The sequence below is a fragment of the Planctomycetaceae bacterium genome, assembly GCA_021371795.1.
Classification (GTDB): Bacteria; Planctomycetota; Phycisphaerae; order Sedimentisphaerales; family UBA12454; genus UBA12454.
The window spans coordinates 1-57671 of the sequence record JAJFVK010000019.1 but is presented as its reverse complement, the minus strand read 5'-3'; the positions used below and the strand labels follow the sequence as shown (position 1 = coordinate 57671).

Annotated in this window: 53 protein-coding genes (1 of these 53 running past the window's edge); 19 read left to right on the top strand and 34 right to left on the bottom strand. The window is 44.1% G+C overall.

The genetic code is table 11. The annotated features are described in order from the left end of the window. The 3 genes from clpX to LLF92_08920 all read left to right on the top strand — a co-directional run. Positions 1-516: the final stretch of an ATP-dependent Clp protease ATP-binding subunit ClpX gene (gene clpX / locus LLF92_08930; protein MCE5341233.1), read on the top strand. The gene continues 759 nt to the left of window position 1, outside the view; 516 of the gene's 1275 nt are visible here — the last part of the coding sequence; its start codon lies off the left edge, out of view; its stop codon occupies positions 514-516. Between the two features lie 74 nt (positions 517-590). Next, a complete protein-coding gene (locus LLF92_08925; protein MCE5341232.1) occupies positions 591-1211 on the top strand; it encodes a sigma-70 family RNA polymerase sigma factor in 621 nt (206 codons plus the stop codon). A gap of 7 nt (positions 1212-1218) precedes the next feature. Further along, positions 1219-2238, top strand: a complete 1020-nt coding sequence (locus tag LLF92_08920; GenBank protein ID MCE5341231.1) for a hypothetical protein — start codon at positions 1219-1221, stop codon at positions 2236-2238. A 29-nt stretch (positions 2239-2267) separates the two neighbouring features. Here LLF92_08920 and LLF92_08915 read toward each other — a convergent pair whose 3' ends face one another. From LLF92_08915 to LLF92_08860, 12 genes are all read right to left on the bottom strand, one after another. Then, positions 2268-3233: a hypothetical protein gene (locus LLF92_08915; protein MCE5341230.1), complete on the bottom strand. Its 966-nt coding sequence runs from the start codon at positions 3231-3233 to the stop codon at positions 2268-2270. 5 nt (positions 3234-3238) lie between these two features. Continuing rightward, a complete protein-coding gene (locus LLF92_08910; GenBank protein MCE5341229.1) occupies positions 3239-3808 on the bottom strand; it encodes a hypothetical protein in 570 nt (189 codons plus the stop codon). Between the two features lie 163 nt (positions 3809-3971). Beyond that, positions 3972-4319 carry a zinc ribbon domain-containing protein gene (locus tag LLF92_08905; protein MCE5341228.1) on the bottom strand — a complete coding sequence of 116 codons (348 nt, stop codon included), beginning with the start codon at positions 4317-4319 and terminating at the stop codon, positions 3972-3974. A 5-nt stretch (positions 4320-4324) separates the two neighbouring features. Beyond that, positions 4325-4897, bottom strand: a complete 573-nt coding sequence (gene grpE / locus LLF92_08900) for a nucleotide exchange factor GrpE (GenBank protein MCE5341227.1) — start codon at positions 4895-4897, stop codon at positions 4325-4327. An 8-nt stretch (positions 4898-4905) separates the two neighbouring features. After that, positions 4906-6048, bottom strand: a complete 1143-nt coding sequence (dnaJ, locus tag LLF92_08895; protein ID MCE5341226.1) for a molecular chaperone DnaJ — start codon at positions 6046-6048, stop codon at positions 4906-4908. A 4-nt stretch (positions 6049-6052) separates the two neighbouring features. Beyond that, the gene (gene groL, locus LLF92_08890; protein MCE5341225.1) at positions 6053-7672 is read right to left on the bottom strand and encodes a chaperonin GroEL; all 1620 of its coding nucleotides are present in this window, start codon (positions 7670-7672) and stop codon (positions 6053-6055) included. A 7-nt stretch (positions 7673-7679) separates the two neighbouring features. Then, positions 7680-7970, bottom strand: a complete 291-nt coding sequence (groES, locus tag LLF92_08885; protein ID MCE5341224.1) for a co-chaperone GroES — start codon at positions 7968-7970, stop codon at positions 7680-7682. Between the two features lie 67 nt (positions 7971-8037). Then, positions 8038-9747, bottom strand: coding sequence for a chaperonin GroEL (gene groL, locus LLF92_08880; GenBank protein ID MCE5341223.1), 1710 nt, complete (start codon positions 9745-9747; stop codon positions 8038-8040). A 396-nt stretch (positions 9748-10143) separates the two neighbouring features. Further along, on the bottom strand, positions 10144-13404 hold the full coding sequence (locus LLF92_08875; GenBank protein MCE5341222.1) for a glycosyl hydrolase-related protein: 3261 nt from the start codon (positions 13402-13404) through the stop codon (positions 10144-10146). A gap of 27 nt (positions 13405-13431) precedes the next feature. Further along, the gene (gene ptsP / locus LLF92_08870) at positions 13432-15936 is read right to left on the bottom strand and encodes a phosphoenolpyruvate--protein phosphotransferase (GenBank protein MCE5341221.1); all 2505 of its coding nucleotides are present in this window, start codon (positions 15934-15936) and stop codon (positions 13432-13434) included. Between the two features lie 26 nt (positions 15937-15962). Continuing rightward, entirely contained in the window at positions 15963-16262 is a 300-nt protein-coding gene (locus LLF92_08865) for a PTS fructose transporter subunit IIB (GenBank protein MCE5341220.1), read from the bottom strand. A gap of 1 nt (position 16263) precedes the next feature. Next, positions 16264-17292 carry a fructose-specific PTS transporter subunit EIIC gene (locus tag LLF92_08860; protein ID MCE5341219.1) on the bottom strand — a complete coding sequence of 343 codons (1029 nt, stop codon included), beginning with the start codon at positions 17290-17292 and terminating at the stop codon, positions 16264-16266. Between the two features lie 123 nt (positions 17293-17415). Between LLF92_08860 and LLF92_08855 the strand changes: the two genes are divergently transcribed. Then, positions 17416-18273, top strand: coding sequence for an AraC family transcriptional regulator (locus LLF92_08855; GenBank protein MCE5341218.1), 858 nt, complete (start codon positions 17416-17418; stop codon positions 18271-18273). A gap of 69 nt (positions 18274-18342) precedes the next feature. On the opposite strand, the gene LLF92_08850 is transcribed toward LLF92_08855, so the two are convergent. Beyond that, entirely contained in the window at positions 18343-18573 is a 231-nt protein-coding gene (locus tag LLF92_08850; GenBank protein ID MCE5341217.1) for a hypothetical protein, read from the bottom strand. A 91-nt stretch (positions 18574-18664) separates the two neighbouring features. Beyond that, positions 18665-20032, bottom strand: coding sequence for a D-alanyl-D-alanine carboxypeptidase/D-alanyl-D-alanine-endopeptidase (gene dacB / locus LLF92_08845; GenBank protein MCE5341216.1), 1368 nt, complete (start codon positions 20030-20032; stop codon positions 18665-18667). Positions 20033-20293: 261 nt separating this feature from the next. Here dacB and LLF92_08840 point away from each other — a divergent pair, with 261 nt between their 5' ends. The 12 genes from LLF92_08840 to LLF92_08785 all read left to right on the top strand — a co-directional run bounded on the left by LLF92_08840 (position 20294) and on the right by LLF92_08785 (position 31423). Beyond that, the gene (locus LLF92_08840; protein ID MCE5341215.1) at positions 20294-21232 is read left to right on the top strand and encodes a dihydroorotate dehydrogenase electron transfer subunit; all 939 of its coding nucleotides are present in this window, start codon (positions 20294-20296) and stop codon (positions 21230-21232) included. After that, positions 21223-22149: a dihydroorotate dehydrogenase gene (locus tag LLF92_08835; GenBank protein ID MCE5341214.1), complete on the top strand. Its 927-nt coding sequence runs from the start codon at positions 21223-21225 to the stop codon at positions 22147-22149. Before LLF92_08840 ends, LLF92_08835 begins: the two co-directional genes overlap by 10 nt. Before the next feature lie 26 nt (positions 22150-22175). After that, positions 22176-22484: a hypothetical protein gene (locus tag LLF92_08830; protein MCE5341213.1), complete on the top strand. Its 309-nt coding sequence runs from the start codon at positions 22176-22178 to the stop codon at positions 22482-22484. Beyond that, positions 22477-22785 (top strand): DUF167 domain-containing protein, encoded by a 309-nt coding sequence (locus tag LLF92_08825; GenBank protein ID MCE5341212.1) that lies wholly within the window; start codon positions 22477-22479, stop codon positions 22783-22785. Before LLF92_08830 ends, LLF92_08825 begins: the two co-directional genes overlap by 8 nt. Before the next feature lie 90 nt (positions 22786-22875). Beyond that, entirely contained in the window at positions 22876-24573 is a 1698-nt protein-coding gene (locus tag LLF92_08820; GenBank protein ID MCE5341211.1) for a tetratricopeptide repeat protein, read from the top strand. Positions 24574-24594: 21 nt separating this feature from the next. Then, complete coding sequence (locus LLF92_08815) at positions 24595-25356, top strand: hypothetical protein (protein ID MCE5341210.1); 762 nt, start codon at positions 24595-24597, stop codon at positions 25354-25356. After that, positions 25353-26432, top strand: coding sequence for a tRNA 2-thiouridine(34) synthase MnmA (gene mnmA, locus LLF92_08810; GenBank protein MCE5341209.1), 1080 nt, complete (start codon positions 25353-25355; stop codon positions 26430-26432). Before LLF92_08815 ends, mnmA begins: the two co-directional genes overlap by 4 nt. Positions 26433-26434: 2 nt before the next feature. Continuing rightward, positions 26435-27511: a glycosyltransferase family 9 protein gene (locus LLF92_08805; protein ID MCE5341208.1), complete on the top strand. Its 1077-nt coding sequence runs from the start codon at positions 26435-26437 to the stop codon at positions 27509-27511. A gap of 53 nt (positions 27512-27564) precedes the next feature. Next, a complete protein-coding gene (gene lpxD, locus LLF92_08800; GenBank protein ID MCE5341207.1) occupies positions 27565-28578 on the top strand; it encodes a UDP-3-O-(3-hydroxymyristoyl)glucosamine N-acyltransferase in 1014 nt (337 codons plus the stop codon). After that, entirely contained in the window at positions 28578-29414 is an 837-nt protein-coding gene (lpxI, locus tag LLF92_08795; GenBank protein ID MCE5341206.1) for a UDP-2,3-diacylglucosamine diphosphatase LpxI, read from the top strand. Before lpxD ends, lpxI begins: the two co-directional genes overlap by 1 nt. 186 nt (positions 29415-29600) lie before the next feature. Beyond that, positions 29601-30335, top strand: coding sequence for a lipopolysaccharide kinase InaA family protein (locus LLF92_08790; GenBank protein MCE5341205.1), 735 nt, complete (start codon positions 29601-29603; stop codon positions 30333-30335). A 245-nt stretch (positions 30336-30580) separates the two neighbouring features. Next, positions 30581-31423: a S8 family serine peptidase gene (locus tag LLF92_08785; protein ID MCE5341204.1), complete on the top strand. Its 843-nt coding sequence runs from the start codon at positions 30581-30583 to the stop codon at positions 31421-31423. A gap of 65 nt (positions 31424-31488) precedes the next feature. On the opposite strand, the gene pheS is transcribed toward LLF92_08785, so the two are convergent. The 11 genes from pheS to LLF92_08730 form a co-directional block, all read right to left on the bottom strand. After that, a complete protein-coding gene (gene pheS / locus LLF92_08780; GenBank protein ID MCE5341203.1) occupies positions 31489-32478 on the bottom strand; it encodes a phenylalanine--tRNA ligase subunit alpha in 990 nt (329 codons plus the stop codon). 21 nt (positions 32479-32499) lie between these two features. After that, complete coding sequence (gene rplT, locus LLF92_08775; protein MCE5341202.1) at positions 32500-32850, bottom strand: 50S ribosomal protein L20; 351 nt, start codon at positions 32848-32850, stop codon at positions 32500-32502. A 15-nt stretch (positions 32851-32865) separates the two neighbouring features. After that, on the bottom strand, positions 32866-33063 hold the full coding sequence (rpmI, locus tag LLF92_08770; protein ID MCE5341201.1) for a 50S ribosomal protein L35: 198 nt from the start codon (positions 33061-33063) through the stop codon (positions 32866-32868). A gap of 128 nt (positions 33064-33191) precedes the next feature. Continuing rightward, positions 33192-33689 carry a translation initiation factor IF-3 gene (infC, locus tag LLF92_08765; protein MCE5341200.1) on the bottom strand — a complete coding sequence of 166 codons (498 nt, stop codon included), beginning with the start codon at positions 33687-33689 and terminating at the stop codon, positions 33192-33194. A 78-nt stretch (positions 33690-33767) separates the two neighbouring features. After that, on the bottom strand, positions 33768-35693 hold the full coding sequence (gene thrS / locus LLF92_08760) for a threonine--tRNA ligase (protein MCE5341199.1): 1926 nt from the start codon (positions 35691-35693) through the stop codon (positions 33768-33770). Between the two features lie 325 nt (positions 35694-36018). Beyond that, entirely contained in the window at positions 36019-39939 is a 3921-nt protein-coding gene (locus tag LLF92_08755) for an ankyrin repeat domain-containing protein (GenBank protein ID MCE5341198.1), read from the bottom strand. Further along, the gene (locus LLF92_08750; protein ID MCE5341197.1) at positions 39936-40313 is read right to left on the bottom strand and encodes a BlaI/MecI/CopY family transcriptional regulator; all 378 of its coding nucleotides are present in this window, start codon (positions 40311-40313) and stop codon (positions 39936-39938) included. The genes LLF92_08755 and LLF92_08750 overlap by 4 nt, the downstream gene beginning before the upstream one ends. 114 nt (positions 40314-40427) lie before the next feature. Continuing rightward, positions 40428-41207: a type II secretion system GspH family protein gene (locus LLF92_08745; protein ID MCE5341196.1), complete on the bottom strand. Its 780-nt coding sequence runs from the start codon at positions 41205-41207 to the stop codon at positions 40428-40430. A 33-nt stretch (positions 41208-41240) separates the two neighbouring features. Further along, positions 41241-42005, bottom strand: coding sequence for a hypothetical protein (locus LLF92_08740; protein MCE5341195.1), 765 nt, complete (start codon positions 42003-42005; stop codon positions 41241-41243). A gap of 12 nt (positions 42006-42017) precedes the next feature. Further along, entirely contained in the window at positions 42018-42521 is a 504-nt protein-coding gene (locus LLF92_08735) for a sigma-70 family RNA polymerase sigma factor (GenBank protein MCE5341194.1), read from the bottom strand. A 167-nt stretch (positions 42522-42688) separates the two neighbouring features. Next, entirely contained in the window at positions 42689-43591 is a 903-nt protein-coding gene (locus tag LLF92_08730; protein MCE5341193.1) for a hypothetical protein, read from the bottom strand. Positions 43592-43771: 180 nt separating this feature from the next. Here LLF92_08730 and LLF92_08725 point away from each other — a divergent pair, with 180 nt between their 5' ends. After that, positions 43772-45082: a response regulator gene (locus LLF92_08725; GenBank protein ID MCE5341192.1), complete on the top strand. Its 1311-nt coding sequence runs from the start codon at positions 43772-43774 to the stop codon at positions 45080-45082. After that, positions 45066-46274, top strand: coding sequence for an HD domain-containing protein (locus LLF92_08720; GenBank protein MCE5341191.1), 1209 nt, complete (start codon positions 45066-45068; stop codon positions 46272-46274). Before LLF92_08725 ends, LLF92_08720 begins: the two co-directional genes overlap by 17 nt. 60 nt (positions 46275-46334) lie before the next feature. Here LLF92_08720 and LLF92_08715 read toward each other — a convergent pair whose 3' ends face one another. From LLF92_08715 to LLF92_08680, 8 genes are all read right to left on the bottom strand, one after another. Further along, positions 46335-46691, bottom strand: coding sequence for a DUF1667 domain-containing protein (locus tag LLF92_08715; GenBank protein MCE5341190.1), 357 nt, complete (start codon positions 46689-46691; stop codon positions 46335-46337). A gap of 3 nt (positions 46692-46694) precedes the next feature. Beyond that, positions 46695-47981, bottom strand: a complete 1287-nt coding sequence (locus LLF92_08710; protein MCE5341189.1) for an NAD(P)/FAD-dependent oxidoreductase — start codon at positions 47979-47981, stop codon at positions 46695-46697. Between the two features lie 2 nt (positions 47982-47983). Beyond that, entirely contained in the window at positions 47984-49420 is a 1437-nt protein-coding gene (locus LLF92_08705; protein MCE5341188.1) for an NAD(P)/FAD-dependent oxidoreductase, read from the bottom strand. A 126-nt stretch (positions 49421-49546) separates the two neighbouring features. Beyond that, the gene (locus tag LLF92_08700; GenBank protein ID MCE5341187.1) at positions 49547-50104 is read right to left on the bottom strand and encodes a glycerol-3-phosphate responsive antiterminator; all 558 of its coding nucleotides are present in this window, start codon (positions 50102-50104) and stop codon (positions 49547-49549) included. After that, positions 50104-50949: a glycerophosphodiester phosphodiesterase gene (locus LLF92_08695; GenBank protein ID MCE5341186.1), complete on the bottom strand. Its 846-nt coding sequence runs from the start codon at positions 50947-50949 to the stop codon at positions 50104-50106. Before LLF92_08695 ends, LLF92_08700 begins: the two co-directional genes overlap by 1 nt. A 9-nt stretch (positions 50950-50958) precedes the next feature. Beyond that, positions 50959-52311, bottom strand: coding sequence for an MFS transporter (locus tag LLF92_08690; GenBank protein MCE5341185.1), 1353 nt, complete (start codon positions 52309-52311; stop codon positions 50959-50961). 234 nt (positions 52312-52545) lie between these two features. Continuing rightward, the gene (locus tag LLF92_08685; protein MCE5341184.1) at positions 52546-54360 is read right to left on the bottom strand and encodes a Na+:solute symporter; all 1815 of its coding nucleotides are present in this window, start codon (positions 54358-54360) and stop codon (positions 52546-52548) included. A 12-nt stretch (positions 54361-54372) separates the two neighbouring features. Further along, a complete protein-coding gene (locus LLF92_08680) occupies positions 54373-55971 on the bottom strand; it encodes a beta-N-acetylhexosaminidase (protein MCE5341183.1) in 1599 nt (532 codons plus the stop codon). 89 nt (positions 55972-56060) lie between these two features. On the opposite strand from LLF92_08680, the gene LLF92_08675 reads away from it, so the two are divergent. Next, positions 56061-56147, top strand: coding sequence for a hypothetical protein (locus LLF92_08675; protein ID MCE5341182.1), 87 nt, complete (start codon positions 56061-56063; stop codon positions 56145-56147). Positions 56148-56164: 17 nt separating this feature from the next. On the opposite strand, the gene LLF92_08670 is transcribed toward LLF92_08675, so the two are convergent. After that, positions 56165-57286: a galactose mutarotase gene (locus tag LLF92_08670; protein MCE5341181.1), complete on the bottom strand. Its 1122-nt coding sequence runs from the start codon at positions 57284-57286 to the stop codon at positions 56165-56167. Positions 57287-57671 lie beyond the last annotated feature (385 nt).

Genomic DNA, 57671 nt, shown 5'->3' with positions numbered 1-57671 from the left:
TTCACAGGCCTGGAGAATATCATTAAAAAACGGCTCGGCAGAAAAATGATTGGCTTCGGCTCTGAAAACCAGCAGGCTGTTGATGCCCATACCGAATATTCGAATGTGCTCGAAGAAGTTGTACCTGAAGATATTATCGAATATGGAATGATTCCTGAATTCGTCGGCAGAGTGCCTGTAATTACGACACTAAAAGCGCTCGACGAGAATGCGCTAATCGATATTCTCACAAAACCCAAAAACGCGCTGGTCAAACAATATAAAACGTTTTTCAAAATGGAACAGGCCGAACTTGACTTCACAGACGATGCGCTCAAGGCTATCGCTCGCAAGGCTCTCAAACGCGATACCGGCGCACGAGCACTGCGGGCACTGACAGAGGAATTAATGATTGATTTGATGTACAGACTGCCCGAAGAACCAAAACCGGGGAAATATGTACTAACCAAAGATGTGGTCGAGGGAAAAGAAGATCTGTTTGAGTCGGGAAATTCCGCACGAAAAGAATCTGCGTAACACCTTAACAAACAAGGATTTACCACTACTATTCTGATATTATTTAATAAACACGGGAACTTTTTAAGACGGCAATGGTCAAATTTATACAGGAACAATTAAAAGTGGTCGGCAACATTACGATTGACGAAGCATCGCTTGTATCGCAGGCTATAGCCGGCAATATGGCGGCGGTTGAGAAGCTGCTGCTGAAGTATCAGGACAGGATTTATAATACTGTTCTCAAACTTTGCGGAAATGAAGCCGATGCCGTCGAACTTGCGCAGGACAGCTTTGTGAAAGCTATTCAGAGCCTGAAAGATTTCAGGGCTGAAAGCAGTTTCTATACCTGGCTGTTCAGAATTGCGGTTAATCATACGCTGAACTTTTGCCAGAAAAACCGCAAGGTTCATTTTGAATCTTTGCAAAATGAACTGGACGAAGAATCAGGCAGGCAGTTGAAAGATTATCTGATTGATTATAAAGCGGCGGATCCTTCGGAACTGGCGTCAAAAAAAGAAGTAAACAGCCTGATTTTGAAATCGCTCGAAAAGCTTGACCCGCAGCAAAGGGCTGTAATTGTTCTGCGTGATATCGAGCAGATGAGCTACGCTGAAATCGCACAAACGCTCGATATGGAAATTGGAACGGTAAAAAGCAGAATTGCCCGCGGCAGAAAAAATCTCCGCGAAATTGTCGAGGCAGCGATAAGCTGAATCACTTATGAAAGACATTGAAAACACAGAAGAATTGCTCAACAGTTACATCGACAACGAACTCGATGAACGCAGAAGCAATGAAGTAAAACGTCTGATAGACAACGACACCGAAGTCCGCCGGCTGTTCGAGACTATTAACAGACACAAATCACTGGTCGGCTCGCTGCGTTCTGTTACTGCACCGGAAGGCTTCAGCGAAAGTGTAGCACATAATCTCGAACGTGAAATGCTCCTTGCGGATACCGGATTTTATCAGCACAAAAAAGGGAAACGCAGACTCGTTTTCAGACATTTCCTTACAACAGCCGCGATGTTTGCACTGCTGGCAGCCCTTTCGTATGTTGTGATGGATGTTTTTGTTCCACAATCGACTCAACAGAAATTCGCGGATAATATCCTGCGGCGCAAACCCAAGCCGCAGATTATCGCCGCAGACACCCCTGCAATAGCAAAACCCGCCGAAGACAAACCGGTCGAAATGCCTAAAGGCCCCGCTGTTCCGCTTGTCGTAAGGCTTACGCTTGTAACCGAAAATCCCATCGAACTCGACTGGCTCATCGGCAAAGCTCTGATGAATACATCGCTTTTCGAAAAAACATCGTCTGTCGAGCGGAAAGCCGATTATGTCAGATATTCGCTAAGCTGCGACAGAAAACTGCTCGCCGGCTTATTCGGTGAACTGACCGCCGCCTGGCCGAAATGCAGCGATGCGATTATGGAAGTCGGAACCGAACAGCCGGGTAAATTCGTTACAGTAAACAACATTTCCGCACGCCAGACTTTGGACATCTGCAAAGCGGACAATTATAACCTGCGAATGAGAGTCGCAAATGATTTGGCTGTAATTAATAAAACATCGGATACAGATATTTTGAAAAATTATTTCGCCCGACAAAACAGCGGTTCGGAATTGCTGACCGTCGACAAACCTGTTCTGACATCCTCTGAAAAGACCGACGAACAACCGCAGGCTGAAATTTCCACCGACCCGGCAAATTTGACGATTATCGTGCAGGGAAAATAACTATAAAATTGCATAAGAGATGACTATAATTATTTTGGCAGATAATTACACGGCCTCTGAAAGACTTCATTTTCGTCTATTATCCCACTGTTAATGTTTATTTCCTTCAAATCCTCATTTACAATTCCATGAATTACGCCTGCATTCAGCAATTCTTTTGTCGTTGGATACCATAGAACATCAGAGGCATGCGATTTCTTTGTGAACTCTTCGTTAATACCATGTTTTTTAAAAATCAACATATCTTTGACATTTTCTTTTTCAAGATATCCAAAAATATCTTTCCTGCCATATTCCAAACCGCATTTATGAAAACCCATTACAGCCCCCGGCCCCAAATACCTGTGCCTTCCTCCAATAAATGCTGTTGTAGCCGCTGATAGGCATTGCTCGAAAGAATATGTATTAAGATTATAATCCGATATTATCCTTGCAAGTTCACGGCCTTCATAACTTCTCCCGCCAATACTGTCCAATATTATTCCATCTATACCTGGATTAGTTTTCAAAATATTACTGACATCTTTTGAATTTCCAAATCCTAACCGGCCCTGCAAATGTATAATTGTATTATCTTTTTCCAGTGTTAAGGATGCCTTTTCATTTAAATGTAAAATACAAAGAAAATTATCTTTATAAGCCGGCATTTTGGAATGGATAGCAACTAAAAAACAAACGATTCTTAAAAGAATAATGATTTGAATGCAGCGAGACCAGAAATATTTTCCGGATTTTTCAATTCGTTTTTCCGCTGAACGCCATATTCCAATAATTTGCCATGGATATAAAACAAAAATGCAAAATACAAAACAAAAAATAAATATGTGCATGCCAACCACAGGATTGTCAATATAACCGTTATTAAGCAAAACATTCAAAACAGATAAAGCAAGATTTGGCCAGAGCCCATTGACCAAAAACGAGACACTCAATGGAAGCTCTCCACGCCAATGCATAGATATGTAATTCAATACTGGATTGGATTTATTTATCATGGCAGTTATTTATCATTTTGAATTGAATTTGCATCTTTTAACCAGCCTGTGTCGTAGCCAAAATAATAGTTATTTTGTTGTCCTCTCGCCCTTGCAAAACTCGCTTTTTCGACTTGTATCCAGCCATCTTGAAAGAATATCCATCGTTCTTTTATATTACCATTTGCATCGTGTAAATATTTCGAATCAAATTTGCCGTCAAGATCGATATCTATATATCGTTCACCTTCTTCATTATCATTAGAATAATCACAAACCCATCTGTCTGTCGGTTCTCTCTTGGGTTTCATGCAGCAAATAATATCACCTTTTTTATTTAAAAAAAGGCCGTTTATTGTGGTGCCGTTTGCATCCTGATAAAACGCCGCAAAGTGGTAGTTGTTTTTCTGAACACATAATAATCTTTTATTATCAGCATCAGGAAATGTAACCGGCTTAATTTGAATATCTCCATAAGTAACCGGCCCAGTTAAAACACCGGGCTTTTCTTGGCCAGAAAAAATATCTGCATATAATATTATTCCGATTACTGCCCCGCAAACGAATGCGATGCCAAGTTTAATTTTCTGCTTCATAATTTTCTCACACGATTAAAACTGAATAAATTATAAAACACAGTGTTTAGACGGATTATATCTACAAACAGTCTCACCAACAAGAAATATATTGAGACACTGGCCGCCGTGCCGGCGACCGCTAAACCATTATTTCCCCTGCGCTGACGCTTAGGGCTCTGATTTACTTTTTCTTTTCTTTCTTCTCTGTCTTTGGTTCTGAAGTTTTTTTCGGCTCGCTCTTTGTTTCCACTTTTGTTTCGGATTTGGTTTCTGTTTTCGTCTCTGTCTTCTCTTCTTTTTTTGTATTCTTGTCGGTTTCTTTTTTAGCTGATTGTGTGTACGAATCGCTTCTGTAATCTGTCTGATAGAAGCCGCTGCCTTTGAAAATAATTCCTGCGCCTATGCCTATGAGTCTTTTCAAAGTCGATTTGCCGCACTTCGGGCATTTACGCAAAACAGGTGCACTCATCGATTGAAATTTCTCAAACCCATGATCGCAGTTTTCACATTTATAATCGTAAGTCGGCATTGCTGCTAATCTCCGTTTTCACTACCGCTGTCATCAGCAGGTGCTTCGTCATTAGCCGGCTCGGCAGCTTTTTTATTCACTATTACTATCGACGGACGAAGAATTTTATCGCCGAGTTTGTAGCCCGTTCTGAACTCTTCGAGAACCGTCATTTCTTCCTTGTCCGGCTCGCTTCTCTGCGTAAGAGCCTGATGAAACGCGGGGTCGAATTTTTCGCCGACCGCTATTATCGGCTCAACTCCGTGCGATTTAAGCGCCGCCACACATTGGTCATAAATAATTTTGACGCCTTTTGTTACTTCGGCCGCGCCTTCAATTTTATCGATATGAGCCAAAGTGTGCTCGAAATTATCCAGTACCGGCAGAAGTGATTTTAATATATGTTCCTTTTCATAAGCGACGGATTCTGAAATCTGCCTAACGGAACGTTTCTGATAATTGACGAACTCGGCGCTGACGCGCTGGAGCCTTTCGAAAATTTCATCTTTTTCAGCCTGAAGTTTTTCAAGCTGATTTTCTTTTTTGTCTTCTTTATTTTCCGACTTTTCAACCGGTTCTTTTGAATCTTCTTTACTCATACTTTTACCTATTTATTATTGAAATGTTCCTTCAGTTTTTCAAAAAAACCTTTTGTCTTCGGCAAAACAATTTTGTCTTCAGTTTTCGCAAACTGCCGCAGAAGCTCTTCCTGCTGGCTGTTTAGCTTTTTCGGTATCTCGACCATAACCTGCACAAGCTCATCGCCGCTGCGTTTTGTGCGCATGTCCGGCAAGCCCTGGCCTTTGATTCTGAACACATCGCCATATTGCGTGCCGGGCGGTATTTTTAATTCCCGCATACCGGTAAGGCTCGGCACTTCGATTTCGCCGCCGAGCGCAGCCTGCGTAAAGCTTACAGGAATAGTCGCGATAAGGTCAATGCCGTCTCTTTGCAGGAACGGATGCTCTTTGACTTTTACATAACAGTACAAATCGCCTCGCGGGCCGCCGTCAGCGCCGGGTTCGCCTTCGCCGCCGATTCGCACACTTTGTCCTTCGTGCACGCCTGCGGGAATCTTTATGGTAACAAGGCGTTTTTTGGACATCCTGCCGCCGCCTCTGCATTTTTTGCACGGGTCTTTAATAATCTTTCCTGTGCCTTTGCACTGCGGACATGTTGATGCCATCTGGAAAAAACCGCCGCCGCGTACTACCTGCCCAGCACCGCCGCAAGTCGGGCATTTAGCCGGACTGCTGCCTTTCGCGGAGCCTGTGCCTGTGCATTCTTCGCATAAATCCTGACGCGTAAACTCGATGCTCTTTTCAACGCCTTTAGCTACGTCGTCCAATGTAAGCTCGACTACGGTTTCGAGGTCGTAGCCTTTTTTGGGGCCCCTGCCAGACCCGCCGCCGCGTCTTGCGCGTCCGCCTCCTAAACCGAACAAATCGCCGAGGATATCTTCGAGGTTCAACGCCCCGAAGATATCATCAACGTTCATTCTTGAATAGTCGTGAATGCCGGAGCCTCGCAAACCATCGTGGCCGTATTGGTCGTATCGAGCGCGTTTTTCGCTGTCGCTCAAAACTTCGTACGCCTCGGCGCATTCCTTAAACTTTGCCTCGGCTTCTTTGTCACCGGGATTTTTATCAGGGTGATACTTTATCGCAAGCCGACGATATGCACGTTTGATATCGTCCGCACTCGCGGTTTTTTCCACGCCCAAAACTTCGTAGTAATCGCGTTTAGCCATTTAACTATCTAACAGAGCCTTCAATAGCAGGTTTGTCTTTGTCATCGTCTTTTAAATCGGTAATCAAAACATTAGTCGTCAGCATCAAACCGGCAACCGATGCGGCGTTCTGCAGTGCGCTTCGCGATACTTTGGCCGGGTCAATAATTCCAGCCTCAATCATATCGACGAATTTGCCTGCGTTTGCATCATAACCCATATTGCCTGACTGTTCGAGCAATTTCGAGACGATAACATCGCCGTCTTCATCGCCGTTGTCGGCAATCTGTTTTGTCGGAGCCTTCAAGGCCGCCGCGATAATATCGTATCCGATTTTTTCATCGCCGCCGGCCTGTTTTCCTGCCGCTTTGACTTTTTCAATCGCCCGCAGATAAATAACTCCGCCGCCGGCAACAACGCCTTCTTCCGCAGCAGCTTTCGTTGCGTGCAGTGCGTCGTCTAAAAGGTCTTTGCGTTCTTTCATTTCAGTTTCAGTCGCAGCGCCTGCTTTAATAACAGCTACACCGCCTGTCAGTTTCGCGAGTCTTTCCTGAAGTTTCTCACGGTCATATTCGCTCGTTGTCGCTTCAGCCTGTTTGCGAATCTGTTCGCAGCGGGCAGTAATCGCTTTCTTTGTGCCTGCGCCTTCGATGATTGTCGTGTTTTCTTTGCCGACAACAATCTTTTTCGCTTTGCCGAGTTGTGCGAGTTCTATTTTTTCAAGTTTTACACCGAGGTCTTCGGTAATCAGCTCGCCGCCGGTAAGAGCCGCGATATCGCCGAGCATCGCTTTGCGTCTGTCGCCAAAGCCTGGTGCCTTGATAGCACAAACTTTCAAAACGCCCTGCAATCTGTTGATAACCAGAGCCGCCAGAGCTTCGCCTTCGACTTCTTCTGCGACAATCATCAACTGTGCGCCGACCTGTGCGATTTTCTCAAGCAGAGGAACGATTTCCGCGATGCTCGAAAGTTTTTTCTCGTACAGCAAAATGTAAGCGTCTTCAAGAACCGCTTCCATTGTAGTTGTATTCGTCATAAAGTATGGCGAAATATATCCGCGGTCAATCTGCATACCTTCAACAACTTCCAATTCGGTCTGCAAACCTTTGCCGTCTTCAACTTCGATAACGCCTTCTTTGCCGACTTTGTCCATTGCGTTGGCCAGAATTTCGCCGACTTCTTTATTGTTGTTCGCACTGATTGCGGCAACTTTGGCAATGTCATCGTGGCCTTTTACTTTTTTGCTCTGCGAAGCAATGAAATCAACAACTACCTGAACGGCCTTATCGATGCCGCGTTTGATTGCCATCGGATTTGCGCCCGCGGTAACATTTTTCAAACCTTCGTTAAAAATCGCTTCAGCAAGAACCGTCGCGGTGGTCGTGCCGTCGCCGACAACATCGCTTGTCTTGCTGGCGGCCTGATTGACCATTTTCGCGCCCATATTCTGGAACGGCTCGAGCAGTTCAATTTCCTTGCTCACAGAAACGCCGTCTTTTGTAATTTTTGGTGAACCGTAACTTTTATGCAGAAGAACATTTTTGCCTGTCGGGCCGAGAGTAACTTTTACTGCCGCCGCCAGACGAGACAATCCCTGTTTCAGGTGTGCTCTTGCCGCATCATCAAACATCATTTGTTTAGCCATATTAACCTCACTTCTCAACTATTCCGAGTATATCACTCTCATGCAGGATTTTATATTCAACGCCGTCAATTTTGAAGTCGTTTCCGCCGTACTTGCCGAACAATACAGTGTCGCCTTTTTTCACAGCGACATCGCTGCGTTTGCCGTTATCGAGCATTTTGCCCGGGCCGACTGAAATAACTTTGCCCATCAATGGTTTTTCTTTCGCTGTTTCAGGAAGAACGATTCCGCCTGCGGTTTTAGCTTCAGCCTCTTGCGGCTGAACAACAATCCTGTCATCTAAAGGTCTAAGTTTCATTTTTATATCTCCGTTAATTTTTTATTTATATTTTTCGAATTTCGATATTCTTTTTCTAATTTTTGGATTACATGTCCATTCCGCCCATACCACCCATGCCGCCCATGCCAGGCATTCCCATTCCGCCCATGCCACCCATTCCGCCCATGCCGCCGCCCATACCACCACCAGGCATACCGGCACCAGCTTTTTTCTCTTCTGGCTTTTCGGTAACGACGCAATCGCAAGTCAGCAGTAAGCCCGCAACAGATGCGGCGTTCTGCAATGCGATTCTCGTAACTTTAACAGGGTCGATAACGCCGGCTGCGACGAGGTCTTCGTAGATGTCTTTGTCAGCGTTATATCCAAAACCGCCCTGGCCTTCGGATACTTTATTGACAACGATATTGCCGACAGCACCTGCGTTATCAGCGATATAATAGCAAGGCATTTTCAGAGCGTGCGCGATAATTTCCGCACCGGTCTTTTCGTCGCCTTCGAGTTTCAATTTCTTTACAGCGTCAATGCAGCGAACAAGAGCAACGCCGCCGCCGGGAACAATACCTTCCTCGATGGCTGCGCGTGTGGCGTGCAGTGCATCTTCGATGCGTGCTTTCTTTTCCTTCATTTCAGATTCCGTTGCCGCGCCGACATTAACCTGTGCAACGCCGCCGGTCAGTTTCGCTAATCTTTCCTGAAGTTTTTCACGGTCATAATCGCTCGTGGTCGAGTCGATTTCATTTCTGATTTCTTTGATTCTGCCGTTGATGGCGTCCTGTGTGCCTGCGCCTTCGATGATTACGGTATTATCATTATCAATTGTAACTTTCTTTGCACGGCCGAGCTGTTTGATTGTTACTTTATCAAGCTCAACGCCCAAATCCTTGAAAATCGGCTCTGCGCCTGTAAGTATCGCAACATCCTGAAGCATCGCTTTGCGTCTGTCGCCATAGCCCGGAGCTTTTACCGCAGCGATATTCAAAACGCCGCGAAGTTTATTAACAACCAATGTCGCCAGCGCTTCGCCTTCGATATCTTCAGCGATGATAAGTAACGGCTTTTTCGCTTTGGCAACTGCTTCGAGAATTGGAACGAGTTTCTGAACGCTGCTGATTTTATCTTCATAGACAAGAATATACGGCTTGTCTAATTCGCATTTCATATTGTCAGGATCTGTAACAAAGTTCGGAGAAAGATAACCGCGGTCGAACTGCATACCTTCAACATAACTCAATGTCGTATCAAGACTCTTGCCTTCTTCGACTGTGATAACGCCGTCTTTGCCGAGCTTTGTGAAAGCATCGGCCATAATCTTGCCGATTTCGTGGTCGTTGTTCGCGGAGATAGATGCGATGTTTTCAATATCGTCGCTCTTTGTGATATCCACCGGCTTTGCGAGTTTTACAAGCGATTTCATTACAGCGTCAACGGCCTGTGCAATACCTCTATTAAGAGACATTGGGTCTGCGCCTGCCGCGATATTGCGATATGCTTCTTTGAAAATTGCCTCGGTCAAAACGGTCGCAGTTGTTGTGCCGTCTCCGGCGATTTTGCTTGTCTTGCTTGCCGCTTCTTTTACGAGCTTTGCGCCCATATTTTCGACTTTGTCGAGCAAGTCAACTTCTTCAGCCACGGTAACGCCGTCTTTTGTAACGTTTGGTGCGCCCCAGCCTTTATCAATGATTGCATTTCTGCCGCGTGGTCCAAGTGTTGACCTGACTGCACGCGCCAGTTTCTCAACGCCTGTGAGTAAAGCTGCTCGTGCATCAGCGTTAAACGCTAAATTTTTCGCTGCCATCCTATAACTCCTTATAAAAAAAGTATTTGCGAATTCAATTAGATAACACCAAGATTTCCCTGTCATTCCCGTCAAGGCGGGAATCTATACTATATAATTAGAATCTTCGTGTCTTCGTGATAGATATAGTGCAAAAAAGGTACCAGTTTAACCCCCCGGTGTTCCCATTTTTCAAATCTCCTCTAAGTCGTTATATACTAACGACTAACAACTACCAACAAACAACTGCATTTTACTGTTTTACCCATTTTAACTGCCAAAATTGGTTTTTTATAGGAATAAACGCCAATTTGACATATTGCGATTAGCCCTGCCAACATTTAAATTCCCGAATCTTTTGGATTTTGTTGCCTTGAAAAACAAAATCACAGGGAACTTTGGCAGGGTTCGTAACTATCATTTTAAAACCATTGGCTTTCTGTTTGTGAAATCATCGTACAGCAGACAAGCCGGTTTTGTCGCGTCATTTTGATTGTTCGCCGCAGTCATAGCGAAAATCTTTATCTTGTCGTTATTCGGAAGAACAATCGTCTTTGCTCCGGCCGGAACATCCAACGCATACTTGAACATATAAGTGAATCTATAAGCATCGTTTGCTGTGGGCGTATGACGGTGTTTGCCAAACCACGCAATCGTATCACGTTTGATAAACGGCGCATCAATCGCCATTAAAGTAAACCGACCATCATAACACACTTCGGGAAATTCTCTGTCAAATACACGATTGTACCACTGACCGATAAAGCCCGTCCAGTTCTGCACGCCTAATAATGTTTCCTGCGAGCCGATTTTGAAAACACCTTTTGTGTCTTCGTCAGCAGCGGCAAGGACGTAAAGACGATTATATTTATCCTTAGGCAGTTTAATTTCCTGACCTTTGCAAACAGCGACGTTGTTTTGACCGTCAGCTTTAGGGCCTGTTGCAAATTCAACGCTTTCACTTACGATAACATCCGGCACAAGGTCTGCCGAATACGAACAATCCTGTGCCATTTTGCCGTCAGCTTTATTCTTGTCCGAGCTGATTGCATCAGCGTTATAGTCAAGTTTGACAAATTCATAATTCGGCTTTGCAATTTTCTGCGCAGGCGATTTCAGTTCAACCGCGAAACTGCGAATGCCGTAGCTGCCCATATCGAAAGTCAGCTTCGAATCCTTTACAACAGCTTCGCCAATTTTAAATTCCTGACCGTTCACTTCATAAGCGGATTTAACGCCATTTCCAAGTGAAAGCTGAACGTTCTTTAAGGGTTTGCCGAGCAATTCTTTAACGCGAACTACAACGACATCTTCACGTTCCGCTTTTTTAATCGCAAGCACTTCAACCTGATTTGTGTTAAGTGATGCGAAAGAACATGCTTTGCCCGCTTTACCTTTGTGAGCCGATGCTTCAAACACAGTCAAAGGCTGATTAAATCTGCGAGCCTGCCATGATGTCATCCCGTCAGCCCAATTACCTTTATGGCCGTAAATTGCATACTTAATTTCGTGCTTGCCCCAGTCCTGCCAGCACTGCTCGGTGTAATCGTTTCTGTCGTCCGTGTTGGGACTGTACAGCAATGTAAGTCTAACGATATTGTCTGCCGGTTTATCTGAACCGTATTTGCAGTCTTGGAGAATGCTCACGCCGTAATTGCCGCTTGTGTCTGTAAGGTCGAACCACTCGTGCGAAGGCACTTCGTATTTCTTTTCGTTGTTATTGCCTCTTTCGATTGTTCCAAGACCGAGATTATATGTCGCGTTCGGATTGGAAACCGTCAGCGGGAATTCCGCTTTCAATGCGCAGCCGCCAGTCTGCCATTCGACTCTGTTCTCAACTTCGACCATTTTGCCGGCCTCTCCGCCGCCAAGTCTGATATACTGTTTAAATACTGAATTTCTGCTACTGCGAACCACTCTTATGCACACACGGACAGGGCCTGACTCTGTGATTTTGATTTCAGCGGGACCATCGACATAACCGACCGGCGGCTTACTCTGGTCTTTCCAGTCCATATTCCACGCTGGCCAGGCTTTCGGTTTTCCATTCATGAACGCAAGTCTGGCCGGCGATGCAAGCAGTTCCTTGTTTGCCTGCTTGTCAAAAATTGATTCGATATCGCCGGCTGCGTTAATAACAACTTTATAATATTTATTTTCAAGCGTATTGCCGACAACACTCAAGCCTGTATCGAATTTCTGTTCAGTTTCGCTCGGCTTTACATTGTAAACAGCAAAACCAACACTCGGCACATCGGCAACAAACAGAATTTGCAATTTATTATTTTTGTCGGAAATGATTTGCGACGGCTTGACTTTCCTGTCCGGCCCGAGGACTTCAATATTCTTCGGACAGCCTGCCGGATATTCAAGTTCCGCCTGAACGACATCCTGACGGTCAATCGCCAGAGGGTTATAGACAATCACTGCTCTGCCGTCAACATTAGTATCCATTGTTCTTGCTACTGCGCCGACAGAATCAGTCAGACCCGCTGAAAACAAATTAAGCGCGATAATGCCATCGTTCCAGGAATATTCATAAGCTCTGGGAATACTTGTGCCCGGCAGAATATCGTGGAACTGACTTGCCAGAACTCTTTTCCATGCAGCGTCGAATTTCTCACTCGGATAAACAATACCGCCCAGCAGGTTTGCCGCGACGGCAGCGCGTTCGGCGGAGTCCGCGAGCTGTTCACCTTTACAATTCAAACGCTTCATATACGCCTGCGAGGTTATTGAGCCTGCCGAATGTTCTATCAGCAGCAAATCGCCTTTGTATCTTGGCAGCCTTTCTTTTTGCTGCGGCGTAACATCTTTATAAAACTGGTCTGAAGATGCGAGAAAGATTTTATATTTTCCGTCGCCTTTCTTCACGCAGTCGGTGTAGTTTTGAATGTATGCTTCTTTCGGAGCGCCGCCACTGTCCCCTATGCCATAATAATGATAATCGGCATACAAGCCGTACTTCTGACCGTTTTCTTCGATTCTCTGTGTCCATTGGTCATTTGCATCTGCTTTGTCGTTCAATCCTTCGGAATAATGTCCGGGGTTGAATGCGCATACTAAGGATTTACCGTCAACGCCTTCCCACACACCGATATTAAATGGAATGCCGACTGCACAATTCCATGTAAGTTTCTGCGTTGAAAAACCAAGCAGACCGCAATGCGCCCAAATCGAAGGCGTATGAGCCATAAAGCCAAAACAGTCGGGCAAAATATAATCGCTGCTCATTTTGCCGAATTCCTTGCGGAAATACTCGTTGCCGAGCAAAATCTGTCTGATAAGCGATTCAACGGAAGGAGCAAGTGCATCGCCTTCTTCAAAACTCGAACCGGAAACAAACCATCTGCCCTGCTCGATATATTTTTTCATCTCTTCGTATTTTTCAGGATAATATTCCTTCATCATTTCATAGCGGACTGCACCGGTGAAGTTGAATGTGTATTCAGGATATTTTTCCAGCATAGCAATATTATCATACAGCGTTGCCTTGATATAATCATTGATTGTCTTTTGATAATCCCATCGCCATTGCGTATCAAGATGCGAATATCCGACTGTATAAAGCACTTTATCTTTTGATAATTCCCATTTCGATTTTTCGGTATAAACACCAGCTATCGAGGCGCCGGCACAAAACACAATAAACATCAATGCTAACCCTGCCTTTTTCATAGTTACATCCTTTTAAAAATCAACCTTTTATTTAATTTCAAGAGATTCTTTTAAAAATTTAAGAATCACACCGGCGTCATCACTTGCCAGCAGAAAATCTCTGAAATCACTGTACATAATTTTGCGAGCCAGTTTTGAAAACACCTGCATATGTACGCCCGCCGCGTCTTCCTGCCTGACGACCAGCATAATTAAAATTTTTACACTTTCTTCATCATTCGGGTTCCATCTTATTCCATTCCTGAATTTCATCAGGCAAATTGAATTTGCTCTTGCATAAGCGCTTTTGCAGTGCGGAACGGCAAAACCATATCCCAGCCCCGTCGAATAAACCGCTTCTCTGTTCCAGACTTCACGTTCAACAAATTCAGGTTTTTCTGTTCTGCCGGTGGCGAAAAGCAAGTCAGCCGCCTCCTTTATTGCCTCCTCCTTATTAATACTGTCGGAATCGGTGATGATTAAATCCCTGTCTATAATTGAAAAACTCTGCGTACCCTGATTGGCCGTCAGTATATTGCGAACCTCGTCCGCACAAGTGCATTCAATCGCGGATTCGAGAATCTCCTTACACTTTTCAAATGAAAGTGAATGGATAGCTGCCTTGACCGCGGGAATATTGTCACTGGCAAGACTGATTTCATCCAGCCCCAGACCGATAAGCAGCGGCAGAGTTTCTACCTGACCTGCCATTTCGCCGCACATACCGACCCATTTGCCTCTGGCGTGAATTTGCTGAACAATCGTTTTGAGAACCCGCAAAAACGTCGGCTGTAAATTGTCGGCAAGTTTGGCAATTTTTTTATTTTCCCTGTCAACAGCAAAAATATACTGTGCCAAATCGTTTGTGCCTATACTGAAAAAGTCCGCTTCATCGCACAACTGGTCGAGAATAAAAATCGTCGAAGGCACTTCTATCATAATTCCGACAGGCATCTTCGAATTAAAGGCAATATTTTTTTTACCCATTTGCTTTTGAATATCTAAAACTTTTTGTTTAACCCATCGAATTTCTTCAACCGAGGAAACCATTGGCACCAGCATTTTTATATTGCCGAAAGCTGATGCCCTGACAATCGCACAAATTTGATCCGTAATCAATTTTTCAAATTCAGGATAAATCCTAACCGCTCTGTATCCGAGGAATGGATTAGCCTCCTTCTCAAGATTTAGACAAGTTAAATGCTTATCTCCGCCAATATCGAGCGTACGAATAATAACCGGCCTTTGTGCGGCGGCAACCGCAGCTTTTTGATATATTACAAACTGTTCATCTTCCGACGGAACGCTGTCATTTTGCATATAAAGCATTTCCGTACGAAACAGTCCGATGCCTTGAGCGCCGTTATTAAAAACTATATCGGCCTCCTGCGACGAAACAATATTGGCCGCAACGTCGATTTTTCTGCCGTCAGCCGTTAGTGCCTGCGCTTTTGTAAAACCGGCGTATCTGTTTTTGCGGTTATTTAATTTTCTTTGCTCAAACAGATAATACCTTTTCACCTGCTCGCTTTGTCGTAAAATTACAACACCAAGATTGGCGTCCAAAATAACTTCCTGACCGCCGCGGATTTTCGTTTGCGCCTGTTCAACGCCGACAATAGTCGGTATTCCGAATGAACGTGCAAGTATTATCGTATGCGATGTGGAGCCGCCATAAGCCAGCACAAGTCCTTTTATATAGTTTTTATCCAGACTAAGAAACTGACTCGGCGTCAAATTTTGCGACACACATATACATGGCTCGGTAAGAACTGTCTTTTTCTGCCTTGTTCCATAAATCTCTTCAACAAAACAGGCACATACCTCCTGAACATCAAAAATCCGCTGCTGAATCAGCTCGCTCTCCGCATTCTTCAGGACATCAGTAAAATACTCTGACGCTTTAACGATCGCATTGCCGGCATTTAATCCGCCTGTTATCAATTCCGAAACCTTCACAGCCAGTTCAGGATCTGATGCAATTGAAAGATGAGCTTCAAGAATTTTCCCCTCTGTCCTGTTTGCCTTGTTCGTTATTCTGTCAGCAATTTTGCACTTTAAAGTATCTACCGCTTTTTTGAATCGTAAGAGTTCTTCCTCCTTACTCATACAAGCAGACGGAATACTCACCGTGAACAGGTTGTTCAAAACAACCGCTTTGGCCATCGCAAGGCCTTTTACGACAACTGTTCCGGTATAATAGTCTCCGGCCTGAAGTTTCAGAGAAGGAGGAATCAAAACTTCGCCCGCTTCCACTTCGACCTGCGGCAAATCCTCATCAGACTCGGCAAAACCATCCTTCAAATATACAATGACCGCATCATAAGCAACCTGTTCGTCATCGCCACTAACAATCAGCCGGCAGGAATCATCCAACTTGAAATCCGCACTTATCATTGAAAGAACGCTTTTTACGTTAGCCGTTCGCGAATTTCGTTCATTTTGCAGTAAGACATCGGAACGATATTTTGTCGCAATCAATTCCAAAGCGTTTGCGGGCCTTGCGTGAATCCCATTTTTTAACGGACATATAAACCTATATTCCAATGACAACTAAGCACCCATAAATAATTAAGTTATTATTTTGCCTGACGCGAGAAAACAGCTTCAGGATTTTTAATTGCCTCCTGCACGGACGCCCTGATTTTTGGAATATTGTCAAAGCGTTCTTCTTTTTCGATCATAATATCAACGGCAAAAATCACCGCATCAGCAGAGGCTATGTCCTTGTCAGTAAGTTCGTTCTCAATCCCCATCGCGCCCTGCGTTTCGACTTTTATTTCGTGTCCAAGCTTTTTCGCTGTTTTTGCAAGCTGTTCAGCAGCCATATACGTATGAGCCACACCAGTCGGACAAGCTGTTATCGCAACAAATTTCATATTACGCTCCTTTTTTAGCGGAAGTTATTTTCTTCACCAGATTTATTAATACCGCGGTTACAAACGTACCGCATAATATTGCTATGACGTAGAGAATTTTATTATCCACAACCGGCAGAACTATCGGCCCGCCGTGCGGCGCGTGATCCTGTGCCTTGCCGAGCATCGCGATAACCGCGGCGGTAATAGAACCAACCATTATGCAGGGAATAACACGGAACGGGTCGGACGCAGCGAAAGGTATTGCGCCTTCCGTAATGCCCATAAGCCCCATACCCAAAGCAGCGATGCCGGCCTCTTTTTCCTGTTCATCCCACATTTTTCTGCCAAGCAGTGTCGCAAGTCCCATTCCCAACGGAGGAGTGCATATTGCCGCCGCTACAGAGCCCATAACAAAAGCGTTTCCTTCTTTTATCATTGCCGCGCCGAAGAAAAACGCCGCCTTGTTGACAGGCCCGCCCATATCGAACGCTATCATAGCCCCCAACAATACCGCAAGCACAACAGCATTACCGGCACTCAACCCCTTGAGCCATTCGCCCAGAAAAACCATAAAGTCCGCAATGGGCACACCTATTACTTTCATCATCAGTATTCCGATTGCCAGAGATGAAATAATTGGAATGATTAAAATCGGCATAACAGGTTTAAGTATTTTTGGAACCGGCAGTTTCTTTATAAGATTAACGATATGCCCTGCTATTATGCCCGCCAGAAGAGCGCCAAGAAAACCTGCGTTAATTTCACCCGAAAGAAAACCACCAATAAAACCGGCCACCAGACCGGGCTTGCCTGCAATCGCATAGGATATGTACCCGGCAAGCACAGGCAACATCAGCTTAAAAGATGTTACACCGATATCCAGAATAACTTGTAATTTGGGCGAGTTTGAAAAATCAGGTCCTGTCGCCCCCATTGGTGCAAGGGCTATTGCCGCCGCTATCAAAATACCGCCACAGGCAATAAACGGAATTGCAAAAGAAACGCCGCTAAGAAGATACTGCTTGTGTTTTACTATAAACTCTTTCATATTTTTCTCCGGCACAAATATGTATTGAGTACTATAAATACAGTTGTATTGTAATGTTGACAAAACGCTATAACAATAGTAAAATCGTACCATCTATTGTACTATTGTAACATTTTGCAAATTATGGCTGATTCAGAAAAAATAGCTGCTCAAATACGCTGCTGGCTCGAAAACAACCAAATTACAAAGGTTTTTTTCGCGAACAGCGTTACAAAACCTCCGGTTTTAAGTTACATGGTTAACTTCCCACTGCTGTCGATTGTGCTTGACGGATGTTATGAGATTGAGATAGAGCAGGCCGGCCAACCGAGCATATTAAGCATTGAAAAAGGACAGGCTGTATTTGCTCCGCCAAATTGCTGGGAGAGACCGACATGGAAAAAGCCTGTGCGGGTTGCGATGTTTTTGTTTGGAAAAAAACTGACAGGAATAAGTTTAATCAGCAGCGACGGCACTTCGGAGTCGTCGATTATTGCTGAAAAAATTCCGATAAATCGACCTGTTGCCGGCCCGGCCGCGAAAATTTTGCAGTCTATTTTGGAGTTTAATAATACCGCTTCACAATTTTCCGCTTATCCGCAGCTTGTTCAGGCGATGGCTGCATGCTGTCTTGATATGCTGAACACAAAAACAGAAGTAACTGTGCGAAAAGCGAATTTTTTATTTGATGAAATCTGCTCGTATATGCAGCACAATTTTCAAAATGAAATTACACGAGACAGTGTAGCTGCGGAGTTTAAAATAACGCCAAATCACCTTTCGAGGCTTTTTAGAAAGGAAGGCCTGATGCGGTTTTGTGATTATTTAACGTATGTGCGAATAGACAGAGCCAAATTTATGCTGTCAAAATATGATATGACTCTTTCTGAAATTGCCGGCCGATGCGGCTTTTCTGATGTCGCTTATTTTTGCAGAATATTCAAAAAAATTGTCAAGAAAACACCGACCCAGTACAAATTAAGCTCTCGTATACACCTTTAAGCTTGTAAAACATAGCTTATCAAACAGCTTCTACACGTTGTTTGGAACTACACATCATTTTCTTCATTATCATTTGTAAGCATCTTTTTCCACTGTATCAACAATAAATACAACCTTAAGCTGCGGAGACTGCAAGTATTGTTTGTCGGGTAAATGGACTTCGAGACAGGCTTCAAAACTTCTGCCTATCATCATTTCAATCAGTTTGTTTTCCGTAGTCTGACCAATATCGCATGAAGCGACTGTTTTGCCGTCGCGAAGAACGGTTATTCTGTCGCAGAGCCTGAAAATTTCCGCCATTCTGTGTGAGACATATATTACGTTTTTTTTGAAAATAAAATTCAATAAATTATTAAAATATTAAATATAAAATTTAAAATATTAAATCCGTTTACCCTTCGTCGATGATTGATTCGACGATATCGGATATGGCTTTTTTGGTGGGATAGTTCGCCTTATTTGTAATGATTGAGAAAATATATTCTCTGCCGCTCGCTCCGATACAGACGCCTGAAAGAGCCCTGACACCGCTGATGTAACCGGTTTTGGCAAAGACTCTGTTCTTATATTTCTCTTTATAGAATTGTTTTTTGATTGTTCCGTCAATACCGCCAACGGCAAGCGTCGGCTTGAACGTTGACCAAAGCGGACTTTTGTACGCGTCCAGCAGAATCAGCGAAAGAACATTTGATGAAAGTTTATTTGCATTGCTCAATCCGCAGCCGTCATCAAGCAAAAATTCAGTATTATCAGCGCCGAGCGACATCAGATATTTGCCAACAGCGTCTCTTTCACTCTGCCAGCTTCCCTGACAGCCGTTTGTCTTTACGGCAATCATTTTTCCCATACATTCTGCCGCAATTTGCAAACTGTCTTTATTGCAGTGCTGTAAAACTTCCGTAATCGGCGTCTCGAATTGCGCGATGATTTCCATCGGCTGCTGAACGCCGCTTTCTTCTGTCAGCGAGTTAGCTACGCTTATACCGGCTCTATAAACAGCTTCGGAAAGAAGTGTGCCGAAATATAAACTCGGATTCTCGATCGCGACGTCAAATGAAGTTTCTCTTCCGCATTTGCCATAAACTATAAGCGAGTTGGGCTGTTCTGTTCTGTTTGAGCCGATAGCACCGGCGCCTTTGACATATCTTACATTATTAATCAGTTGAACAAATTCCGTATTCGGCGTTTTGTCCAAAACAATATGACCGCCGTTCACTGACGCGGTGATTTTTATGCAGTTGCCGTTGTAATTAAGGCCGGAAATTTCACAGGAATAATCTCTGTTGAGCTGATTTAACGGCCAGTTTGGATTTACGCGAATATTTTCGAAAATGGAACTATCAACTGCGATTACTTCCAATTGAGTAATATTTTTCGCTTTGAGTGCATTGATAATCGGGCTGATGCAATCATTTCCATCGTATCCGAGCAGCGGATCGCCTCCGCCGACGACGACAAGTTTTCCGCCGACAAGGCCGACTTTGGTTACAAATTTATAATCGCTGCCGAGAGTTTTCAACGCGGTGAAACCTGTAACCAGTTTCATATTCGACGCAGGCGTCAGAGGCTTTGACGGATTATAGCCGTAGATTCTGCTGCCGGTTTGCGGGTCGATTACAGAGATTGTAAACTCGACGTTCTTCTGGTCTTTGCGAGCGAGGATTTGTTCTATTTTCTGCTGCAGGTTTGAGCCAAAAGAAGCCTGCCCAATTGCTGCCGCAACGATAATTGCTGTGATAATCTTTGTAATTTTTAACATAGGTCGCTTTTCTAACAAATTCCGTTAAACAAATCAACAAATTTTATAACTAATTATAAAATATAGACTTATAAAAATCATAAGTTTTTCTTGTTGCTTGATTGACAACGCCCAAGGAATAGTTATACTCCTTATATGAAAATGATTTTTGCGGCTATTTTAGCCGTGGCGCGCTTCCGGAATACCAGTGGATGATTATTCCGGAAGTTTTTTTGTACCCTGCGGCCACCAAAATCATAATTGCATTACTAATAGACACTTATGGAACATAAAACACCAAAAAAAGGAATCTTTAACGCCTCGGTTCTGCAAAACAGAGCCTTCAGTGATAAATATTCCCGAATCACTTTCGAGCTGGAAAAGAAGGCAAAAACCATATTTTCAAAGGCTGCAGCGGGACAGTTTGCCGAAATTGAGGTAGCCGGCCTTGCTTTACCTGCGCAAAACTCTATTCCACAACAACTTACAGATGTTTCTCAAAGAAACGTCATTCTCCGCAGGCCATTTAGTTTTGCAGATGTTGTTACAGGCAAAGACAGCGTAGTGGTCGAAATTCTTTACGCAGTTGTCGGAGCGGCAACTATTAGAATGAAAACGCTCAAAACCGGCGACAAAGTCAGCGTTATTGGGCCGCTGGGGAATGGGTTTTCACTGCCTGATAAAAAATTAGCAATTTTAGTCGCGGGCGGAATGGGTGCTCCCCCGCTTGTGCATCTTTCCTCTATTATCAAATCGCAATGTCCAGACACAGAAATAGTTGTGTTTGTCGGCACAAAATCTGTTTCTGATTTAGCTTTCTTTGAAGTAAAAGCCGACAAGTTCGACAAGAAAAAAATCACACTCGGCGAATTTGACAGGCACAAAATTAAAGCACACATCAGCACGGACGATGGTTCGGCCGGTTCTAAAGGATTCGTAACAGAAATTTTGAAACAATGGCTCAAAGAAAACAAGCCTGATATTAACAATACTATTATGTATGCCTGCGGGCCGGAGCCGATGCTTCGTGCTTCTGCGGCTGTGAGCAGTGAATTTAAAATCCCCTGCCAAGTCAGTTTAGAGCGTCGAATGGCTTGTGGGACGGGTTTGTGCCAGGGTTGCGCGGTTAAGTGTATTGACAAAAAAACAAATACAGAATTCTACAAACTCTGCTGCAAGGACGGCCCGGTTTTCTGGTCTGATGAAGTGGTATGGCAATAGATATTTCAATTAATCTCGGTTCGGTGAAGCTTAAGAATCCGCTGATGACGGCTTCGGGCACGTGCGGCTATGTTGACGAGCTTGACGATTTTATGGATATAAACCAACTTGGCGGCTATATTACAAAAAGCATTTCTATGCAGCCGAGGATGGGCAATGACGTGCCGCGAATAGTGGAAACTGATTCTGGAATGCTCAACGCGATTGGTCTGGCTAACATCGGCGTTGAAAAATTTATAGCGGAAAAAGTGCCGATGATGGAGCGGTATAAAACGCCATTTTTTGTAAATATCGCGGGGCGTGAAATCGAAGATTATGTCGCGGTTGCGGATAAACTTTCGCAGTGCAAACAGATAGCGGGAATGGAACTGAATATAAGCTGCCCGAACGTCAAACAAGGCGGAATTACGTTCGGAACCGACCCTGCGGTTGTTAAACAGATAACCTGTGAGGTAAAAAAGGTCGTTCGCGATAAAATTCTTATCGTAAAACTGACGCCAAACGTAACTAATATAAGCACAATCGCGAAAGTTGCGGTTGACAATGGCGCCGATGCTTTGAGTCTGATTAACACCTTTACCGCAATGGTAATCGACATTGAGACGCGAAAACCTGTGTTGGCGAATCGTACCGGCGGGCTTTCGGGGCCTGCGATAAGGCCGATTGCGGTTTATCTTGTGAATAAAGTGTACAATGAGGTCGCAAAACCGGCAAATATCCCGCTTATAGGCGGGGGCGGAATCCGAACGGCCTCCGACGCTCTGGAATTCATCATTGCCGGCGCGACAGCCGTTACCATAGGCACCGCAAGCTTCATAAATCCAGACTGCGCAAGTAAAATACCGGCCGGAATCAAGGATTATTGCCAAAGACACAATATATCTTCTATTGCCGAACTTATCGGCAGCTTGAAATAACAAAATAATAGGTTATAATAGCTCCGATGGTAACACTGAAAGAACTTTACGAATATTTTCCAACATCTGTTTACACAGGCAAGGCACTTGTCTTTATAAGTGAGGATTGGAAGGTCGAACTAACCGAACATCAGAACGCTGACTTCAGCAAACGAAGTAGCGGCTGTCCGATTATAAGGGTTAAAATTTACAAACGAGCGTTAAACGGTGAATTCCTGCCGGGACATTATGAGGATTTCCAAATCGATGCCGTTGGCGAACTGGCTTCGCAAATTGAACGATATATTCAGGCCGCTGTCGGCAAAAATATCAGGGAATATCCCGAGAATGTCTGAAAATTCCATTAATTTCGCCGAAAAAGACGGACGAATAATTTTTAATATTAAGGTCGTTCCCGGCAGCAGCAAAACAATAGTCGCGGGACTTTATAATGGAATGTTAAAGGTCAGGCTTGCGGCTCCGCCGGAAAAAGGGAAAGCCAACCAGGCACTAATCGAATTGCTGGCTGAAAAATTTAATATTCCGAAAAACTCTATCGCTATTATATCGGGACAAACGTCAAAAGTTAAAAAGGTTACGATGCCGGCGACGTCGGAAGCAAAAGAGACGTTACGAAAATTAAAAATCAAAGATTAAATATCAAAATTGTGGAGTGCCTTCGGCATATTAATTTTTAATTTTGATTTGTCATTTTTATTTTTGATATTTGATTTTTGATATAAAATTATGAAGATTGGATTTACATTTCTGTTTCTTGCAGTTTTGGCTGTTTTGCCGTGCGACGGAGTTGTGCGCAGCAGCAGCAGCAGCTATTATCCCAATTCCATCGAAGAGGTTCTCAAACTCGACAATGACGATATCGACCTTGCGGCAAGCGTGCTGCTGGTCAGCAAACGCTGGAACAACCAGCTAAATACCGTTTATTATATGAATATGATAGATCGACTGGCGAACGAAGTTAGCGAAAAAGTCGGAACAAACGCAGGCAATTACAAAACCTGTCAGGCCGTCAGCGATCTTTTGTTCCGCAAGATGGGTTTTAAGGCAATCGATAATGCAGACAATCCTGACGATTTGTTTTTGAACACCGTCATTGACAACAAAAGAGGCTACTGTTTGAGCCTGTCGATTCTGTATCTTTCGGTCGGCGAAAAACTCGGCCTGCCATTATACGGAGTCGTAGCGCCGGGACATTTTTTTGTCCGCTGCGATGACGGCCATACTCGTTTCAATATCGAAACAACACAACTCGGCGTAAATCCGCCAGATGCTCATTATATCGAAAAATTCAACATTCCCGATAACGGCTCGCAAGGCGTTTATATGCGGAATCTCACGAAGAAAGAAACTATCGGCTGTCTGTTCAATAATCTTGCGAATGTTTATATGAACAAAGAGCAGGTTGAGTACGCTTTTTATTATCAAAAACTTTCCGTTGCGCTGACGCCAATGCTTGCCGAGGCAAGAACGAATCTGGGCAATATCTACCTTCGCAAGAATATGACCGACCTTGCAATCGAGCAGTATAAAACAGCTCTTGAAATAAATCCATCGGATGCGAAAACATATCACAATCTCGGCAACGCATACCGCAAGAAGGGAATTTTAGACGCGGCGATCAAGCAATATATGACCGCACTGCATCTCGACCCAAATTACATCGAGACTTACAAAGGTTTGGCGTGGGCATATCATTCGCAAGGACTGGACGACAAAGCCATCGCATATTTGAAAACTGCGGCAAATATTGACAACCGCGACGCCGACGTTTATATAGCTCTTGGCAGTATATACCGCGACCAAAAAAAATGGGATAACGCAATATCGAGTTACAGGCGTGCACTGATTCTTAAAACAGACTCGGCTGACGCGGCTTATGGGCTTGGCTGTGTGTTTTTTCAGAAGGAAATGTATTACGAGGCGCTTGAACAATACCGTACCGCTGTTTATTATCAGCCTTTGAACGCTAACGCACATATGGGACTTGCATTGGTTTATAATAAACTCAATTGGCCGGAAGAAGAAATTCAGGCGTATAAAAACGCGATAAACGCCGATGCTAATTTTGCCGGCGCATACCAGAATCTGGCGAATATTTATATGGCACGCAAGCAATACGACGCGGCGGCTGAATATTATGAGGCAGCAATAAAACTCAATCCCAAAGACGCAGATGTTTATTTCAATCTGGCGGTTTCATATTCGGCAAGAGAGATATATGAACCTGCGAAAGAATATTATTTAAAAGCAATCGAACAACGATGGAACTTCCCGGCTGCGCATAATAATCTTGCCGTTACGCTGTATACTTTAGGCAAATATCCACAGGCACTCAATCACGTGAAAATCGCCAAACAGCAGGGTTATAAAGTTTCAGAAGATTTACTGAACCAGTTGAATAAACTTGTTATGGAAAAACAATAGTTTTTTTGAAGGAGTCAAAAAATGGAAAAGAAAAGTAGTAAGGCCGCGAACATCATTATCGCTATAATTATCATTGTCTTTCTGGCTGTGGTAATCGGACTGCTCTCAATCGACGGTATTATCCGTGCCGCGATTCCAACCGCGATAAAAACACAGTTGAAGGTGGATGCGTCGGTATCGAAAGCACATCTGGGTATAACATCAGGCACAATCGAAATTACAAACCTGAAAATCGGCAACCCTGAAGGTTATCAGTTCGAAAATATTCTTGAGGCAAATTCTATTTTCGTACAAACCAGTATCAGCAATCTTTTGGGCAATCCGATTGAGATTCAGCAGGTCAAACTTGACAACATTAAAATGGTTATCGAGCAAAAAGGACTGACGAGCAACCTGAACGATATTCTGAAAGCTATGCCGGCAAAAGACGCGAAAAAGACCGAATCAACAGAGGCCGACGAAAAATCAAAAAGCGTTCACATTACTTCAGTTGACATAAACGACGTGTACGTGACAGTCAAATTGCTGCCACTGCCGGGCAAAAGCGACGCTGTAACGCTGCATATTGTATCGCTGCACTTATCCGATGTCGGCGGCGAAAAAGAATCGCTGGCTGACGTTACCGGCAAAATCTTCCGGAAAATTTCCGAAGAAGTAGCATCACAGGGCAAAGATATAATTCCGTCTGACGTGCTCGGCTCACTTGAGGGTTCGCTTGGCGATACAGACAAAGCAATTGAAAAAGCAACAGACACCTTAAAAAATATCTTCAAAAAGAAATAGAGAGTTTGGGAATTTTGACAAAAGGCAAAAAGGTTTTCATAGCGGTAAGCGGAGGCGTTGACAGCGCAGCCGCAGCCGGGCTGCTTATTGAAGCCGGGTACGATTGCAACGCTGTTTTTATGATTATCCACGATTACGCGCAACAGCATTGCGCCGATGCGCAGAAAATCGCCGACGACCTCGGCATTCCGTTCGAGGCACTGGATTTGCGGGAGGATTTCAAGATCGTTTTGGATTATTTCAGCGGTCAGTACAAACAGGCACGCACGCCCAATCCGTGTGTATTTTGCAACCGCAATATAAAATTCGGCAAATTTTTCGATTATGCCCGCAGTAAAGGCGCTGACTTTTTCGCTACAGGTCATTACGTTTCAATACGTCACGACCAACATAACCCATCCGCCGACAACCTTTGCGCAGCCGATACAGAAAAAGACCAGTCTTATGCACTGGCTATGATTCATAGAAATGTTCTTCCGCATTTGCTTTTCCCGCTCGGCGATTTCGCAAACAAAGAACAGACGCGGCAAACCGCGGAAAAATTCGGCATTGCCGTAAGCCAAAAAGCCGATTCACAGGAAATATGTTTTATTCCCGATAATGATTACGCAGGCACATTGGAACGAATCAGTCCGGAAGTTGTGCGGGCAGGCAAAATCATCGACTCGGCCGGCAAAGTACTCGGCGAACATTCAGGGATTCATCGTTTTACCATCGGTCAGCGAAGAGGTGTACGGGTCGCAATGGGTACGCCGTGGTATGTAACGAAACTCGACGCGGCGACAAATACCGTTGTGCTTGGGCCGGCGGATGAACTGACTCACAAATCGCTGCTCGCTTCCAATCCGAACTGGCTTGTCGATACTCCGAAAGAACCATTTGCGGCGAAAATAAAAATAAGATACAATCACAAAGCTGTAAGCGGAACAGTTTTTCCGCAGGGCGATACGGTTAAAGTTACTTTCGACCAGCCGCTTCGAGCAATAACGCCGGGGCAGGCTGTTGTTTTTTATGTCGATTCTCCGTACGGGGCAAAACTCGCCGGCGGCGCGTGGATAGATGAAGCCGTGAATTAATTATGACCAAAGATGATGACGATGACATTCTGAAACTGCTCTCGACCGCAGAGGCCGATGCCGACAGGCAGGCAACACGTGCGCTGATAATTCAGCCCGGCGCGATAGGCGATTGCGTGCTGACGCTTCCGGTCGCGGAGTTTATTAAAAAAACTTTCAAAATTGGAACAGTCGCGATGCTCGGCAGAAGTCATTATATGCTTTATATGCCGACAAGAAGCTGCATAGACAACGTGCGGGATTTGGATTCAATAGAAATGCACAGACTCTTTGTGCCGCATAAAGATTTTGAATTGCAGGATGACGACCCGCTGATAACAGCCTTTTCGGGCTATCAGCATATTTTCAATTTTCTCGCCGCGTCAGGCAGTGATTTCGAACGTAATTTAATTTTCACGGCAAATTGCAGCAACTCCGTCGAAGTTACCTCCCTGCCGCTCAAACCGCCTGCCGACTGTAAACATCATATAACAAAATTTTATATCGATACGATTGCCAACTCCTGCTCGCATTACATTCATCGCAAACCGACACTGAACACGATGGGCAAAAAAAAATATCTCAAACCGATAAAATCAGACCTTGCCGCAGGCAGAGAAATTATCGAGTCCTACGGCATCAAAAAGAAGTATCGCCCCGCCGTGATTCACCCCGGCAGCGGAGGCGTAAAAAAATGCTGGAACATAGACAATTTTTATCTGCTCGCAGAAGAATTACTCGATGCGGGCGAAAGCGTAATCTTTTTGCTCGGACCGGCAGAACAGGAACGCTTGAGCCGAAAGGTTTTCGACCGGCTTTCAGTTCTTGCTCCGGTCGCAATCGAAACTTCGCTTTCACGCACATTCCAGATTTTATCCTGCGCGGGCTGTTTTGTCGGCAACGACAGCGGAATATCTCATATCGCCGCGGCGACAGGACTGCCGACAATCACATGCTTCGGGCCTACCGACCCGACCATTTATGCCCCTGTCGGCCCTAAAGTGAAGACTTTCAAACTGAAAGAATCCGATTTTACGCACCCTTGTCCAAGTGCCGTCGAGCAGGTCAGCCGGGCAGCACTGAAATTCTTAAGTTCTTGACCTGCAATGTCTAATCGTTATAATACAGTGTTTAATTATTATCAGGATTATTGATGTCAAAGACTCTCGGACAATTAGCAGAATATGTAAACGGCAAAGTCGTAGGCGATGCCAATGTTAAGATTTCTTCGGTTGCGACACTCGACAACGCTACGGCTTCGGATATCAGCTTTCTTGCGAATCCGAAATATTCGCGTGCGATTAAGACCACAAAAGCCGGCGCGATTATCGTCGGCAAGGAAGCCGAATGCAACGTTCCATTGCTTATCGCTGCCGACCCGTATTACGCGTTTGCGCAAATAGTGATTCTGCTGCACGGCCATAGAAAACACAGACAGGACGGCATCGCGCCAAATGCGAATGTATCGCCGTCGGCAAAAATTGGCAAAAACTGCCATATCCATGATTTCGCGACTGTAAGCGACAACGCGGTTATCGGCGACGACACGGTAATTTATCCGAACGTATTCATCGGGCCGGATGTTCAAATCGGCACAAACTGCATTTTGTATCCGAGCTGCGTAATTTACGATGGTTGCGTTCTGGGCAATAATGTTATCATCAACGCCAACGCAACAATCGGTAAAGATGGCTACGGTTACGCAACTCACAAAGGCGTACATCACAAAATTCCGCAAGTCGGCAAAGTCGTAATCGAAGACGAAGTCGAAATCGGCGGCAACTGCTGCCTGCAAAGAGGCGCGATTGACGATACCATTATCGGTAAAGGCAGTAAACTCGGCGATTTGATCAATATCGGCCACGGCACAAAAATCGGCCCTTATTGCCTGCTCGTCAGCCAAATCGGCGTTGCCGGTTCGACGACTATCGGCCATCACTGCGTTATCGGCGCTCAAGCCGGCATCGTCGGACATATCAAAATCGGTAACTGCGTACAAATTGCCGCGCAGGCAGGCGTGATTAACAGCGTTCCGGATGAGTCAAATATCATCGGTGCTCCTGCGATTGATGCCGCGAAAGCAAGACGCGCATACGCACTGATTGAAGATTTGCCGGAAATGAAAAAAGCAATCCAACGACTTGAAAAAGATGCTAATCCTAAATAATGGATGATAAAAAAATAATAGGTTTGATTGCGGGAGGCGGAAGGCTGCCGTTTCTGATTGCACAGGGAGCAAGGCAGGCAGGCTTGAAAATCGTTTGCGCAGGGCTGGGCGATAATCCCGACCCCGGTCTGATTAACGCAGTCGATTATTACGCCGAGGTTCCTTTGGCTCGGCCCGGCACATGGATTCGCAAATTAAAAAAGCAAGGCGTTACAGACACGATAATGGTCGGCAAAGTTCGCAAGGAGAAACTTTATACTCCGAAACGAATTTTAAAATTTTTGCCGGACTGGCGGGCACTGCGAATTTATTATTGGCGGTTACGAAAAAACAATAAAATTGACCAGACAATCTTGCAGGCAATCGCGGATGAACTTGCCTGCGGAGGGATTATTTTGCAGGACTCAACAAAATATTGCAAAGAACATTTGGCCGACAAAGGCGTAATGACAAAAACCACTCCTTCGGCGGGCGTACAGGAAGATATCGACTTCGGCTGGCAAATGCTGAAAAAAATAACACAAACCGGAATCGGTCAGGCGATTGCCGTTAAGGAAAAAACTGTTCTGGCGGTCGAGGCCGTTGAAGGCACAGGCGCAATGATTGAACGTGCAGGCCAGTTATGCAAACGCGGCAACTGGACGCTTTTAAAAGCTCCGCGGCCGGATTTAGATATGCGTTTCGATGTGCCATGCGTTGGCCCAGAAACCATTGAGTCACTGCACAAAAACGGCGGCAGAAGCCTTGTCGTTGAGGCACAACGAACGATTATTATAGATAAACCGCAGACAATCGAACTGGCCGACGAACTCGGCATCGCTATAATCGGCTGCTGAAATATGAAATCGACACGGATTCGGATTAACACGGATTTACACTGTAAATAAAAATTATTTCTCTGTGAACTCTGCTGGAGCGGAGCGGAAGTCCTTGAATCTTTGGGATTTTTGCTCCTTGAAAGCAAAAATCAGAGAGGATGTTCTCTGTGGCTATACAACAAAAATAAAACTCTGTGGCTTAAAATGTTTAACAAAAAAATTATCATCGCTGACAATTTTCCGCAAGGGTTTGAATCTTCGAACATTCAAATTCCTGACGGCACACGAGCGGACTTTGAGCAACTCGGCTCGTCCAAAACAGCTCTGGTTTTAAAGTTTCAGATTTTATTAAAAGCAAAAGTTTACAGTATAATTCTGAAAAAATATTTCGTCCGCAATATTTCGGATTTCTTCAAATCTCTGATTTTACCATCCCGCGCACAAAGGGCATTTAAAGCTGGTCAAATGCTCATAGAAAACGGATTCCTGACTCCGCAGACCGTCGCTTACGGCAGAAAATTCCTTATGACAATGGAAGTTACCGACAGCACGCCATTTTATAAAATGCTCGGTACCCTGCCTGCTGAAAAAAAGAAAAAAATGATTGAGCAGTTCGCGCAGACTATCGGAAAAATGCACGATAAAGGAATTTTTCACGGCGATTTAAGACTCGGCAATATTCTCGTTAAAGAAAAAGATGAAAATTTCGAGTTTTACTTTCTCGATAATGAGCGAACGAAAAAATTCGATTCAATTCCGTGGAAATTGAGAGTCAAAAACCTTGTGCAGGTCTGTATGAACCGCGATGCCATTGGAAAACAGTGCCAGGAGTCATTTTTCAAGACATATCTCGCACAGCTAACAAAACCTGTCGATGCTGAAGAACTCTTAAAAGAGGTGGATTTTAAAACCACGAAAAGATTGGACGAAAAAAATTAAAACCACGAATGGACACAAATAAACACTTATTTGTTGTTTTGCTTTTTTATTTGAATGTGGTCAGTTTCGCCGCAGTCGACAATTTTGTAACTGCTGTAAAAAAGTTTGACGATGTTCGCAATAAAGACTTAAGCCAGCTTAGCCTGTCAGCAAAGGGTAATATAATTCGAACCCTGATATTTAACAATAACACCATCTGGCCTTCGCCCGATAAAATACCGACCAATATAAGCCCTGAACAAATAATGCAAACTGCAATGAATCCCGGCCTCGGCGTGCGTCAACTGCACAAACAGGGAATCACCGGCAAGGGTGTTAATGTCGCTATTATTGATCAGCCCTTGTTTGGTGAACATCCTGAATACGCGGGCAAAATTGCGGCATATTACGACACAGGTTGCGGCAATGAAAAAACCAGTATGCACGGGCCGGCGGTTACAAGCCTGCTGGTTGGTACAAATTGCGGCACTGCTCCCAATGCAAAAGTGTATTACGCCGCTGTGCCTTCATGGAACAAAGATTCGGCTTATTATGCGAAAGCGATTGATTGGATAATAGAGCAAAATAATAAACTTCCGCTTGGCCAAAAAATAAGGGTTATATCTGTTTCAGCGTGGCCTTCAGGCAAAGGCACTCCTTTTGAAAAAAACACCCAAATGTGGGATGAGGCTTACGAACGTGCCGAAAGAAACGGAATAATGGTTCTTGACTGCACAGGACATCACGGTTTTATCGGCAGATGCTGGTACAGCATAAATTCTCCAGATAATTTTGTGCAATGCACGCCTGGTTCTCGCATTGGAGATTCCTGGTTCAATCCTGATGAAATCCTTATACCTGCTTCGGTACGAACCACGGCTGAAGAAAAACAAAGAAATGTTTTCACATATATATATTGGGGCAATAGCGGAACAAGCTGGACAAGGCCTTATTGCGCCGGTGTTCTTGCTATGGGATGGCAAATCAGACCAGAACTTACGCCACAGCAAATGAAAGAACTGCTCTTTAAATCTGCATATATTAAAAATAACGCAAAAATTATCAACCCTGTCAGATTTATTCAGATGGTGAAAGATTATAAAAAATAATTAGTGTTAATTCGTGTAAATTCGTGGCTAATTAAAAATATTCGTGGCTATGCGGCTATGCAGATTTAGAATTGTTTTAAGAAGCGGATATCATTTTCGAACAGCAATCTGATATCGGTTATGCCGTACTTTCGCATCGCGAGTCTTTCAATGCCGAAGCCGAAAGCCCAGCCGGTATATTTTTCGCTGTCAATCCCGACTGCATTAAATACGTTCGGGTCAACCATGCCGCAGCCGCCGACTTCAATCCATTTTTCGCTGCCGTCTTTTGTAACGAACAACAAATCCACTTCTGCGCTTGGCTCTGTGAATGGGAAGAAACTCGGACGCAATCTCCATTTAACGTCTTTGCCGAAGAATACGGAAATGAACTGCGCGATTGTGCTTTTCATATCGACCATCGAAACGCCTTCATCTACGACAAGCGCTTCGAGCTGATAGAACATATACATGTGCGTTGCGTCAACCGTATCGGGTCTGTAAACTCTGCCCGGTGCAATAACCCTGATTGGCGGCTTTTGTTTTTCCATTGTACGAATCTGCATAGTTGATGTCTGACTGCGAAGCATTATATTGCCTTCGAGGCAGAAATTATCCGATGGGTCTCTTGCGGGATGTCCTTCGGGAATATTCAACGCGACGAAGTTGTGCCATTCGTCCTCGACTTCCGGGCCGTAAGCGATGCCAAATCCCATCCTGCCGAAAATCTCGATAAGTTCGTTAATGGTTTGCGAAATGATATGAGCCTTGCCCTGCTGAAAATCAACGCCCGGCAAAGTAACATCTACCATTGGGCCTTTTTGAACACTATGGCTTGACAATGACGATTTGACTTTTTCGAAAGCCTCGGTTACTTCCTGCTTGACCTTATTCGCAAGCGCACCGGCATCCTTTTTCTGTTCAGCGGGGAAACTGCCGATTTTGCTTAACATATCGGTAACAGCGCCTTTTTTTGCTAAAAAGCGTATGCGGAATTCCTCAAGCTCGGCGGGGGTTGTTACCGACTTGAGCGATTCGAGTGCTTCCTTACCGATTTGTTTGAATGTCTCAAGCACGCTCTTGTATCAAAGACCAGATTAAGCGATTTTTGCTTTTTCAACAATGGCATCAAACGCAGCCGGGTCGAAAATAGCTATTTCACTTAACATTTTTCTGTTCAGAGCGATACTGGCCTTCTTCAGACCATTAATCAACTGGCTGTATCTGATTTTTCGCATCCTGCAGGCCGCTGTTAAACGGATAATCCAAAGCGCCCTGTACTGGCGTTTTTTGAGTTTCCTGCCGACTCTTGCGAAAACTTCAGACCTTACTGCTCGTTCCTTGGCCAGACGATACTGTCTGCCGGGACCGCCCCGATGTCCTTTAACTCTTTTAAGGATACGTTTTCTAGCTTTACGGGTTGCTGACCCTTTTATTACACGTGGCATATCAGCTCGTCCTTATTAATCAATGTCCAACATTTCTTTCATTACATTCGCGTAAACTTCCGGAATAACGATTGGTTTTCGCAATTTCCGGCATCTTTTCGCAGTCTTACCGCTCATCAAATGGCCGGTAAAGCTCGTATGAACTTTAATTTTACCGCGGCCTGTTACTTTTACGCGTTTCTTCAAACCTTTATGTGTTTTTTTCTTAGGCATATTTCACAACCTTACAACTCTTGTTTATAAAAAATTAAGAACGGTATATTATCACCCTCCTATCGGAAGGTCAACATTAAAATAAATCTAAAAATACTAAATTATTATCCCTTCCGGGATACCCGGCGTTACTTTTCTGCTTTCGGCATCATCAGCACCGTCAGACGCTTGCCCTGCATAAGCGGCGGCTGTTCAACCTTTGCCACATCTTCCAGGTCAGTAATTATTTTATTCATCAATGCCTGCCCAAGCTCTGTGTGCGCCATTTCACGACCTCTGAACATCATAGTAAATTGTACGCGATGTCCTTTGCGGAAAAACTCACGTGCATGGTTAACTTTAGTATCACAATCATGCTTGTCTGTTTTAGGCCGAATCCGAAGCTCCTTCAACGTTACCGTGTGCTGCTTTTTGAGATTCAGCTTATCTTTACGTTTCTGCTCGTAAAGATATTTTCCGAAATCCATAATCCTGCACACCGGCGGGCTGCTCTCGGGAGATATCTCGACCAAATCAAGGTTTACTTCTCTGGCGTGCGCCAGCGCCTGGTCGATAGTCACAACGCCAATTTGGCTGTTATCATCGCCAATCAGGCGAACCGGGCTTCTGTTGATTTGCTCGTTGATTCTAAGTTTTAACTTTCCGATAACCTTTTCCTTTCAAAAAACAATCTCGGCCACAGGCCGATCCAATAGTTTTAACTTTTAAGCTAATTGCAAATCCGCTGTTCTGGATTTTACCTTTTCTTTTACCGCAGCAATAAACTGCTCGGCGGACATACTCTTGCTTTCATTCGTCCCGCGAATGCGAACATTGACGCTTTGCGTTTCAGCTTCTTTCGGCCCGACAACTACCATATAAGGTACTTTTTCGTTATGGCCGTGCAGAATTTTCGCACCAACTTTTTCAGGACTATTATCAATTCCGCACCGCAGTCCGTCAGCCTTCAAACTCTGCTGAAGCTTCATCGCGTAATCATTTGTCTTTTCACTAATCGTCAGCACACGCATCTGCTCGGGCGAGAGCCACAGCGGAAAATTGCCGCCGTAATGCTCGATAAGCCCGCCGATGAATCGCTCCATACTGCCAAGCACTGTGCGGTGAATAATAATCGGCTCGTGCAGTTGATTATCCGCACCGACGTAACGAATATTAAACCTCTTCGCCGCCTGCAGGTCAACCTGATGCGTCGGGCCCTGCCATTCACGGCCAAGCGAGTCAATCAATTTAATATCAATCTTCGGCGCGTAAAACACACCGCCGCCTTCGTCAACTTCATAGGCCAAGCCTCTGCGTTCCATCGCCATACGCAGTTCTTTGGTCGCCATTGCCCATTCTTCTTCGGTGCCGAGGAATTTCGCAGGGCGCGTCGCAAGGTACGCTTTGTAAGTATATCCGAACGTCGTCATCATAAAGTGCATCAGTTCGAGGATAAGGTCAATTTCCTTGCCGAGCTGGTCGGGTGTGCAGAACGTATGTGCGTCATCCTGTGTGAAGCCGCGAACCCGCAACATACCGTGCAGCGTGCCGCTTGGCTCATAGCGATAAACCATACCCAACTCGCAGAATCTCATCGGCAAATCGCGATAACTTCGCGGGCTGTTATTGTAAATCATATAATGACCCGGGCAGTTCATCGGCTTGAGATAATAATTCTGCTCATCAATCTGCATCGGCGAATACATCATATCTGCGTATTTTTCAAGATGTCCGCTTTTTTTGTAAATCGTTTCGGTCGCGATGTGCGGCGTGTAAATCAAATCATATCCGCGTTTGAGATGTTCCTCTTTCCAGAACGTCTCGATAATGTGCCGAATCAGCGAACCCTTCTGATGCCAGAGAATCAGTCCCGGCCCAATATCTTCATTTACGCTGTAAATATCAAGCTGTTTGCCGAGGAATCTGTGGTCGCGTTTTTTCGATTCCTCAAGCCTGAACAGATACGCATCGAGGTCTTTCTGCGTTGCCCAGGCAGTACCGTAAACACGCTGGAGCATTTTTTCTTTCGCATCGCCGTGCCAATAAGCCCCCGCGACAGACATAATCTTGAAGAATCCGATTTTGCCGGTGCTCGGTACGTGCGGGCCGCGGCATAAATCCTCGAATCCGCCCTGGCCGTGCGAATAGAAACTTATCGTATCGCCCTGTGCACGATTGGCGTTGTCAACTTTGTATCTGTTGCCGGCAACGTGCGCAAGAGCCTGTTCTCTGCTAAATTCCTTGCGAACAAACGGCTGATTCTGATTTACAATTTCAGCCATCTTCGCTTCTATTTTCGCAAAATCATCGGGCTTAATCGGGTCGTCAAGGTCAATGTCATAATAGAAACCGTCTTCAACCGTCGGGCCGTAAACTAATTGTGCATTCGGCCAGATGGTGCAAATTGCCTCTGCCATTACGTGCGCGCAGCTATGGCGAATAATCTCAAGTCCGCCTGGATTTTTAGCTGTGATGATTTGTATTTTGATATCGCCTGTTACCGGAGTGCTCAAATCGACCGTTTGGTCATTGACAACCGCGGCCAGAGCAGCTTTCGCAAGCCCTGCCCCAATTTTTTCCGCCACCTGATACAATGTCAGGCCGTTTTCGATGTCCAATACTTTGCCGTCAGGCAGCGTTACTTTCGCCATTGATTTTTTCGACTTTCAACCTCAAAACAGTAATATTCCATATAAAAAACTACGGATATTTTATTATAAATCCGTTATTTGTCAAACACTTAAATTCAGAGGATTTTGAAAGTTTTTAATTAGAGCTATTTTTTATACACAATAACATTTAGGCTGATAGGTATGCTGTTGACCTGAACTGCACTTGTGCCGTCAAAAATTCCGAAATATTTGCCTCTGTCCGTCCTTATAAAGCCGGAAAAACAAGAAAAATGATACCAATGTCACTCCCGACTTGATTGGTTGGAGCGTGGCGTAAACTCCTGCGGAGGAATCCACGTTTAATTTATTTTTTCAGCCTTAGGAAAATATTTTTAAAAGTTACAGACTCAAAAGGTGTTATTTGGAACTGATATGATTTTATATCAGCTTTTTTGGTGTCTTTTATTACAAATGTCTGCTGACGCATACCATCGACCCCAAGACAAGTCTGCAAATCCACACGGACATCTTTGCCGTCTTTAGTCTTCGCAATCAGCTTGTTAGCATTGTCATCCGACAAATTGTCTGTAACTGTGATTATCACTCCATCGCCGGAATCATTCGCCTGCGAGAAAATAATTTTTTTACCTTTATAAAATTTGACGGTTGCGCCTTTGCCATTATGTTCGGCAACTGTTTGCCATTGAGCATTATCACTTGCAAATTTGACTTTTATGTTTGTTTTATTTACATTTTTTTTGATATGCGATCTTACTGCAAACATACATTCATCCGGCTTCACTACCTCAATCGTGCTCCTCATTGTAGAGTCTTGTACTTCAACTATTCCGTAATAACCAGCCGCTAATGGTTTAAATACAAATTCATAGCCGAGGTCTTTGGATGTATATTTACTGTTGTCCTTTGTCTCAATTTCATAGCCCAAAGGCGTGCCGTCCGACCGCCACCACTGTTTGCCTTTGCTCGGATATTGACAGATGCCTACAAGCTCAATCGTCGGACCGTTGGAAATAACTTTCTTATAATCGTTTATCAGACTTTCTATTTTCTGACTATCAAGCGATACTTCCGCACCTTTTGAAATCAGCAGTTCGGCTGTTTGGCGATGGCCGTTGGCAGAAGCCAAATCAAGCGGCGTGCGGCCTTTCATATTTTTCGCATTTAAATTCGCCCCTTTTCCAATAAGAAATTCGCACATAGGCGGACTGCCGTTTGATGCGGCCAAATGCAAAGGTGTGTTGCCGTCAGAATCCTTTGCGTTCACATCCGCACCTTTGGAAATAAGCATCTCCGCAGTATCCTGATGATTGCCCATTACAGCAAGATGCAGCGGTAATTTACCATTGAAACCTACATCCCGATTAGTTTTTGCTTCGGCAAGCTCCTTTTCAGCATCTAATCTCTGAAGTTTTATTTTGTTCAGTTCATCTTGAGTAGCCCGACCGGCAGCTACCAATGTCTCTGTTATTTTTTCCTGCTCTTTATATAAATCTGCAATTTGCTCTGCAATTTCAATTCGTTTTTGAGGAGTTTGTGCCAATTCACTTTCAGCACGCAGTAAATCTATTTTGGCATTTAAAAGTTCTATGGAGTCCGCTTGACCGGTCTGATGTTTCATCTCCACAGTTCGCAATGTCTTTTCTAATATCTCTTTACGTTCCATTAACAAACTGCGTGAATCATCATTTTTCTCGGCAGCTTCAGATTGTGAACTGTTTAAAAAATCTTTTTTGATTTGTTCAATATCCAAAGACTGAATTTCTTCAGGATAACGAGATTTATTTTTTTGCCACCAGTCTTTCCACCAAGCAGCATCATGGCTTTTATCATACGGAACTCCTGTTAATCCCACTAATCCATAGTACCCGATATTATAAACCAGTGTGCCTTTGCTATCTGCATCAATAGCAGCAATTAAATAAGGAATGGCTTTGTGTGCCTGCCACTTTGTAAATTCCTGCCCGACACTATTCCAATCTGGATATCCATTCATAAGTTGCAAGTAGCGAGGCAGTATCCAACGAATCAAACCATCAACCATATCGATATCATCCGGGTACGGAGTGTAAGAACGGCCGTTAGATGTCTTTGGCAATTCGGGAATTGAAGTTCCCTGAACTTGTTGCGGATAGTTAGTCTTATTCTTCTGCCACCATCTGTGCCACCATGTACCATCATGGAATGGGCTATAATCAACACCAGTAATCTTGGTCAACCCAAAATACCCCACGCCATAGATTGTATCATAAGAATTGTCAGCATCAATAATCCCAATCATTGCCGGAATCGCAAATACATATTTAGCATCACCCAAAGTCCCGGCATAATTCCACAAATCAGTTCGATCACTTCCCTTTTTAAAACTATCAAGCATTTTGTCTAACGTCTGATCAAGATTCGCATTTCGAATTGTTTTATTTTCGCTAAATATCTGGTCAGGCGTCTTGTTCTTATTTTGTTCATACCATTGGAGATACTCATCGCCAAAGCCGGGAAACTTGACACCGGAATATTCTGAAACATAAGTTAAAGCATACGCTACTACCTGGCCGTTTGAGTCATGAACACCTAAATTCAATACCGTTAGCACATACGGATGTTTTGCAAAATGGAATGCCTTGAGAATCCCCTGTTTGACTTTATAATTAGTAAGTTTCGGCCAAGCTTCTTGTACCGTCTTTAAGGCAAAATCAGGAGATTCGTCCAACAGTTGCGGTATAACCACAAAGGCAGCTTGTTTATGATTTTTCAAAGCACAAATCTTGTCAACCCAATTTTGATATTTAGAGTTTCTATTTTTCTCTGTGGCTAATTGGAAATTTATTACTTTTTCTTTTTCGCTGCCGAAAAATTTAGTAAGCAGCGTTTCATTTTCGCTTTTATAACTTGCTGCGGTGCATTTTACGTTATGCTCTTCATAATATGTTTTATAACTGTAATCGCCGTTTGTATCTGTAACCGCAAAAAACTTGCCGCCTGCATACTCATCCACATCACCAACCTTTGCGTCCGCTATCGGCTTTCCTGTCTGTGCGTCTGTTACTCTGCCTTTAATCACAAAATCCATTTGTTTTATTTTTTTTACCTCTGTGACCTCTGTGTTCTCTGTGGCTAAAGTATTTTTTCCATTTTTATTCTCTGTGGCCTTATTTTTTGTCATCGGCAGCACACACGCCGACATAATACAAATTACAATAAAAACTGTCGCGATTCGAAGCGGCCTATACTTCCAGCTTTTTTTCTCAAGCCAGCGCAGCCTGTCTATAAGCCGGCCTGAATTCTCGAAAAGCCCAAGCAGTCCAAGTCCCGGGTCAACCGGTTCGGCCACCAAACGCCGGGCAGTCTCAAGCAGAGTCTGTCTATAGGCGGCCGTTTTCTCCTTCAAAACACTCGCGACAGCGGCATCACAGCAAAGCTCACGCAGATTCTGAATATGTTTGCGTATTATCCAAAGCAGCGGATTAAACCAATACGCAATTTGCAGAATCATATAAATCGCATGCACCAGCAAATCGCCCCGCTTTATGTGCGAAAGCTCGTGCAAAAATATATGCTCGGCATCCTGCGCGGTCATATCCTTTAGTTTTTCAGCAGGCATCAGCAGCACAGGATTAAAAACTCCAAACACCGCCGGGCAGCAGATTTTATTTGTCAAAATAATCTGCGGCACATTTTTCAAACTAACTCTTTGCGCGGTTGTCTGTAACAAATTTTCCAAATCTGTCGGCAGTTTCGATTCGCTTTTCAGATGCTCTCTGCGAAGTGAATGCAATCTCAAAACAAGCCATAACGTTAATAAAACCGCTCCAAACGCCCAAACGCACAAGGCATAGACTTTCCACGAAACAACAGGATTAGCCCCGTCATCACTATGACGGGGTTCTATCGTCGTCGGCACAATACTGTCATTGCGAACCACCGGCGAAGCAATCTCTTGGATATTTTGAATTTCAAATTTCGGTAATTCGGAATTCAAATTTGGTATGCGTCTGTGTATGTCAGTGTTATCGTCAGTGTTAGTCAGTGTTTGTTGAACAACAAACGGTATTTCCGCAGTGAAACTTGCCGGCGAAGTAAGCGAAGGCGGCAAAACGAGTTTTACAAGAATTAAAAGCCACAGCGCATAGCGCACCTGCGGCCAAGCCCATTTTCGCAAAATAAAATCCGCAGCGGCGACAATCGCAATTAATATCGCGACCTGCCACAACATTGAAATCTGCCAACTAAACCACCCTTCCGCGAATTGATTTAATAAGTTCATCATTTTGTTTTCTCCTTCTTATCGTGTTCTTGAATTGCTTTGAGTAACTCATTTTTTTGAGTACCTGTCAATTTCTCATTTTCGAGAAGAAAGTGCATCAAAGGCCCAAACGCACCATCGAACGCCTGATTGGCCAATATCTTCAAAGCGCTTCGCCTTGCGTTCTGCTTGGTGATTAAAGGCTCGTAAAGGCTGGTGTTTTGCTTTTTGTTTTCTTTGACTGCGCCTTTTTCGACGAGCCTGGCCAGGAGAGTTTTTATCGTTGTGTACGCCCATTCAACATCCGCAGGCAGCCTCTCGGCGATTCCTCGTGCGGTCGTCGGGTATCGCTCCCACAGCACATTCATTATCTGCCATTCTGTTTCCGTCAGTTTCATAGCGAACTCCTTACTACATATTTAGAAGCATACTACTACACTTGTAGAAGTTGTCAACGGAATTTTTAAAAATTATTTACAAATTTTTATAAGTGCCTGACAGAACTGGAAATATCAGTTTATTTTTGGGCTGTAATATATGCGAAGGCTGCCGGCCTGTTCGAACCATTTAAGGTTTTTCCATTTGACCCATTCGGCCGAGCCGTCGATGTATCCGGTTACAAGGCCGCGAGGAGCGGGTGTGAATTTTTTCGTGCCGGCCGGGTAAAATACACCCCTGCCGTTAGTTGTGTGAGGAATTTTCGCGCCCCATTTTCCGCCGGTGCTTACGCTGTCCCAATGGAAACAGGTGAACAGCGTCGGCGATGTTACGGATTTTTTCGTACAGTTTTCCAATTTTTTCGGAGACTTATAGATCGAACCGTCCGGCAGTTGCGGGCTGTAAGTATTGCCCTCTTTATCAAAACGTCTGCCGTAATATATGTAGCCGATTCTTGTTCCGCCGAGTTTGATATTAGTGTCGGAATTGTTCTCCGGCTCGTAAAAATATTTATCACGCTCAAAATTCCACGATGTACACATCGCGCTGGTTTCGGCAACGCCGTAGTTTAAATGTATTTTAAGGGCAGTTTTGTAATTTACATCCAGCCAGCCTTCCGGCTCATCATCTTTGTCCCAGAGATTTCCAAGCGGGAGATAGCCGCTATAATCGTGAGCGTAAAGTCCGCAGGCGATAACGCACTGGCGAATATTAGATGTGCAGACGGTACGCTGCGCCAATCCCCTTGCAGAACTCAACGCCGGCAGCAGAATGCCCAAAAGCATAGCGATTATTGAAATTACGACAAGCAGTTCAACAAGTGTAAAACCGTTAAGTTTATTATTAGTGCGCATAGTATCTCCGTAGAAAATTTTTGAACTTTTAATTTACTTTGTTTCCTGTGGTTTGGCAGCGATTCGATTTACCGCTTCGGGCAGTTCCTGTTTTTCATAATCGAAGATGAAAATATCAGTCTGTTTTGTCGAATCTTTGGGAATAAGTTTTATATAAATAGGCAGTTTTGATTGTCTGCCGGCAGTGATTACAACGCCTTTCGCCCAGCTTTCCATCGATTTCGACGCATCGAATTTATAGACCAGCAAATCTTCACCTATATAAACCGGTACTTTGCTGTTCACCTCGTTACTGTCGTATTCAAAAACGCCCTGCGTCAAGAGGACAAACGGCGAAGCATTTTCGCCAAGCATTAATTCGCCAAAATCCGAAGGACTGTACGACAGCAGTTCACCTGCGGTATTATAAACATATTTCGTTTTGCCGTCGTCTTTGGAAATTGTATCTTCTTCCATAAAATAAAGCACGCCATTGATGTACCACGCTTCGGTATCTCTGCCGCGAGTGTTATAACAATGCGCAAACGTTATTCGCTGAATGCAGTGCTGCACATCTGCCCATGCAACGGAGCCTGTGTTGAAATTCGAGACAAAAAAATAGATAAGCGCAGAAGCCGCTATTAACACTACCGCAGCGGCAAGTGACGGCCTGAAGATTGACCATAAATGATTGCCGCGATTCTGTGAAGCCTTGAGCCAATGAGCGGTTTGTTTGACAACATCATTCGGCAATTCGCCTGTCGGACGATTTTTAAACGCATCAATAGCCCTGTTCAGAATGTCATCATTATTTTCCATATTAATCTCCGATTAATCACCGTAAGAATTTTGCAGTAATGTTTTCAATTTATTTTTTGTTCTGTGTATAATCACGCCTATATGATTTTCTTTCAGACCGAATGTTTGCGCAATTTCTGACGCACTTAAATTTTCAATGTGCCTAAGGTAAAAAATTTCCGCTTCATCTTTGTCGAGTTTGGCAAATGCTTTTATAAGAGTTTCGCCGAGTTCTTTATTTTCAGCATCGCAAGCCGGACAATCAGACGAAGGCACATCAAAATCCGGAATTTGCTCGAACGATATCGGCGTTGTCTTTTTATTTCTTTGCCGAAGAACATCAAGTGCTCTGCACGCTGCCAATCGCAGAAGCAACGCTCTGAAATTTTTCACCTGTCGTTGTCTGGAGAACGTCAACGCATCGGCGAAGGTTTCCTGAAAACAATCGGCAGCATCAGCGTCATTGCCGAGCAGTCTGTACGCGGTATTCCATACAGCCCTGCCGTGTTCGTTCAGGATAACCTGCCAGTTGGTCATTAAATTCCGCAAACTCCAAAAAACGTCTTTTGTTATTATATTAGTCGTAACGCCCAACACAATATTACAAAAATTCCGTGTTTGCCTTAAAAAATGTGATATTTTTACAGAGATTGTGCGCGTAAAGTGTGTGTGAGCAGGAAATTAACGATTTTTATGCAAAAAGCCTAATTTTCTTTTTTTGAAGACTTAATTTTTGTGGTGATTGCCTGAATCTGCTCATTGAGTTTTTTCAGGGTATCGACGTGATTTTGCTGTGTTGTAGCAAGATCGTCCTGTGTCTGCGAAAGTCTTTCTTTTGTCTGTACCAACTCAACTTCGAGCGAGGCAATGGATTTTTTGCTCCTTTGCGCTTCGGCACGCCAGTTGGCGGTATCAAGTTCGTATAGTTTCACCTTGCGGTTTGCATTGTCGTATTCGTTAATCAGTTGGGTAATGCTTGCGTAGGCTCTTTGAAGTTTTTTCTGCTGAATCTGATTTTGATAGCTCGTCAAGGAATACACGCAAAGACTGGCAATTATTCCGATTGACAGAATACCAAGCAGAACTCTGCTGCCGGCAGCAACTTTAAATGCGTCTGAAATTTTCCGCATCGATGAAACTTTAAACTGCGGCGCCGGCTCAAATTTTTCGAATTTAACCGTCGGCGCTTCTTTTTCTTCCTGCGCAAACAACTTCAAATCTGGAATTGCAGCGGAAGGCTTCGATATAGATTCCGGCTTGGACAAAACAGGTTTGGCGGCAGCGGCCGGCTTACTGATTTGACGGCTGGGCTGGAAAATTTTGTTCACCATATCGGTAATCTTCTGTGCCTGTTCAATAGTGTTTATCTGCTCAACCGGCTTATCATCTTCCTGCCGACGAGCGTTTTTGTTCGCATCAAGCGGCAAATCCACTATGAACATCTTATTCTTATGCTTTCTGACCTGAACAACGCCCAGTTTTGCGCATTCATCTACCACGCCGGTGGAAATTCCCTGACTGCTGGCGTACTGCTGAACAGTCATGAGCGACTTCTTGCGACTGAAAATCTTGTCTTCGACAGCATGGTTATTATTGTCCTGAAGCATAGCATTATCCTGAATTAAAGTATTAAACCATATATATTTTCGGACTTTTCCTGAAAAATCTTGAATTTGCTGTCCGAAAAACAGTACTTTTTCTTTGAATTGAGTACAAAACCGCGTTTTTTGACAAAAAACACTGATAATCCAGTGAACCTGCCCTGCTTTTTTGCCGAAGAACTCTTGATGAAAGTACTAATAGTTGAAGATGATACATCATCAAGGATGATACTGCAAAACCATCTTGAGAGCTGGAACTACCAGGTTCTTACGGCGGACGATATTAATCAGGCATGGGACATGATTACAGCTCAAAGGCCGGAAATCGTTCTCATCGATTGGGTTGCGTCTGAAATGGACAGGCTGGAACTGTGCAGCAAAACCCGCAAACTCGATAACGACAAATATACATATATAATCTTCCTGACAAATGAAGCTGACAATCGCGAAATCGTAAACGCGCTTGACAGCGGTGCGGACGACTATCTCTGCAAGCCGTTCGACAAGAATATTATCAGGAGCCGCATCAAAGTCGGCGAAAAGGTCATATATTATGAAGATGAAATGCGGAAATCCCGCCAGAAAACCCAGGATTCCCAGAAACAACTCGATCAGGTCAATCTGCAGTTAGAGCTTACATATAAAAAACTGATGGAAACGGCACATCGTGCCGGTATGGCCGAAGTCGCTTCCGGCGTTCTGCACAACGTTGGAAATCTTTTAAACAGCGTCAACGTATCGGCGGAACTTGCTTACGAAAAGGTTCACCGTTCGGAACTGGCCAATATTCAGAAGCTCGCTGAAATGCTCAAACAGAACAGCGGTAATCTGGCCGACTACCTTACAAACGACGCCGGCGGAAAACACATTCCGGAATATCTTTTCGAGGCGGCAAGTCACTCTGCAAAGCAGAAAGATGAAATTCTTGACAATCTCACTTCGCTGATAAAAAACATTGAACACGTCAAGGCCGTCGTCAATTCCCAAAGGCTTTACACGCAGGATAATCCGAAAGATTTGGTTAGCCTGTGCGACCTTATTGAAAACTCCATTCAAATAAACAACGCGGGGTTGGAATACTATAAAATAGATGTTATACGCGAATTTCAGGATCTCGGCAAAATCCTAATCGATAAGCAGCGGGTTTTGCAGATTCTTGTAAGCCTTATTGACAACGCACAGCAGGCTTTGGCGGAAAGTCAGAACAGACCGAGGCTTTTAATGATACGCACGGCCAAAACGGCTGAAAATACAATAAAAATTGAAATTTCTGACAATGGAACCGGCATAAAGCCGGAAGATTTGAGCAAGATTTTTTCAAGCGGTTTTACAACAAAGCCTACTGGTCACGGCTTTGGACTGCACAGCTGTAAAATGGCTATTGACGATATGCACGGAACAATTAGCGTCCAAAGCCTCGGCAACAATAGAGGGGCCGCATTTACACTTGAACTTCCATTGACCAACATAGAGGTACAAAATGCAAATAAAAAATGAAAACAAAAATAAAAGAATACTCATCGTCGACGATAAGCAATCGATACATGACGATTTCAGAAAGATTCTCTCTGAAAATTCGCAGCACACACTGCTGGACAAAGCCAGAACCGCGGTATTCGGAAACTCCGCCGGCAATGCTAATATACAAAATGCCGCTGATTTTACTGTCGATTGCGCATTTGACGGCCACGAAGGATTGGAAAAAATTGTAGAGGCCGCAAGAACAGGCAAACCTTACGCGCTTGCCTTTGTCGATATGAGAATGGAGTCCGGCTGGGACGGTTTGCAGACAATCGAAAAACTCTGGAAAGTTCAGCCTTCATTGCAGGTCGTTATATGCTCGGCATATTCCGATTACACATGGTCTGAAATTGCCGAACAACTCGGACAAACTGAACGGTTTTTGATTTTGAAAAAACCTTTCGATAATATCGAAGTCCGCCAGATGGCATGTTCACTGACGGAAAAATGGGAGCTTCTGAACGATCTCGACAAACTTGTGAAAGACAGAACGCAGCAGATTGAAGAAACTCGTGACGCCGCAGTGTTCGTATTGGCTTCGCTTGCCGAATCGAGAGACCCGGAAAACAGCGAACATCTCGAACGCATCCGCAGCTATTCGCACATTCTTGCCGAAGAGTTGAGACGCAAAGGCCCGTATTCGCAATGGATCGACAATAAATTTCTTGAAAATCTTTATCGTTCGAGTCCGCTGCACGACATCGGCAAAATCGGCATACCCGACAATATCCTGTTAAAGCCGGGAACGCTTACCAATGAAGAATTTGAGGTAATGAAACAGCATACGGTTATCGGCTGGCAGGCATTAGGCAGTACGATACTTGCCGCCGGCGAAAGCTTCCTTGATATGGCAGCCGATATCGCAAAATATCATCACGAAAAATACAATGGTGCCGGTTATCCTGAAGGCTTAAGAGAACAGGAAATACCTTTGGCCGCGCGAATTGTCGCGATTGCAGACGTTTTCGACGCGCTCACAAGTTCTCGCGTTTACAAGGTCGCTTTCAGGCCGGAACTTGCCTTTACTATGATAAAGGAAGAACGCGGCAAACATTTCGACCCGATAGTCGTTGACGCGTTTGTGAGAAGATACGACGAATTTCTACAGGTACACAGTTTAACGCAGGTTCCACAGGAACAAGCGGAACTTGCACTGGCTGCAAAATAAATTTATCATCTTCATAAAAAGCAACTTTCAGCCATAAGTAGTAATTGTTTTTTACAATTACTACTTAACGGTGCGCGATGCCACGACATCTATATTGGTACCCAGTGCATTTTGCAGTATTACGTCCCCCATCTTTACCGGCGTCTTGACTTCCACCTGTTTTAACACACTCATCAACTCAAACATTTTACCTTTTGGAAATGCCTGTACAGTTTTTACCGGAAGCCTTCTAATTTCGGCGTTGGCAATCCTGACAGTTGATGTTACCGTACGCAGCGGATTAGTCGTCTCATCAGTTGCGTACTTTTGGCCCCTGTCGCACTTATTACCATCAACAGAACAAACTTCGCCATTAACAGACACCGTCATACGACACCCCATCGGACATACAATACATATCATTTCTTTATTATTCATTGTCTAACTTTCAATTGATATCGAGATAGTTGAACTTCCAGAGTGCACCGGCAGCAAAGATTTTCTTTCGAGTTTAATGTGCTGCATTTCGCCGGGCACAAGATGTTTCTTCTTTATAGTTTTAATCTGTTTGCCATCCATACTGATAACGACTGACGCGTCATAATAGACATCCTGACTCCGAAGGAAAAATTCCAAATCGCCTTTTTCACCATTCAGCCGAATTATTTGCGGAACAACATATCGCACTTTCTTGTCAGCAACCGCTTTGATTTTAGTTACCGTATACGTTGAATCGCATCGAACATATTCAGCGGCGCTTTTGCCGGCTCTTCTGCTCTCGTCGGTAACATAATCAACCAAATCATGAACGTGCACGACATTTCCGCACGCGAAAACTCCATCGATACTGGTCTGCATTTTTTCATCGACTATCGGCCCTGCCGTCACGGCATCAAGCGTTATACCGCAATTCGATGAAAGTTCGTTTTCAGGTATCAATCCCACCGACAGCAGCATTGTATCGCATTCGATATGCCTTGTTGTGCCGGGTATTACTTTGCGGCTTTTGTCCACTTGCGCAATATCAACGCCTTCAACGCGTTTGCGTCCGTAAACATTCACTACGGTATGGCTAAGAAGCAGCGGAATATCGAAATCCTGCAAACACTGCACGATATTGCGAGTCAGTCCGCCTGGATACGGCATCACCTCAAGCACAGCCTCAACTTTCGCACCTTCCAATGTAAGTCTTCGCGCCATAATCAAACCTATGTCGCCGGAGCCGAGAATTACGATTTTCTTTCCTACCATACAGCCTTCGATGTTCACCAATCTCTGCGCGGCACCTGCTGTGAAAACGCCGGACGGTCTTGTTCCGGCGATACAAAGCGCTCCGCGTGTGCGTTCTCTGCATCCCATCGCGAGAATTACCGCCCCTGCCTGAATCTTCAGCAGACCTTTCGCAGGATTAACCGCCGTAATGACTCGCGTTTTGCTGACATCGAGAACCATCGTATCGAGCATATATTCTATATTTAAACACTTCAGCTCATTTATAAAATTTTCCGCATATTCCGGGCCGGTTAATTCCTTCTTGAAAATATGCAGGCCGAAACCGTTATGAATGCACTGCTGCAAAATACCGCCCAGTTCCCTGTCGCGTTCGAGCAGCAGAATTTTTTCGATGCCGTTTTTTCTGGCTTCTATCGCCGCGGCCAATCCTGCCGGCCCGCCGCCGATAACCACGACATCATAAGACAATTTATTTTCACTGACTGCATTTATCATATTTAATTCTTTCCGGTTGTAATATATGTTCCCCTGCCGTCCTTTAAAATTTCGGTTTCATCTTTGCCGAGTTCTCTTGCAAGAATTTCAATCACTCTCGGCGAACAAAAACCGCCCTGGCAGCGTCCCATACCCGCGCGAATTCTGCGTTTTACGCCGTCAACGCTGCGAGCGCCTGCGTTGCGATGAATCGCATCAACGATTTCGCCTTCCGTTATGTTTTCACATCTGCATATAATCCTGCCGAAACGCCTGTCTTTGTTAATCAATTCATTTCTCTGTGCGTCTGTAAGCTCCATAAAATGTATCATAGGCTTGCGCTTCGGATTAAATTTTGGGTTTTCTTTCAACTGCAATCCGGAAGATTTCAAAATTTCTATCACATATTCCGCTATCGCAGGCGATGCCGTCAGCCCCGGCGATTCAATACCGGCGACATTTACAAAACCTTTATGAGTTTTGAGCTCTTCGATAATAAAATCGTTTGTATCAGCCGTTGCCCGCAGACCCGCGAAATTCGTTATCGGCAGGTTCGGCAGCTTTTCAACGCTTTTGGCCGCGACAGAAAGAATTTCCTCAATTCCGCAAGGCGTTGTCGCAACATCGTCTTTGTCCGAGATTTCTGTTGAATTAGGACCAACCAAAAGATTGCCGTGTGCTGTCGGCGAAACCAATACGCCTTTGCCTTTTGATGACGGACATTGAAATATAACACGGGTTACAAAACTTGCGCATTTCTTGTCGTAAACCAGATATTCGCCCTTTCGCGGCACAATCCTGAAAGAAGCCGGACACAATAATTCGTTCACTTTATCAGCATGCACGCCTGCACAATTAATCACATATTTTGCCCGATAAACACCGTTGTCAGTTTGCAGTTCGTAAACGCCATTCCGCAGACTGATGCCTGTAACCTGCGTTTGGAGTTTCAATTCTGCGCCGTTATCAACGGCATTTTCCGCCAGCGCGATTGCAAGCCCGAACGGGTCAACAATGCCTGCCGTTCCGGCAAGCAGAGCGCACTGTACATTATGATTAAGATTAGGCTCAATCTTCTGAATCACATCGCTTGAGATTAATGATATTTGCGGAATTTTATTCGCCAGACCTCTTTCGTAAAGTTCCCTTAAAAAGGCCGTTTCCTCATCGTTTGTCGCAATCGTTAATGACCCGTTTCTTTGAAACGCAACATCCAAATCGCTGCAAACCTGCTCAAACATCGGATTGCCGAGTCTGTTGAGTTCCGCCTTGAGTGTGCCCGGCTTGGCGTCATAGCCGGAGTGAACTATACCGCTGTTGGCTTTTGTCGTCTCATCGGCAACATCGTCGTTCTTTTCCAATATTACAGTCTTCAACTCATATCGGCTCAACTGCCGAGCTATAAAGCAGCCTGTGATTCCGCCGCCAATAATCGCAATGTCGTACATATTACCTTTCACAAATCAACCAATAAAAAAACCGTATAACGCTATCACGCAACTTTCATTGCGGATAACACTATACGGTTCTCAATTTCTCGACCTAAAGTGTTATTTACTTTTTATTAAAACAGTATTCCCTTATTACTAATACGAATTCCAAAGATTTATATTGCCGGTGGAAATTCCAATAGCGCCTGCATTTACCGCAGCATCAACATCTTCTTTTTCAGATATTAACCCGCCGCTTATCACGGGAAGCTTCGTCTTTTCACGGACTTTCTGTATAATTCTCGGCATAATACCCGGCAATATCTCCACCGCATCGGGTTTTATATTCTGCACGGAATCTATGCCGGAATCGAGCGACATCGAATCAAATACAAAAATCCGCTGCACTGCGAAAAGACCAAGACTCTTCGCTTTTTTTATTAAATTCCCGCGCGTCGTAATAATCCCGTCCGGTTTTAACACCTGATGCAGGTATTCCAAAAACACAACGTCTTTGCCATAACCTTCAATGAAATCAATATCGACATAAACTTTCTTATCAGCTTTGTGTATTTTTTCAATCAACCCATGAAGATTAAACACATTACCGGTCAGCAGGAAAAGAGTTTTACAGCCGGAAGCAATCGCCGCATCTAATTTTTCCACCGAGCTCACTGCCGCGATAATTACGTCTTTTTTATCCGCATCGCTCATTATTTGGCTTCTTTCTGATTTTTAAAATACTCCAGCATAACGTCAGGCTTATTGGTAGTTATTCCGTCAACACCCATATCTTTCATTTTCTGTGCGTCAGCTAATTCATCAACCGTCCAGACATACAGCTTCATACCATCAGCGTGAAGTTTGTCTGCGAATTCTTTTGTAACGCCCGCGTAATGCGAATCTATACCGTCAAGCCCCGCGGCTTTGACTTTGTCAACATCCTTCAAACTGTGCGGTATCGGCTGTTTGGTTTCCTTGTTTTGTTCAGTGGTTATAAGCCAATATGACGGAATATCCGGCATCAGCTTTTTGCAGCCGAGGGCAACATCGAAATTAAAGGAAATTATTTCTAATTGTTTTCTTTTGCCGCTTTTCTTTATTATTTCTTCCAGATAAGGCAGAATTTCAGTACCGCTTTTCACTTCGATAATAAGTTTTCTGCCTTCGGGAATTGATTTGATGACATCTTTAAGAAAGGGAATTTTCTCGCCTTTGTATTTTGCGTCTTTCCATGAACCGATATCTATTTTTGCAAGAGTATCTGAATTGGCATCTGTAATATTCACATCGACGCCGCCGGTGCGTTTGGCAGACTTGTCGTGCATAATCATAATCTGCTTGTCTTTTGTCAGATAGACATCACATTCAGCCGCATACGCGTCCTGCTGCCAGGCAAGCATAAAAGACGCCTGTGTATTTTCAGGAGCAGTGAACGACGAGCCGCGATGGCCCACAATTTCGGGACAAACACTGTTTTTTGATGTTTCAGCCATACAGCCGCTTACTATAAAACCAATAAACAGTACTATCAAACAAAATATACTTCTTTTCATCATTTTAATCCTTTACACTTTTGGTTTCAATTTCCATGTAAATGCCAGCGAAATAATCGAAAGCACAGCGCAGCCAACAATTGACCACAAAATAATATCCCACGCGGTTTTACTGCCGTATGTTTTAGTAAAACGATCCAACATTGTACCAAACCCTGCCGCCTGAACAGTTCTGGCGATATAACCGAACAAGCCGATAAATCCCGCGGCAGTACCTATAGCTTTTTTGCCCGACAAATCTAGCGCGATAATTGTTATCAGGTTGATGACAGGATAAATGAAAAAACCGATAAGCACAAGCAGCCACATATCAACCCAGAGACGACCGACAGGATTTAAAATAATCCCAATAAACGCAAGCACTATTGGAACCATACAAAAAACAGAAACCATCCCGCGTCTGCCCCCGAGCTTGTCAGACAGCCAGCCAAAAAGTATCGTAGAAGGAATCCCGCCAAACTCAAGAGCGAAAACCGCTATACCGCCGTCACTCAACGTAGCTTCTTTAACTTCACGAAGATACATACATCCCCAATCCAACATACTATACCTGACAATGTATGCAAAAAAGTTGGCTATTGCCAAAATCCAGATATATTTGTTTTTCAGAACATAGTCTACAAAAAGCTCTTTTGTGCTTAGCTCTTTTTCAAGAGTACCATGCAGCTTTTCAGCCTCTGTAAAATCATTTTTATATTCTTCAATCGATGGTAGTCCTACCGATTGAGGTGTATCTCTCAATCTCCAAAATAAATAAACCGCACCCACAATTGCTATCAACGCAGGAAAATAAAACGCATTTCGCCAGCCAAATGCCACGGCAGCTTCCGCAGCTAATACACCGGCTATGCCCCCGCCAACATTGTGCGAAGTATTCCACGTACTGAAAATAGTGCCTCTTTCACGCACGCTGTACCAGTGTCCCAGAGACCTCCCGCATGGCGGCCAGCCCATTCCCTGTACAAAACCATTCAAGCCCCAGAGAAAAAGGTGCATATAGTAATTGCTCACAGCACCGAAAAACAAGTTACATATCGCAGTAAGAATAAGCCCGAATGCCATAAATTTGCGGGCATCACTTCTGTCGGAAACCGCCCCCATAAGAAACTTGCCAATACCATAAGTTATGGCAGATATCGCAAGTATACTGCCTATCATCGAATGCGAATAATGCAATGCGCCTTCCATATCTTTGGCAACAACTGCGAGATTGTTTCTAACAAGATAAAAAGTGCCATAGCCGATGAATGTCGATTCAATGATGCTCCAGCGGAAACGGGGATACAGCCTCTTCACCTGTTCATCCGGCAATCGCGGAATATGAGGCGCCGGTGCAAAAAATGTACGTATCGCTGATAGATCCATCTCAATTTCCTATTTCTTAATAGCCATAAAAAAAGCCGTACACTCTTCCAGCGATGGACAAGTGTACGGCTCTCAATTTCTCAGCCATAAATCATATAACTGCTTACTGTGAGTCATTATACAAAAAAACACACAATTAATGCAAGCAAAAACCTTTTTCTTTTAAAGCCGCTTTTTTTTAGACTTTTTTTGTTCTATTATCAATTTTGACTTCCATATTATTTTTCAGTTATTTTATGCACTTGCTTCTTTATCACTAAAATTTGTCTTGGACATGTTAAAATAAATAACACCGGTTGCAACCAATGCCACTGCGAAATAAGCCAGTCCCTGCACAGTTCCAACAAAAAGCAGTTTACCAATTCCAAAAAGTACACAAAGCACCATTATACAGCCGGCTATCCAGTTTACAAACAGCGCAAAATAACCGCTATCCGCTTTAACTTCCGGCATTTTATCCGCAATCGGTTTCCAGCCGAATCCGCCGGGGTGAACCTTCGCATAAAATTCCTTGAGTACCTTCTCATCGCTGGGCTTTGTCAGGAATGTTACAAGCAGCCAGACGACTGTTGACCAGCCGACAATAATCATCAGCGAAGATTCATAAGATACTCCCTTGTACAGCAGCCACGGATATATAAAATATGGAGCAAGCATTGCAGATATTTCAGACCATGCGTTAATTCGCCACCAGAACCACCGAAACAGCAAAACCGGTCCGATACCGCCGCTGCATGCAAGCACAAACTTCCACGCCCCGCTTATCGTTTCGAGCTTAGAAGTAACAAACAACGACAAAACCATCAGCAGAAACGTTGTAATTCTTGAAACCATTACATAATATTTTTCATCGGCGTTTGGCTTGATAAACGGACGGAACAAATCATTGATGATATATGAAGTTCCCCACACCGTCTGTGATGCGATTGTTGACATATACGCGGCAAAGAAAGCTGCGATAAGAAGCCCTATCAACCCCGGCGGCAAAACTTTGACCATAACCATCACAAAACCTTTGCCCTTGTCCGCCTGGGAAAGTTCGGGAAACATCACCAGCGAACACAACGCGACAATAATCCACGGCCAGGGACGAACCGCATAGTTAGCGATATTGAACCATAAGGTCGCGAAAAGAGAATGTTTTTCATTTTTCGCCGACATCATACGCTGCGCGACATAACCGCCGCCGCCCGGCTCTGCGCCGGGATACCAACTGGACCACCATTGAACGCCGAGATAAGCAACAAATGCTGTAACGCTCATTTTCAGCAGGCCGGCCGAACCAGCAGCAACATCAGACGCATTTTGAATATCCGGAGTAAAATGGAAGACCCATTGCGGTAATTTTTCTTTTAGTCCTGCGATTCCGCCGATTGCGTCGTTCTTGACGGCATAAACAGCCAGAACTATGCAGCCCGTCATCGCCATTGTAAATTGAAACGCGTCAGTTATTGAAACGCCCATCAGCCCGGACATTGATGAATATATAGCCACCAAAAACATCAGGCAGACAACCGCGAGAAAATGACTTGAAAAGGTAAAGCCGGCGAATGCCAATTCCCTGATTCCAAAAAATGTCATATTCGGAAACACGACAGCCAAAATTTTTACCATCGCCAGATTAACCCACGCCATCACAATCATATTCATAACAACGCCGATATATACTGCTCGGAAACCGCGAAGGAATTTCGCGGCACTGCCGGAATATCGAATCGACACAAATTCACAGTCTGTCATAATGCCCGCCCTTCGCCAAAGACGCGCGAAGAAAAACACGGTAAGAATACCGCCGAACACCATATTCCACCAAAGCCAGTTGCCGGCGATTCCTTTCTGCGTGACAAGTTCCGTTACAGCCAAAGGCGTATCAGCGGCAAAAGTGGTCGCGACCATACTCGTACCGGCAATCCACCACGGCAGTTTGCGGCCGCTTAAGAAAAAATTGTCAGTATTCTTGCCGGCTCGCTTTGAAAGTATAACGCCGATAAGCAGACTGATAACAATGTATGTGCCAATAATAATCCAGTCTATTGCGTGCAATAACATAAATCCCTTTCGTTAATTGTATAAACGCCGATAATTCAAATCGTAACTATCAAGCCGTTTAAGATGTTCACTAAGTCTTAAAATAAAATTGTCATAACTTTTTTTCTCCGGCTGCGTCCATCCCGCTTCAGACAAGGCACAACCTCTCGGATAAGCCATATATTCCGCCTGCTTATGCGTTGGAATATACTCCGTCCACAAATTAGCCTGAACGCCGAGCACATGTCTGACTTGTTCGGCCGTCACTTCCGCGGGAACCGGATTATAATCATATATTTTGCTTAACGGCAAAAATCCGCCAATGGCCGAAGGTTCAATCTCTTTGGCGCCCTGATAATGATCGAAGTAGCAATGAGATGTCGGCGACATAACAACATCGTGTCCCTGCCTGATAGCTTCAACAGCGTATTTCGCGTCGCGCCAGCACATCATCGTCGCCTGCGGAGCAAGACCGCCTTCAAGTATTTCATCCCAGCCGATGAGCTTGCGATTATTTGCCATCAGATTCTTTTCAATGCGTTTTATAAAATAGCTCTGCAATTCGTTGACATCCTGCAGATTTTTATGTTTCATTCTTGCCTGACACAGCGGACATTCTCGCCATCTGTCTTTTCTCACCTCATCTCCGCCGATATGAATATATTCGTATGGGAAAAGCCGCATCACTTCTTCGAGCACGTTTTGGTTAAAATTGAACACTTCTTCTTTGCCGGGGCAATAAACCTCCAGAGTTGAACCCCACTTCGTCATTACAGTGCCTTCCGTTCCACGACAGGACAACTGCGGATATGCAGCCACAGCCGCAGCGCAATGGCCGGGCATTTCCACTTCCGGCAGAATCTCTATATACCGTTCTTTGGCATACTGAACAACATCTCGTATTTGTTCCTGCGTGTAGTATCCGCCGTAACGTTTCTCTTCATATACCAGCGGTTGCTTTCGGGGGCTTATTTGTGATTTGTCGCGCCAGGCGCCGACGCTTGTCAGTTTGGGATATTTCTTAATTTCGATACGCCAGCCCTGGTCGTCTGTTAAATGCCAGTGAAATCGATTCATTTTATGAACCGCCAGCAGATCGATATATTTTTTTACAAATTCGACAGACATAAAATGCCTGCTGACATCCAGATGCATACCTCGCCAACTGAATCGCGGAACATCGCGGATTGCCAGACACGGGATTCCCCATTCAACGCCGCATATTTTTTCACGACTGAAAATATAATAAGGCAATAACTGCCTTAAAGTCTGTATGCCGTAAAATAATCCCGCTGAAGTATTGGCTGTAATACTCACTCCGTCTGCTTTAACATCAAGACAATAACCTTCATCGCCAAGTTCATTATCATCGACTATGCCAAGACAAATCGAATTTGGATGCACAGTTTTTTTTACAGCTAAATGATAACCCAGTGCAGGCGACAAATATCCATCTAATTGTTTTGCGATAGCGGCCAACTCGTCAGACGCGACAATAATTGTATTGCTGTCAATATTAAATGCGCCTGCATCAGAAATTTGCACATAATTTGGCAGCGGAACAACATTAACGTCGGCGAATGCTGCTGAAAATGACACTAAAATTAGAAACAAGAAAGCATTTTTTAACATAATCTTACCTCAATGACATCCAAAACAATTCACTTGAGCAGTAAAAAAACACGCCGGCAGTAGTAGCTGTAACGTCAGGCACAAACCGCATAGCCTCCATAAAAGGCGCAATTAAAGGCGGATATATCAAAACGCTGATAACAGACGACCAAACCGCTGAAAAACTTTTAGAATAAATTAAAATCCGTATATATTACCGACAGCTAAATTTATAAACAGTTTGCGATTTGTATGTTTCGCCGGGCTTCAAAATAGTATTCGGAAATTCCGGATGGTTCGGCGAATCCGGGAAATGTTGCGGCTCGAGTACTATCGCATTTCTGAAATTATATGGTTTGCCGCTTTTCCCTGTGATTGAGCCATCCAAAAAGTTTCCGCAATAAAACTGCATAGCAGGTTCGGTCGTGTAAACTTCCAGAATTCTGCCGCTTGTCGGCTCTGAAACTTTGCACGCCGGCGTCAGCGAATTATCAGTTTTGTTCAGAACCCAGTTATGGTCGTAACCTTTGCCGAATTTAAGCTGCTGGTCGTTGGCGTCAACTCTTGCACCAATAGCGGCCGGTGCGGTGAAATCGAAAGGAGTATTTTTCACATCGCGAAGTTCGCCGGTTGGAATAAGAACTTTATCAACAGGCGTAATTTTATCAGCATTAATCATCATCTCGTGTTTAAGAATATCGCCGTTGCCTTCGCCTGCAAGATTCCAATAGCCGTGCTGTGTCAGGTTCACGGGAGTCGTTTTATCCGTAGTTATTGTATAATCGAGTTTCAATTCGTTGTCTGCGGTCAAAGTGTAAACAACTGTAACATTCAAATTGCCTGGATAATTTTCTTCGCCGTCCTTGCTCAAATAGCTGAACTTTACGCCGATGCCTTTTTCATTTTCAAACGATTCGCTTTTCCAGACCACGCGGTCGAAACCCTTGATGCCGCCGTGGAGATGCTGGCCGTTATTGTTTGTATTGAGGATATATTCAACACCGTCAATTGTAAATCTGCCGTTTGCGATGCGATTGCCGAATCTGCCGACAATACCGCCGAAATACGGATTTTCGCAGAGATAGCCGTTGAAATTATTATAGCCCAGAACGATATCCGCAAATTGGCCTTTGCTGTCCGGAACAACCGCTGACACCAGAGCCGCGCCGAAGTCCATCAGACCGACTTTTATGCCTTTGGCATTAGTTAGAGTATAAAGGTTTACATTTTGGCCACAGGGTGTCTGACCAAACACTTTTTTCTCAACTTTAAATGCGGATTGAGCGTAAAGAAAGCTGCTGCAGATTAAAACCAAAACCAATACTCTCTTTTTCATATTGTTACTCCTTAACATTATCACAGATATTGTGAACAATTCCTATATTTTTGATTATCCGAAAAATATACAGGTTGATAGTAAACCAATTATTGCAAAAAAACAATAAAATTTACAGCACTGACTTTTTATTGTTATGCTCAAATTATTTCTTAATACTTTGGTCTGTTTTGCTCCAAATTTTATAAATTGTTTTTATGATATTTTTACAAAAAATCGGCTATATAGTTAGCATCAATTATGAGAAAGACCAGCTATAGAGAGTCAAGAATAAAATAACAAATTTTTTTATATAGCTCTTTGACAAGTAAAGATTCTCAGGATTTAGGATTATAACCTTTTGGGATATAGTCTCTGCAGTCGGTCATAATTCGCCAGACCACGT

Coding starts and splice junctions, on each gene's coding strand:
- LLF92_08730 (MCE5341193.1), bottom strand. CDS start 43,591: ATGCTTCAGGACAATAATAACCATGCTGTCGAAGACAAGATTTTCAGT.
- LLF92_08695 (MCE5341186.1), bottom strand. CDS start 50,949: ATGATGAAAAGAAGTATATTTTGTTTGATAGTACTGTTTATTGGTTTT.
- LLF92_08740 (MCE5341195.1), bottom strand. CDS start 42,005: ATGGAAAATAATGATGACATTCTGAACAGGGCTATTGATGCGTTTAAA.
- LLF92_08715 (MCE5341190.1), bottom strand. CDS start 46,691: ATGAATAATAAAGAAATGATATGTATTGTATGTCCGATGGGGTGTCGT.
- LLF92_08750 (MCE5341197.1), bottom strand. CDS start 40,313: ATGAAACTGACGGAAACAGAATGGCAGATAATGAATGTGCTGTGGGAG.
- dacB (MCE5341216.1), bottom strand. CDS start 20,032: ATGTTAAAAATTACAAAGATTATCACAGCAATTATCGTTGCGGCAGCA.
- LLF92_08835 (MCE5341214.1), top strand. CDS start 21,223: ATGGCAATAGATATTTCAATTAATCTCGGTTCGGTGAAGCTTAAGAAT.
- groL (MCE5341225.1), bottom strand. CDS start 7,672: ATGGCTAAACAAATGATGTTTGATGATGCGGCAAGAGCACACCTGAAA.
- LLF92_08875 (MCE5341222.1), bottom strand. CDS start 13,404: ATGAAAAAGGCAGGGTTAGCATTGATGTTTATTGTGTTTTGTGCCGGC.
- LLF92_08790 (MCE5341205.1), top strand. CDS start 29,601: ATGTTTAACAAAAAAATTATCATCGCTGACAATTTTCCGCAAGGGTTT.
- lpxI (MCE5341206.1), top strand. CDS start 28,578: ATGGATGATAAAAAAATAATAGGTTTGATTGCGGGAGGCGGAAGGCTG.
- LLF92_08745 (MCE5341196.1), bottom strand. CDS start 41,207: ATGCGCACTAATAATAAACTTAACGGTTTTACACTTGTTGAACTGCTT.
- LLF92_08735 (MCE5341194.1), bottom strand. CDS start 42,521: ATGACCAACTGGCAGGTTATCCTGAACGAACACGGCAGGGCTGTATGG.
- LLF92_08920 (MCE5341231.1), top strand. CDS start 1,219: ATGAAAGACATTGAAAACACAGAAGAATTGCTCAACAGTTACATCGAC.
- LLF92_08815 (MCE5341210.1), top strand. CDS start 24,595: ATGGAAAAGAAAAGTAGTAAGGCCGCGAACATCATTATCGCTATAATT.
- LLF92_08785 (MCE5341204.1), top strand. CDS start 30,581: ATGCAAACTGCAATGAATCCCGGCCTCGGCGTGCGTCAACTGCACAAA.
- LLF92_08925 (MCE5341232.1), top strand. CDS start 591: ATGGTCAAATTTATACAGGAACAATTAAAAGTGGTCGGCAACATTACG.
- groES (MCE5341224.1), bottom strand. CDS start 7,970: ATGAAACTTAGACCTTTAGATGACAGGATTGTTGTTCAGCCGCAAGAG.
- LLF92_08855 (MCE5341218.1), top strand. CDS start 17,416: ATGGCTGATTCAGAAAAAATAGCTGCTCAAATACGCTGCTGGCTCGAA.
- LLF92_08755 (MCE5341198.1), bottom strand. CDS start 39,939: ATGATGAACTTATTAAATCAATTCGCGGAAGGGTGGTTTAGTTGGCAG.
- rplT (MCE5341202.1), bottom strand. CDS start 32,850: ATGCCACGTGTAATAAAAGGGTCAGCAACCCGTAAAGCTAGAAAACGT.
- LLF92_08720 (MCE5341191.1), top strand. CDS start 45,066: ATGCAAATAAAAAATGAAAACAAAAATAAAAGAATACTCATCGTCGAC.
- LLF92_08820 (MCE5341211.1), top strand. CDS start 22,876: ATGAAGATTGGATTTACATTTCTGTTTCTTGCAGTTTTGGCTGTTTTG.
- LLF92_08805 (MCE5341208.1), top strand. CDS start 26,435: ATGACCAAAGATGATGACGATGACATTCTGAAACTGCTCTCGACCGCA.
- LLF92_08915 (MCE5341230.1), bottom strand. CDS start 3,233: ATGATAAATAAATCCAATCCAGTATTGAATTACATATCTATGCATTGG.
- LLF92_08690 (MCE5341185.1), bottom strand. CDS start 52,311: ATGGATCTATCAGCGATACGTACATTTTTTGCACCGGCGCCTCATATT.
- lpxD (MCE5341207.1), top strand. CDS start 27,565: ATGTCAAAGACTCTCGGACAATTAGCAGAATATGTAAACGGCAAAGTC.
- LLF92_08825 (MCE5341212.1), top strand. CDS start 22,477: ATGTCTGAAAATTCCATTAATTTCGCCGAAAAAGACGGACGAATAATT.
- LLF92_08725 (MCE5341192.1), top strand. CDS start 43,772: ATGAAAGTACTAATAGTTGAAGATGATACATCATCAAGGATGATACTG.
- LLF92_08685 (MCE5341184.1), bottom strand. CDS start 54,360: ATGTTATTGCACGCAATAGACTGGATTATTATTGGCACATACATTGTT.
- thrS (MCE5341199.1), bottom strand. CDS start 35,693: ATGGCGAAAGTAACGCTGCCTGACGGCAAAGTATTGGACATCGAAAAC.
- LLF92_08670 (MCE5341181.1), bottom strand. CDS start 57,286: ATGAAAAAGAGAGTATTGGTTTTGGTTTTAATCTGCAGCAGCTTTCTT.
- grpE (MCE5341227.1), bottom strand. CDS start 4,897: ATGAGTAAAGAAGATTCAAAAGAACCGGTTGAAAAGTCGGAAAATAAA.
- LLF92_08700 (MCE5341187.1), bottom strand. CDS start 50,104: ATGAGCGATGCGGATAAAAAAGACGTAATTATCGCGGCAGTGAGCTCG.
- dnaJ (MCE5341226.1), bottom strand. CDS start 6,048: ATGGCTAAACGCGATTACTACGAAGTTTTGGGCGTGGAAAAAACCGCG.
- LLF92_08865 (MCE5341220.1), bottom strand. CDS start 16,262: ATGAAATTTGTTGCGATAACAGCTTGTCCGACTGGTGTGGCTCATACG.
- groL (MCE5341223.1), bottom strand. CDS start 9,747: ATGGCAGCGAAAAATTTAGCGTTTAACGCTGATGCACGAGCAGCTTTA.
- LLF92_08910 (MCE5341229.1), bottom strand. CDS start 3,808: ATGAAGCAGAAAATTAAACTTGGCATCGCATTCGTTTGCGGGGCAGTA.
- LLF92_08850 (MCE5341217.1), bottom strand. CDS start 18,573: ATGGCGGAAATTTTCAGGCTCTGCGACAGAATAACCGTTCTTCGCGAC.
- LLF92_08830 (MCE5341213.1), top strand. CDS start 22,176: ATGGTAACACTGAAAGAACTTTACGAATATTTTCCAACATCTGTTTAC.
- LLF92_08860 (MCE5341219.1), bottom strand. CDS start 17,292: ATGAAAGAGTTTATAGTAAAACACAAGCAGTATCTTCTTAGCGGCGTT.
- LLF92_08905 (MCE5341228.1), bottom strand. CDS start 4,319: ATGCCGACTTACGATTATAAATGTGAAAACTGCGATCATGGGTTTGAG.
- LLF92_08840 (MCE5341215.1), top strand. CDS start 20,294: ATGGAACATAAAACACCAAAAAAAGGAATCTTTAACGCCTCGGTTCTG.
- LLF92_08680 (MCE5341183.1), bottom strand. CDS start 55,971: ATGTTAAAAAATGCTTTCTTGTTTCTAATTTTAGTGTCATTTTCAGCA.
- rpmI (MCE5341201.1), bottom strand. CDS start 33,063: ATGCCTAAGAAAAAAACACATAAAGGTTTGAAGAAACGCGTAAAAGTA.
- LLF92_08710 (MCE5341189.1), bottom strand. CDS start 47,981: ATGATAAATGCAGTCAGTGAAAATAAATTGTCTTATGATGTCGTGGTT.